Genomic DNA, 52297 nt, shown 5'->3' with positions numbered 1-52297 from the left:
AACGACACATTGCCCGCGCTCGAACCAATAGTGCTGCCGGTCAAGGTCATTTCATTGGCCGTGCCGTTGTGCTTCGAGCTGTTGATGTACAGCTTCTGGTTGCCGGTCATGTCGTCCAGACCGAGCTTGTTGCCGGTCAGCACGCCGGTGAGGTCGCGATTTTTTTCCTTGTGCATGTCGGTGCGGGCGAAGGTGTTTTGCGCCGCGTCGATGGTCAGGTCGCGGCCGGCCTGGACGGCGAGGTCGCCGGTGCTGACCAGGGACGAGCCGGTGACCGTGGCATCGCGTTTGGCGGCGACCGTGACGGTTTCGCCGGAGACCATGCTGCCCAGGGCGGTGGTGCGTTTTTCGTCGACTTTGTCCTGGACTTTGCTCGACTTCAGGCCGCCCCAGCTGCTTTTGCTTTCCTTGCGTTCGTGGCGGGCGCTGTCGGCGTTGCTGACGGCGAGGATGTTCACGTCCTGGCCGGCCACCAGTTGCGTAGCGCCTTTTTCGGCAGTGACGGCGCTGCCGGCCAGCAGCAGGTCCGCACCGGCGACGACGGTGCTGTTCGTCCCCGCGCTGACCAGGCTGCCGACGTTGTTCACGACGTCGGTTTCATCCAGGCGGAATTTCTTGCCCTGGGAGGTTTTCTTGGTCTTGCTGTAGAAGCTGTAGTCCTGGTCTTGCGCGGCTTTGAGCTCGAGGTTTTTGCCGGATACCAGGTACGCCTCGTTGCCGGCATTGACCTGGCTGGCGACCAGTTGCAGGTTCTGCCCGGCGCTCAGGGTGGCGTCGCCGCCGGCCTTGATCACGCTGGAGACTTGCTGGACGTGGTCTTCGATGCTTTTGATTTTTTCGAGTTGTAGGTCGAATGCTGCTCGTTGGCTGCCGCGATGGCGTTGAGGTTGGCGCCGGCTCGCAGGGCGACGTTGGCCTTTTGATGCCTTGCGTGTTTTTACGCTGAGGACTTATAGTCCGCCGGTCGTCCAAAAGGGCGATCGGATTTGGCGATCCGTTGACCGTATGCGAAAGCTTTCTGCTTGCTTGCAGGGGTTTCCGTACCCGCATCGCTGCTTTATGGCAGCTGTGCGCGGGAGACCTTCGGGTCTGCCGGAACTCGGTCCCGGTTCGCCAACCTGCGTACAGCTGTCACCCATTCGTTTGGCGACGATAGGTGACAGCTTTCATTACATCGACCGAGGCTTTACCTATGAATAGATACATGCCGCTTACAGGCCATGACTCAACCATCCCCGCGCTGGTGATCGACACGCAAGCGCCCCTAGATGTTCTCTATGATGCCGCCGCGTATCGCATTCGTGCGGTGACTCAGTTTTTGGAGAACCTCGCGTTTCGGGAAGAGATCAGCAGTGATGCGATTGTGCTTCACGATTTTGCGCTGTTACTGGCAATTCCGCTGCGAGATGGGTGTGATTTGCTGGATGTGATTGGCCGGAAGTTGAACTCAAAAATTTCATAAATAAAATGGGCGGTTATTTTAAAAACCGCCCAGCTTAAAAACTTCCCAGACAAATGAAATAAAAAAGCCAATTATTAAAGAACGTAACACCTCCAGATTTGCTTCTCCACAAGCATTCAAACAAAAACGTGGCCTGCCCCCTAATGGATAGCGCAATCACAGTTACGACAAACGACACAGTGAAATACTTGCACGTCACTGCACATCTTATTTAGCCTTTATTAATTGCATCCAATAGTTATATGTCTCTCGAAGCCGACCTAATGTCTTTGATCCATCAGCAATAGCGCACGCGAATGCATGAGCAACTCTTACTGGATTGGTAGGCAGCGAGCCAGATGCGGATATAACAGGCTGCCCGTAATCCGCCTGTTTCTTATTACCTTTTAACTGACTCCAGCTCAGTTCAGGGTTATTTCGAACCGCCACTTCACCATAATACATTCCAACTAAAACAGCCAAAGACATTGCCTCTTCGGATAGAACAGGTGTGTTCAAATCAGCCGTGCCGGCAATTGAATCATTTCCTGTTTCGTTAACCGTTGATGACAGTTGCTCTTTATAAATCCGTGAAGCTAACCACTCAGCCACACCATCTAAAGATTCCGGGGAAAAATCCGCGTTCCAGCTTTCATATCCCGGCGTATGCCAAACAGCTTGAATTAACTCATCTAAACAGTAGGGTTTATTAAGCATAAAGAGTTCATAAAAACTATTTAGCTCTTTCGAATTCATAGATGAAAAAAAATCTGTGACTGGCGTATAGGCGGTTGTAAATTCCATAATCAATGCACCTTAATTTTGATTCCCGCGTCGGACAAAGCTTTTTCAAGGGCTGGCGCAGGTCCAACGCGTCCTGTGACGGGGCTCCTATAAAAATTCCATGTTACCCCATTAACCATACCGCGGCTCAGGAGCTCCGTATCCTTCATCACCTGAAGGGCTGTATTGGCGTCGAGTGAAGTGTATCCAACCTTGGACTCATGAGCCAAAGCACCTGGAGCTAGCTGGTCGACGACACGCACGCCTTGGGTCGTTTGGAAGGTAACTTGAGACTGACCACCCAATGGTTTTAGGGCATCCTCCCCGATTTTCCCTGTTGCTCCAATTCCGGCGGACGGATTAGGAGAAACAATTCGCGTCGCTCTATCCTCGGTCAACGTGTAGTAGTTACCATTACCGGCCAGAAACACCTGATTGCCATTGGCGTCCTGCGTTCCGGTAGGTTTGTAAGTCCCACCACCGGGGCCGTTCACGGTTCCATCAATTTCTTGTGTGTAGCCTTTGGGAACATTAAAGCTCGCGTCGTTTGCTGCTGATTTTCCGGTTCCGACAACTTTGGCCTCTCCAGAAATCAAAGTCGATGCAGGCACTTTTGTAGTAGACGTTAACCCTTTTAATCCGTACCCCCCAGCAATCGCCGCCGTGATGGCATGCATCGTCATGACAAAATCATACTGTTGCTCAACTTCCGCCCGCGTTTTCTCAGAACGGCTCGCAAGGTCCGTTATCACGATGTCGTGGAGAATGCTGGCATCGTCTAAGCCACGTAATGCAGCCTCGGCATTTTTTGCATCAGCCGGGTAAAGTTCTTTATAAAGCAGACGGACAGAGACAGGAGCCTCGTATTCCGCAAGAGCCTGACGTGCAGGTTCGATCAAACGACCGCAAGCGGAACTGGACAAATTTCCGGTAGTGCAGGCATCGCGAATCGCTTCATCTCGATCTTTATCGATAACGTTTATATACGCGAGTTCATCTTTTTCTTTGTCAGTGATGGTGCCCAGCATTTGCTTGCGTGAAAGCACAAACTTACGGGTCGCTTCCGGCACGCTGAGATAGTTATTCTCAACCGCATTCCTCCCAACCTGAGCCGCTGCCACCGCATCCAGTGCGCCCTTGCCGGACAACGATCCTGAAAGGCCACCCGCCAAGGTCGCGAGGCTGGAGATCGTCTGCTTTTGCGCCTGGGTCAGGTTCTCGTTACTGACATCGCCATACAGGTTCTCTTTGATCAGACGTGCGGTTTCCTCTGCCGCCACAGCACCGGCTGCACCAGCGAGTGCTGAGTTACCGCCAGCCTTGGCGAGCACAGCACCCAGTACCGCATGGGCCATCAGATTGGCTGTAGGGTCGCCCTTGGTCCTGTCCCTGATTGTTTCTGCCAGATATGGCGCCGCCGCCCCCGCCAACGCACCGCCCACGCTACCGCCCATCGCCGCTTGCACCACGGCAGTCACCGCCTGGCTGGCCCTCTGGAAGCTACTGCCGACGCCATAATCCTGCTGGGCACGTTGGTTGATCTGATCCTGCGTCGGGGTGGTAATCCCTTCCTGCACGAGCTTCTCTCGTGTCGCTTTGTTCACATCGCTGTTAGGGTCGTTGGCGGCCCTGATCCTGGCCGCAGCAATCGCATCACCAATGCCCTTGGTCAACTCCATCGAACTCTTGATCAGATCCATGCGTTCCTGCATGGCCTTTTCATCAGGCTTGTCGAGACGCTGGTTGGCGTTGGCGGTGTCGCGGTTCAGGCCGACCAGGTCACCCGCGCCTTCAGGGTTGCGCACCACGATCGTGCCTTCGCTGACGGCACTGCGCGTGTAGCTGTGGTCCGAATCGTTCAGCGACATTCCATACAAGGCACCCGGCGTGAGGGTAGTCGCGCCGCCACTGTAGGAACCGGAGACGCTGACGCCGGCCGATTGGCTCTTGATCTCGCTCTTATTCTTGATGTCGCTGACCAGCAGCCGATCGGTGAGCAGCAGGTTTTTGTCGGCCGTGGCTTCACTGGCAATCACCGCACCTTGCAGGGTGGTGTTTTTCGCCACATCGATGGTGTAGCCACCCTTACCGGCAAAGAAGCCGCTCTGGTCGGTCACCGCCTGGTAGTCGCTGTTCATCTTCGACGCCGCCAGGTTCGCGGACGCGGTTACCGGGGAGCCATAACAGATCGGCGGAATGCAGATGCTCGCACCGAAGCCTGCGCTGTTCTGCTTGCTCTTGGACGTTTCGGTGTCTTGGCGCGACAGAATGTTGAGGTTGCCGCCGATGGTGGCATCGATACGGTCAGCGCGTACCTGCGCGCCGATCAGGCTGGTGTCCTGGCCGCTGCGCAGCACCAGCGAGCCGGTGTCCAGAGTGGTGTTGACCTGGGTAACCGAGCCACCCGAGCCAAGGTTCTTGGCGGTTTGTGCACCGAGGTCGATGGTGAAACCGTTTTGCTCGCCTATGTTGAAGCTGGCACCGATAGCGGTCCTGTTGCGTGAACCGTCGTTTTTGCGGTCGGTGGTGTTCTGTGCGCTTTGCATCAGGATGTTGTTTTTCGCGGACAGCAACGTGCTGTCGGCTTTCAACGTACTGCCGGTAATCGTCAAGTCACCCACAGTGCCCGGCGCATCGCCCGCGGCGATGATCGACAGTTTACCCCCGGCGTTGAGGTTGCTCTGGTGAGCGGCCTGCGCCGTGTATTCGCTGCTGCTTTTGGTGCGGGTGTTGGCCAGTTCGGTACCGATCTTGATCAGTGACCCGTTGCCGGCAGAGCCACCGGTCTTGTCCTTGAAGCCGGTACTTTGTTTAGCGAGATCGCCCGCCTGGTTATTCAGGTTGTACATCGACAGCGCCGCCTGAGCGATCTTCACGGCCTTGAGGCGCGGATCGTCGGAGCTGCGCGCCGCCTCGGCTGCGTCGCGGATGCTGTTGGCGGTGTCGACCACGGTGCCCGCAATCACTCGCCCAACCGCCAAGCTCTTGGAACTGTCCTTACTGGTCTGACTGGCCGTCTCCATCCCCGAAGTAACGGTGACATCAGCCCCACTCAACTCCATGTTCTTGGTGCTCACCAGATCACTGGCCACCACCTTCAGCTCACGCCCCGCCGTCAACGACACATTGCCCGCACTCGAACCAATCGTGCTGCCGGTCAAGGTCATTTCATTGGCCGTGCCGTTGTGCTTCGAGCTGTTGATGTACAGCTTCTGGTTGCCGGTCATGTCGTCCAGACCGAGCTTGTTGCCGGTCAGCACGCCGGTGAGGTCGCGATTTTTTTCCTTGTGCATGTCGGTGCGGGCGAAGGTGTTCTGCGCCGCGTCGATGGTCAGGTCACGGCCGGCCTGGACGGCGAGGTCGCCGGTGCTGACCAGGTTGGAACCGGTGACCGTGGCGTCGCGTTTGGCGGCGACGGTGACGGTTTCGCCGGAGACCATGCTGCCCAGGGCGGTGGTGCGTTTTTCGTCGACTTTGTCCTGGACTTTGCTCGACTTCAGGCCGCCCCAGCTGCTTTTGCTTTCCTTGCGTTCGTGGCGGGCGCTGTCGGCGTTGCTGACGGCGAGGATGTTCACGTCCTGGCCGGCCACGAGTTGTGTGGCGCCTTTTTCAGCAGTGACGGCACTCCCAGCCAGCAGCAGGTCGGCACCGGCGACGAGGGTGCTGTTCGTCCCCGCGCTGACCAGGCTGCCAACGTTGTTCACCACATCGGTTTCATCCAGGCGGAATTTTTTGCCCTGGGAGGTTTTCTTGGTCTTGCTGTAGAAGCTGTAGTCCTGGTTTTCGGCGGCTTTGAGCTCGAGGTTTTTACCGGATACCAGGTACGCCTCGTTGCCGGCATTGACCTGGCTGGCGACCAGTTGCAGGTTCTGCCCGGCGCTCAGGGTGGCGTCGCCGCCGGCCTTGATCACGCTGGACACTTGCTGCACGTGGTCTTCGATGCTCTTGACCTTTTTCGTGTTGGTCGTGGAGTGCTGCTCGTTGGCCGCCGCGATGGCGTTGAGGTCGCGGGTGGCAATCAGGTTGACGTCGCGTTTGGCATTGACCTGGCTGGCCACGGCGCTGATGTCGCGCCCGCCAATCACATGCAGGTCGCGGCCGGCCTCGACCACCGAGCCTTGCTGGGCGATGGTGGTGAAGCTGGAGCGGTTGCCGATGGCGCCGCTGTCGAGGCTTTTCGAGGCGGTGATGTTGACGTCGCCCGCCGCCTTGACTGTGGCATCGGCACCGCTCTTGAGCACGCCGCCGACGTTGTTGATGTTGCCGCCAGCCTGCATGGCCAGATCGTTGGCCGATTCGATGCGCGCGGCGCTGTCGACGAAGTCGCTGCGTTCGCTGCGGTAGCTGCTGGCGCTTTCGTGGGTGGTGACGCTGCGTTCGTTGAGCAGGTCGGCGCCGGCGGCGAGGTTGACGTTGCCCGCGCTGATCACACCGCCTGCGCGGTTGGTCAGGTTGTTGCCGCTGAGCAGGTCGAGGCGACCACCGGCTTCCATCAACCCACTGTTGGTGAGGTTGCTGCCGACGTTCGCCAGCAGGTTGCCGGTGGCGCGCAAGGTGCCGGCGTTGTTGAGGTGGCTGCCGGTGATCAGGTTGACGTCGGTGCCGGAAATCAATGCACCGTTGGGTGCCAGGCGGTTATTCGCCTGGGCCAGGTACAGCACCGGCACCAGCACTTGTTGCCCGGCAACGGTGGCGTTTTCCAGCCACACGATGTCGTGGGTCAGGGCAGCGACTTGTTCGGCGGTGAGGCTCACGCCTACGGACAAATTCAGGGCGCTTTTGCTGCTGATGGCGTTGTCCATCAGGTGCTTGAACAGGTCGGCGTCGCTGGTCTGGCCATCGATGAAGCGCTGGCCGGTGCGGGCGAGCACGGCTTGCTGGATCAGGCGTTGCTCATAGAAGCCGTCGCCCAGGCGACGTTGCGCAGTGTCGGGGTCGTAGCCGAGCTTGGTCAGCATGTAGTCCGAGCTCATGAACTGGCGCATGTCGGTGAGCAGCGGGTTGGTTTCGATCAGGTACTTATGCGGGCTGGCCGCGAACTGGCTGGTGGGCAGCCCGGTTGCGCCATCGCGGTCGTTGAGGTGGAACAGGCCGTTCTGGCCGGTGGGCAGGTCGAAGCCGGGCAGGCCCAGCGGGTTGACCTGTTGCTGGGCAACGTCCGGTGGCAGTTGCGCGTTGAGGCTGACCAGGGTCGAGTAGCCCGGCGCCTTGGTGTTGGCGCCGCTGCCGACGTAGGTGTAGCCACCTTGCACGACACTGTTGTCGATGCCGGCCTGGGCTCTCACGTCCACACTGCCACCGGCCTGGATGACGGCGGCGTAGCTCTGGTCGGGCACCATCAGCTGGGTGGTCTTGCGCAGCTTGTCCTTCTCGCCCTCCATCTTGCCAATGAACGACGCCAGGCCGGCTTCGACGCCGGTCATGTCCTGGCCTGCCGAATAGCGTTGAGTGAAGGCCGCGGCTTCACGGTACCAGCCTCCGGGCTTGCGCTCGCGGGCTGAGGTAAAGACGCGGTCATACTGGGTATCGTGGGTCACGACGCCGACGTTGGTGAGTTGGTTGACGATGGCCGTGAGGTTGCCGCCGGCGGCGATGCTACTGCTGCTGTTGAGCAGCTCGCCGCCGGTGAGCAGCATGTTGCCGCCCGAGGTAATGCTGGACGCTGCCGTGGCATCGCTGACGATGAAGTGATCACGCTGGGTAATCTGGAACGGCCGGTTCTGCTTGCCGCCTTCGCAGTCGCCACCGGTCACCCCTTCGATACAGGCGATGGGCGTGATGGAGGCGCTGTAGATGCCGGACTCGGTGGTGAGCACAGTACGGATGTTCTGGATCGTGCTGGCCGCCAGGATCAGGTTGCGCTCGCTCTCGATCGTCCCCGAGCTGTTGATGATGCTGGTGGCCAGGCCGCCCTGGCCGTCGCGATCGACACGCAGGTTGCCCATGGCGTAGATCGCGGCGCCGAGGTTTTTCAGGCGGTCGACCTTGAGGTTCATGTCGCCGCCACTGAAGATCAGGCCGTGGTCGTTGAGCAGGTTGTCCACCGAAAGATCCAGGCTGCCCTGGCTGGCGACGCTGCCGCCCACGGTCCAGTCCTTGCCGCTGCCGACCAGGGCGCGGATGCCGAGCAGTTTGCCGGTGGCGGTCTGTTGCAGGTTATCGACGTTGACGGTCAGGCGCCCGGCCTGGATCGCGGTGCTGTTGGTCCAGTTGGCTTTATCGAGGATCAGGTCGCCATTGGTCACCAGGCTACCGCCGACATCGTCGAGGCTGATGCCGCTGAGGTCGAGTGCACCCGTGCCCACGTGCAATACCTTGCCGCCGGTGTTCTGGAAGCGGGTGGCGGCGAGGCTCAATTGGTCGTTGGCGGTCTCGAGGCTACCGCTGTTGTTGAGCAGGCCGCCGATGGCGTAGCGGGTCTTGCCGGTGGTGCCGAGGGCGCGCATCTGGCCGCTGTTGGTGAGGCTGGCAGTGTCGACGTCGAGGGCGGTGGCGCTCTCGATCAGGCCACGGTTAACCAGGGCCCCGGTCAGGCTGACGTCGATCCGGTTGCCGGCGATCTCGCCGCCGCTATCCACATTCATACCGGTCAGGTGCACGCGATCCCGAGCAAACAGCGCGCCGCTGCCGTTGTTGAAGTCAGTGGCGTCGATCTGCGCATCACCGGCTTTGGCGGCGATGCGGCCACCGTCGTTGTCGAGGGTGCCGGCGGTGAGGGTCACGCCGGACTTTTCACTGTGGATCAGGCCGTTGCCGCCGTTTTGCAGCAGGCCGCTGGTGGTCAGGGTCAGGCCATCGTTGGCGGCCAGGGTGCCGTTGTTGCGGTTGTCGATGCTGTTGGCGAACAGGGTCAGCAAACCTTGGCTGGCGAGCTTGCCTCCCTGGTTGTCAACGTGGGCGGCGCGCTGGATCAGCAACGGGCCGGCACTCGCCAGCTTGCCGTTGCGATTGATCAGGTCGCCGATCAGGTCCAGGGTGATTGCGCCGCCACCGGTGAGGCTGCCGGCGCTGTTGTCCAGGGTATCGCCGTGCAGGGTGAAGGCACCGGTGCTGTCGATGATGCCGCCCTGGCTGTTGTCCAGCAGGCCGCTGACGGTGAGGGTCTGCGTGCCGTCGCTGAGCAGGCGACCGTTGTTGCGGTTGTCGACGCTGGCGGCGGTGACGTTCAACACCTGCTTGGCGTTCATGGTACCGCCCTGGTTGTCCAGGGTATTGGCGGTGGCGCCGAGCTCGCGATTGGCGATCACCGTGCCGGTATTGCTGATGTGCTGGGCCTCGAGCTTGACGTCGCCGACGGTGTTGCGCGTGTTATCGGCGTTGACCCCGGCCTCGACGATGCCGCTGTTGGTCAGTTGGCCGTTGCTGGTCAGTGTGATGCTGTCGCGGGCGGCGAGGGTCTTGCTGTTTTTCAGGGTGCCCTTGGTCTGTGCCTTGAGGGTGGTGCCCGCGTACACGGCGCCCTTGGTCTCCAGGCTCGCGGCCTTAATGTCCACCGCACCGCTGGCGGCGGCCTGGGCCATGCTCAGGTGGCCGTTGGCGTCGAGCTGAATATCGCCACCACTGGCTGCCAGTGTGCCGTCGAGCTTCACACCCACGCCGGCTTCGGTGCCCACCAGTTTGATCGCACCGGCATACATGCCGCCCAGGGCCGACGAGTCGATGGCCAGTTCCGGCTTGGTGCTGCCGTCGTCGGCGCGCGCGGTGGTTTTCAGGCTTTGGGCGTCGACGTCATTGCGTCCGGCAATCACGGTGAGCTGGCGCGCATTGATCTTGGCGTTGATCTTGGCCGAACGGGTAATGATCTCGAAGCGGTCGACGTTGCTGGCGTTCAAGCCCTGGCCGTCGATGGTCACCGCACCGCCATCCACCTGGTAGCGGTCCAGGCGCCCGGCCTGGTCAAGAATCGGCTTGCCGGTGGTCAGGGTGACGTTGGGGGTATTGATAAAGCCGCAACCGTTACAGCTCACGCCATACGGGTTGGCCACGATGACCTTGGCGGACTGCCCCGCCACTTCGGTGTAGCCGCGCAACTGGCTGGGGCTGCCGCCGTTGACTTCGTTGAGGATGACATTCGCAGCGCCGCCCTTGAGGTTCGGGTTGCCGACGATGATCCCGCCCAGCTGCGTGCTCTGCACCATGCCCGTGGCGTTGTTGAGGATCACGCCGTTGGGACCGACGTTGTAGTCCTTGAACTGGTTATGGGACAGCCCGCTGCCATTGGGCGTGGCGATGTTCACCACCGGAACGCCGTTGCCCGCCTGCCCGAGGGTAGTGCCGGGGCCGCTGACCACAATACCCTCGGCCTGGGCCAGCAGCGGCTGCCAGAACAACGCGTTGGCCAGGATCAGGGCCAGGCCGCGTTGGCTCAGGCTTTTCAGGGCAGTAACAGGGCGAACGTCCATATTCAAAATCTCAAGGCAGCGGTGTTGAATTACAGGAAGAAATCCAGGCGGAAATAAATCGGCGCTTCGCGCTCGGTCACGACGCCAGGCCTTTCCAGCGAATGGGCAAACGTCACGCTGGTGCTGACGTGCTTGCCACGGGCAAACAGCTCCAGGGAGTTACTCGATACCCGGCCGTGCTGGTCATCGTTGTAGCGATCGTTGCGAATCACGCCCTGGTCGTAGCCGACGCTGGCGCCGTACTCGGCGAAGGCCGGGCGCATCCAGTCGAGGGTCACCGGGCGCGCCCAACGCACTTCGTTGCGCCAGTAGCCGCCGCTGTCGCCGTTCAACTGCTGGTCCTTGAAACCCCGCACCGAGTACGAGCCGCCAAGACTCATGCGTTGCGGCGCGTACAGCACGTCTTCACTGCGCTGCCCGGTGGCCAGGCTGGAAAAACTCAATGACTCGCCCCACAGCGTGAACGGCTGCAGGTAGCTCAGGGTGGCGGTGTATTTGCGGTAGCGCGGCGTGGGCGTGAGGTTGCCGCGGATACGGGTCTGCTCATCCTTTTGCGCATCGAAGGCACCGATACCGTTTTGCATGCCCACATCAAGGTTGACGAACGCGCTGCCGATACGGCGCCCGTGGCTGATACCCACCTGGAATTCGCTGAGGCGGTTGCTGCTGACGCCCAGGCGTGTGTCGTTGATGTAGTTGTTGGTGCGCAAATGAGTGAGGCCGACATTGACCGACGTCTTGCTCACGTCATCGCGATGCACCACACGCTCGGCGCGCAGCTGGTGATTCTGGCTGTCGCCCCATTGCTTGTATTTGAAGTCATCGACGCTGCCCGGCGTGCGGTAATCGCTTTCACTGTAGGTGTAACTGAAGTTCCACCAGCCCCACGGCACGTTGTAGTAGAGCATGCTGTTTTTCGAGGTTTTCTGGTGGTCGCTGATGGCATCGTGGCCGCCGCGCAGGATCAGTTGGTCGGCCAGGCCCAGCGGGCTGTCCCATTCCAGGCCAGCGCCCCACTGCTGTTCGCCGGTACTTTTCTGGCCGTCGTTGTTGCGCGACAGGCTGGCGCGCCAGGGTTTTTGCGGCTGGTTTTTGACCAGCACTTCGCTGCCGCCGATCTGGGTGCCGGGGGTCAGTTCCATTTGCGCCTGTTTGGACGGCAAGCGGCTCAGTTGATCCACCAGTTGCTCGACTTCGCGCAGGTTGAGGGCCTCGCCAACCTTGCCGGGAAACGCCATGGCCAGCTCGCGGTCGGTGACCGTGCTGCCCTGGGCGCCCTTCAGGCCTTCGAGTTTGCCTTCGACCACCAGCACTTGCAGGTGGCCGCTGGAAAGGTCCTGTTGCGGCAGGTAGGCCCGGCTGGTGACGCGGCCCTTGGCAATGTAGTAATCGGTGATGACCTTGAGCAGTTCATTGAGCTGCGTAACGCCCAGGCATTGGCCGATATAGGGTTTGAGCAGGCGGTTACGGTCGGCTGCGGAGAGGCTGTCGGCGCCCTTGAGTTCGATGTCCTGGATGGGGAAGCAGCGGGTGTCAGCAGGCTGTGCCGGGGCCTGTGGCTGATTGCTCTTGCCGGGCAGGTCCTGGAGCTCTTCCAGGCGCCGACGCTGCTCTTCGAGAAGCCGGTTCTGGCGGTCGCGGATAAGGTCCTGATCCCCCGGCGTAGGGGCGGCCAAGGCACTGTTGCCGCTCAAATAAGCAAGCAGCAAAGTGCATAGCAAATACCGAGTCCGTGGCAATAAAAAAGACATGTTCGGTCCGTCGAAAATCAGGGGCCGCGAAACTAACATCGAACTAGCAGTAACCCAAGAAACAGAGTCAGTTGCATGTCCGCGCTAGTTATTCACGCAACACATTGATTAATAACAATAAAAAATTATCAAAAAGATACACGGCCTGACACTGGAAATATTATTCCGACAGGCGGCAGCTGTTCTGATAGCGATTCGTCGGAGAACTTATAAGTTGCCATTACTTGGCCATCAAGTTCTTGCCGAGATAAGTTAGTACCGAAAAAAGCAGATAAGTTCGCGGGAGTTTTGTGAATTGGATCGCAATAATCGGGATCGGCAGGGTAAGAGCCCCATGTGGGGGGCGGTGCGACGATTCGACTTGCTCCCGATAGGGGGTGTCAGCCAAGTATTCATTAGCTGATCCACCGCAATCGGGGTGCCCCCTCCCACATTGGATTGTGGTTTACACCACTAGCTGGCGTCTTTGTTCTGAGGCGCGCCAGGCACGAGGGTCAAGCCTGGTTTTTCCACGTCGCGGGAGACGTGGGCTTTGACTTCCGACACGCCGCCGTCTTCGTCGTTGTGGATCACCAGTACGCCCGGGCGGCGCAGTTGCTCCAGGTCACCCTCGGCGAGGCTGAAGCTCTCGCTCAGGTTCTTGTCGGTGAGAGCCTTGGCTTCGGCGCGGCGCTGGGCGAACTTGCGCCCCTTGCGTTGCTGGTAGCGTGCCCAGGTGACCAGGATCACCGCGTTGAACAGTGCGATCCACAGGTAGACCTGCAAGGTATTGAGCGCCGCGAAAATCGGCGCCTCGATACGCGGGCCGCCGTGGGTTTCAAGCATCGAAGTGACCCCGCGCGCCAGCAGCCAGACCAGTCCGGCCCAGGCCATCAAGGTCAGGATCACGTCGATGATCCACATCACGGTACTTTGGCGAGTTCTGACCAGTTTCATGCTCAGGCCTCCTCTTCAACAGGTTTGATACCGCGATCCGGGCTGACCCAGCGCGCGCGCTTCTGGTGCTGGTTGAACAGCACCTTGGGGAAACTGACCAGGGTGGTGAACAGGCTGACCAGCCAGAACACCATCGGGTACCACACGGTCCAGAACAGGGTTTTCCACAGGTCTTTCTCGTAGCGGCGGTCGATCAGGATGCTCACCGCAAACTGCACCAAACACACCATCGCCAGCACCAGGCCGGTAAAGGCCGGCGGGACCAGGGAGTCCACCGTGATTGCCGGCGGCAGCACGATGAATTTGCCCAGGCCCCAGAAAATCACCGAAAGCAGGAAGGTGAAGGCCCAACCGGTGGACAGGCAGTATTCGAACAGCAGCGGCCACAGGTAGCGATGGCGCCATTGCCAGATGCCACGGATATTCTTGAACAGCACTTCGGCACCGCCCTGGGCCCAGCGCAGGCGCTGTTTCCACAGGCCACCGACGGTTTCGGGCATCAGGATCCAGCACAGCGCGCGCGGCTCGTAGAAGATGCTCCAGTGATCAAGCTGCAGCTTCCAACTGACATCGATGTCCTCGGTGATCATGTCGGTGCTCCAGTAGTCGATGCGGTCCAGCGCCTTTTTACGGAACGCCACCACCACACCCGACACCGTGAAGATCCGCCCGAACACGCGCTGGGTGCGCTTGATCAAGCCGATGATCGAGGAGAACTCGCCCACCTGCACGCGGCCGATCAAGGTCGAGCGTGTGCGGATGCGTGGGTTGCCGGTGACGGCGCCCAGGCGCGGGTTGTCGAGCATCGGTGCAACCATGTAGGCCGCCGCGTTTTTATCCAGCAGCGCATCGCCGTCGATGCACACCAGGTATTCGCTGCGCGAGGCCACCGCACCCATGCGCAAGGCCACGGCCTTGCCCTGGTTCTGCGCCAGGTGCAGCACGCGCAGGCGCGGATGTTCCAGCGCCAGGGCGTCGAGGACGGCGGCAGTGTTGTCCTTGGAGCCGTCGTTGACCGCGATCACTTCGATGTTCGGGTACAGCTGGCCCAGCGCCGCATGAATGGTGTCGGCGGCGTTATCGCCCTCGTTGTAGCAAGGGATGATGATCGAGATCAGCGGGTTGCCGGCCAGGGTCGGTGCCGGAGTGTCTTCCTCCCAGGGCCAGTGGCGCTCCCAATGCAGCCAGAAGTACAAGCCACCGGCGATCCACAGCGCCGACATGAACAGCGGGTAGAAAAACACGAAGTCCATCAGGAACTGCCCGGTGACCAGGAAGATCAGGCCCAGGGGCACGCCTAATACCAGTGCCAGCACGAATAACGCCAGGATTCTGTCGAACATGGTCAAGGATTCCATTGGTTGGAAAGGGCCGGACGCACAGTCTTCAGGTCCGGGGAATTTTCCAGGAAGTTGTCCGGGTAGTAGCCAAAACTCGTGACACCCTGGCGCTTGAGCACACCCATCCATTCAGCCATCTGCACAGCGTCGATATCCGGCGCGGCCTTGGTGCGCCAGTCTTTGGCCTGCAGTTCGAATACCGTGCGCTCCATCGCGCCAGGACGCACCTTGACCGTCGCCACCAGCTTCTCCAGCCAGGCATTGGAGGTCTTGTACTCCTGGCCTTCCATCAGCGGCATGGCCATCGGCGCGGTCCAGTCATAGGTCTGGAGGAAATCATCGAGGTTCTGGGCGAACCAGGCCTCGCTCGCCGGGTTGAGCATCGGCTCGGCGAAGATATTGCGCGCGGTCTGCACCTGCGGCCCACCGATGGCGTGGACCTTGGCGGTCAGCTCTTTGGTGAAGTCGATCAGGTAGCGGCTCTTGAAGCGCGTCCAGCGCTGCATCACGGCCGGGTCGGCGCGCAGGGCCTGGATGCTGCCCGGCAGGCCGTTGGCGGCATAGGCCTTGAGCGCGGCGGGGCTGGCGTCTTCGAAGTCAGAGAGCACTGCGTCGTCGTGGTACAGCACGCCGTCGATGGCATTGTTGCGCGCCAGGTCTTCATAGATCTCGCCAATGATCTTGCGCACCTGCGGGTCGAACGGCGACAGGCGTTTATATTGGTCCGGGTCGGTGCCGACCTGACCGGTTTCCGGGTCCCAGCGCGTCACGCGGGGCAGCTTGGGATCGAGGGCAAAACTCAACACCGGCATCCACGCGTACACGGCGGCATGGGCACGGGTGTGCAACTGCCAGGAGACGCGGTTGAACAGGTCGGCGCGCACCGGCAAGTGACGGTTGGGGAAGTACAGTTCGTGCACCAGGCCATCCCCCTTGGGGTCGGCGAAGGCTTGCAGGAACACCGTACCGGCGCCCATGTCCACCACGCGCTGCACCAGTTGGTCGAGGTTGCGCGCCTGCTGGGCCGGGTCCGGGTCGTAGACGTTGTCCAGGTCCACATGCAGCACCCGCAGCGGTGCCGGGGTTTGCACGGCGACGATGCTGTTGGCGAAATGCTCGCCGTCCGGGTCGGAGGCCACCAGGAAGCGCGGGCTGTTCATCAGGTCACTGGAGCTGTCGAGGCCGTCTTCCAGGGTCAGGGCCATCTGGTAGCCCTGCTCGCCGACGATCGCCAGCGAGGTGCCCTTGGCGGCGCCGTACGGCCACACCCATACCCGTGGTTTCTTGCCGGTCACGGTTTGGATCTTGTTGGAGATCGCCGCGACATCCGCACGCAGCCGCGCATCGAACTGCGCCTGGGTTTCATAGCGACCCGTGGCCGGGTCATAGCGCAGCGAGGTCGCCGCCGGCTCGAGGTTGCCCTGGGGGTTGGCCAGGATCCCGGTGTGGCTGGCGTCGGTGTGCGCGGCGATTTCCACCAGGCCCGATTGCGACACTTCGCGGATCTGCTGCCAGGTAAGGAACTCGCCGCGCGGCCGTGGCGAGCCGGCGAAGTCCACCGGTTTGTTCATCGGCGTGTCGATCCAGTAGCCCACCGGCGCCAGCAAGGCCGGCCAGCGATAGGCGCGCAGGATCGGCATCACGCGGGTATAGAAGCTCGAATAGCCGTCATCGAAGCTGAGCATGATGGCTTTGGGCGGCAACGCGGGGCCGCCACGGCGGGCGGCCAGGATCTGGTCAACGCTGACCGCCTGATAGCCGTTCTCCCGCAGCCAGGCCAACTGTTCGATCAATCGCTCGGTGCGCACCGCCACCACGGCCTGGTCAGGATCGCGGTCCGACACGTCATGGTAGGCAATGCCCAGGAAGTGGTTTTTCGGCCACGCCGCTTCGTTGGGCGGTGTCGGCCGCTCGGCGGGGGGAGTGAAAGGTGCGGGTTGCTGGGCGCAGGCACTGGCCAGCAATACGCCCAGAACCAACAAGCAACGGCTGAGGAAGGTCATGGTCAGGCTCTTTTAGAAACGGTAAGTGAGGTCGACGAGCAGACGCAGATCGCGTTCGCGATCCCCGTCATAAGGTCGGCTGATCAGGCTCAGGTTGGCGCCGGCGTCCAGCACGTCATTCCAGCGAAAGCGTTGGCCATAGCCCACCAGACCGATGCCACCGGTGGAGTAATCCCGCTGGCTATACGTACCCGCACCGACCTGGAACTGCTGACTCCACTGGGTCTCGTAGCGGTGATAGAGCACATGGTTGATGTTGAGGACGGGCAACACGGTAAAGTCCGACTTCGGATTGAAGTACACCGTGTCTTCCTTGCTGTTGCGGCTGGCGCCGACTTCCAGGCCCAGGTCCACTTGCACTTTCGGCGAGCTGTAGAGGCCTTCGCGGCCGCTGAGCAAGGCTTCGAAGCGGTCGTTGCCGTCGCTGAAATGGGAGGGGCTGAGGGTGAGTTTCCATTCGCGGCTTTCGTTGGCGCGCCAGCGGATAAAGCCGCTGCCACCGTTGGCCGTGACCCCGTCATTCAACGCCCGCAGCGGCGTGGTGCTCAGCAGGTAGCCGAGGCTGCCGCCGTATTGCCAATTGTCGTTGATGTCGCGGGCAATCGACACCGCGGCGCCTTGTTTGGAGCCATCGCCGTAGGAATGGTTGGAGACCTCGGCTTCAATGGTCATGTCGCGGGTACGCCGCTCCACGCCCACGACCTGCCAGCGATGCTGGCCCGTGCCTTCGCTGAAGTCGGCCTTGGCATACCCGGCGCCGGCGAATACACGCCAGTCTTCGTCGATGGGCGGCGTGTAGATCCGACTCTCAATGCCCCAGTCGCGGCTACCCGCGACGGCGCCCGCGTCACTGTCATTGCCCCCGCCAAAACTTTTACCGGTATAGGCCTCGACCCGCAGCTCGGCCATGTCATGCACGTCGCGCAGGCGGCTCAGGCGCTGCACCTGGCGATTGTCCGGGTTGCGGGCGAGCACATCGTCGGTGAGCACGTCGAGCTGGCGCCACTCCTGCAGGTCCATGGCGGTGTAGGCCTGGCTCACTTCCAGGCCCATATCCCGTGGGGCCTGGGCTTCGGTTTCCTTCAGGATGCCTTCGGCACGCCGTGGCAGGTCGCGGGCGCGGTACATGTCAGCCTGGGCCAGGCGCAGGCCGACGTTGCCAGGGGCTTTCGCCACCAGCGCTTCGAGGCCGGCTTCGCTTCCCGGCAGGTCGCCGCCGTAGACGCCGGCCTGGGCCGACAGTTGCTGGGCGTCCATCCACGCGTCGTTGGGGTTGCCGATGGGCAAGCCCTTGAGCTCGACCCGCGGGTTCTGGCTGTTGGCGAGGCCCTTGGCGACCTCGTTGGCGTCCTCGGCTTTATCGCTTTCCTGCAAGGCGTAGAACAGCGCAGTGGTGTCTTCGACCCGATCATCGGGCTCGGCGTCGGTGGCGCTCAGGGCCTGGCGATACAGCGGCTCGGCTTTTTCCGGCTGGCGTTGGTCGAGGTAGGACGCGGCCACCCAGCGCACGGCGTAGGTCGGCAGTTGCACACCTTCGGCCTTAAGCACTTCGTACTCGCGGATCACTTCAGCGGTACGCGCACGGGCCTTGAGTGCGCCCAGGCGGTCGATACGCCAGCGCACCACATCGTCATGGGCGCTGGCGTCCGGGGTCCAGCGGGCGAGCAGTTTGTCGTAATCGGCCAGGGCTCGGTCGGCAATCACGTAGCGTTCTTTTTCGCTGCGGGTGGCGAACTCGGCCATGCGCACACGCTCGGCAGCGAGGTCGCCTTCCAGGCGGCGCTGGGTCACCGGGTCCAGCAGGCCAGGACGCTGGGCCGACAGGCGCAACGCGGCTTCCGGCAGGCGGGCCTTTTGCAGGGCGACGATGTATTCGCGGGCGACGTCAGGCTTGTCGCCCGCGCGGATAAACGCCTGGTCGAACTCAAACAGCGCATCGTAGTTGAGGCCGGCGCGGGTCAGTGCGTAGCCCAGGGCCATGCGGCGGTTAGGATCATCGGGCTTGGCGGCCACCAGCGCGCGGGTGCGTTGCACGGCTTCGTTGGCCTTGCCGCCGTCGGCCTGGGTCAGGGCCAAGCCCAGTTGCAGATCGACATTATTCGGCTCACGCAGCAACGCCTGGCGATAGACAGCCTCAGCCTGGGCCCATTGCCGCTGGTTACGATACGTACGCGCGACGGTGGCGAGCGCCTGGGTGCTGAGGTTGCGATGTTTACCCTGGGCCTCGTACACCTTCAGCACTTCGGCGTCCTGGCCGGCCCAACCGGCGATCACCACATGATCGCTGACCTGGCCTGGCGTCTGGCGTTCGGCAGACAGCTGGCGCAATTGGGTCAGGGCGGGGGTGAAGTTGCCGTTGCGCGCCTGAATAATCAGTGCGTCATAGGCCGGATCGGCCATGGCGAAGGCGGGCATCAGTAATTGGCTGCATAAGGCTGCCCCGACGAGCAGTCGCAACCGGCCTGATGCACTGAGTGGTAGGTTTCGCAACATATCGTGAGCTTCCTTACACACGGAAAGCTGTAACGATAGGTGGTCCTGAGCGAATTGCCGCAGGGTGCCGGCGTCCAATGACCCGGCCTAGCTTTCCTGTGTGAACTATCTCTTAGGAAAGTAGGAAAAAGACCAATCCAAAACAATTGTTCAGAATTGCGCAGCCTATCTGAAATGTGAATGTGGGAGCGGACTTGCCTGCGATAACGGGGTACCAGCCGGCACGTGCGCCGACTGTTTGACCCTTATCGCGGGCACTCCCGCTCCCACATTATTTATTTCCGGATGATGGCGAAATCTTTACTGTGCGCCGCTGACCGCGCCGACCTTGGCCATCACAAAACCAATGAATTGCTCGACGGTCATCTTCTGGCCGTTGAAGGTCACTTCATTGTTGGCGTAGTGCAACTTGGACACCACGTCGCTGCCGACCAGGGTCGCCAACTGAGTACCGACCGCCATGCCGCTGACCATCTCAGCGGCCATTTGGGACTGCTGCTCGATGGCTTTCGCGTCGCTCACGCCACCGAGTTGCGCTTGCAGGGCGGCAACGTCACCGATCATCGGCTTGGACAAGGTCAGGTTGGCATCCAGCAATGCAATCATCTGCTTGCCCAGCTCAACCGGCGGCAGCTCCATGGACGCTGGCTTGGCCAGGTCCACCAGCAGGTTGAACTTGCTTTCGCCATGGGTGGTTTTCAGGGACAGGTTTTCCACGGCGATCTGCGGCTTGGCGGCCAATACCTGGTTGACGTTCGCTTCGGCCAAGGCTTGCTCGGCTTCGGTCAATTGCAGCTCAGGCGCGGGCTGGCCCGCTGCGGCAGCGGCTTGCACCGGCTGCATTTTGTCCTGGTACAGCTTGGTCAACACCAGCATGGCCGGGATGTCGACGTTCTTCATGCTCAGGGCCATGGCCGCCGAACCCACGGGTTTGCCCTGGTAACCGATCTCGTCGATCTTGTAGTCGACACGGCCGGCCAGGTTGTTGTCCTTGGTTTCGCTGGAGTCTTTCTGCTCGAAGCCTTTGACCGTCAGCACGGCTTTCTGCGGGCCGAAGGTGAACGTGCTGTCGGTCAGCTCAACGGTATTTTGCCCGGTGTAGAAGCCAAAGGTGGATTTTTCCAGGTTGCTGGCGATGGTCAGGCCAGACAATTGAGCTTCGAAGTGTTCGCCCTTGCCGTCTAACCCGGCGATCTTGAAGCTGTTCATGAAGCCGTCGGCCTTGACCTTCTGGCCTTCGGCGGTGCTGTCGAAATTCAGGTTGGCGCCGGAGAAGTTCACCGAAGACGTGTCGTCCTTGAACGTCAGGGGCAGCAATTCGATGTTGCCGTTGACCGAGCGGCTGTAGCCGATATTGGCCACGCCTTTGAGCGGCGACACGTCTTTGGCGGCGGCGAACCACTTCTCGGTGGTGGGGTTCTTTTCCAGCTCATAGTGACTGGTGGCCATGACCGGCAGCCATTTGAGCGTCACCAGGCGCGAGAACGGCAGCGGGCCGTGTTCGATATGGTCGACGAAGAGCAATTCGGGATTGGGGTTTTCTTCGCCGAACACCGAGCCTTGGCCCTTCAGGCGGTAGTGCGCGGTGCTGCTGAACACGCCACGCTCCAGGGACACCAGCTCCAGGGCCACGGTGCCATCGACGCCGGCCATGGAGGTCTGCAGTTCCTTGTTGGCGTTCTGGATCGCGGTTTGCAGCACCGGTTCCAGTTGTTTACCGGTGTACCAGGCGCCGCCTGCACTGACGACGCCTACGGCGACAACTAAACCCAAAAGAACGACTGCTGGCTTATTCATGAAGTGACCTGATCAAATCCTGTGAGAAGTGGGCTGTCTTCCTTGAACCCTGTTGGGGTTGGCTCAAGCCCGCCGAAAAATCCGGGAGAGGTTAGCATAGGCTCCGTAGCAGCGGTCGAGCGCAGCGAGGCCGCGTTCGACTGCGAAGCAGTCGTAAAACCACGCACCTTGGCTTATCAAAAACCGTGCGTGCTGGTTTTACGAGGACTTCGTCCTCGAACGCGGCCTCGTTCTACTCGACCACTGCTACGTCAGGAATACTCCAATTCGATCTCGTCGAGCTGGTGGTCAAAACTCTTCAGGCGTGCGGTCCAGGTGTACACCAGCACCTCAAACTCGCGGTGTATCACCGCATTGCCGGGCGTGTCGGACTTGGGGTCGCAGAAGTCCAGTTGGTAGCGCTCACGGGCCATCTGCGTGGCAACGTCGGACAATTCCCGCGCATTATTCAGCCAATGCCGGCCATCGGCGACCTGCCGATCGAGGGCCACACACTGTTTTTTCAGGACTTCGAGGCTTTTTTCCAGGGGCGTGCCGGTAAGGTCGCCCATGACTTCCTGGAAGGTGCGCCCCGGCTGCCAATAGCTGCCCCAGAAATAGCGGTCGAACACGGTTTCGACTCGACGCAGGGCGACCTTGGTGTCCCAGATCGCTACGCGGGTCTTGCCTTGCTCGAGGAGTTTTTTCTTCACGCGCTGGTTCTGGTAGGACGCCCAGGCCACCACGCCGATGGACAGGGAGCCGATCACCAGGCAGGCGCTGTCGAGAAACACCATGGCCTTGTCGAGTTGATGGGCGAGCATGACGCCGTAGAAATACGCGGCCGATAACAACACCAGTGCGAAGAGCACGCACCAGAAAGCGGGAGCATAAGGGTTTTTCATTATTGGAATCCCCATGAGCAAACGCGAGCAGTGTCAGGCGAGTCGTCACGGCGACCCGCCTGTCCAAGCATAGCTATTCGCTCAGGGTTTGCCGGGCGGTGACGCTTGCGTTCGTCCGCTTTCCCAGCCGCCGCCCAGGGCCAGGAACAGATCGATCTGGCTCATGGCAACCTGGGTATTCGCCGCCGCCAGTTGCGCGCGCATCGCGGTGTAGGTGCGGGTGGCTTGCAGGTCGGCAAGGAACGATTCGCGGCCGGCCTGGAAGAAGCGGTGGGTCTGGTCTGCCGCCTCTTGGGCCGAGCGCTCGGCGTCCGCCAGCGCCTCGCGCCGTTGCAGCACGGCGGTGTATTGCGCCAGGCCGGTCTGGGTTTCGCGGATGGCATTGAGTACCACACCGTCGAAATGCGCCAGGGCGCCCTGGGTCGCGGCTTCGGCTTCGTGGATGCGCGCACGGGCGCCGTTGGTCGGCACCGTCCAACTGATCATCGGGCCGAAGCCCCAGCGGTTGGTCGCCGGCTGGCCGAGGTTGTCGAGCAGGCCCACGGTGCCCACCGTGGCGCCGATGGCGATGTCCGGGTACAAGGCGCCGGTGGCCACGCCGATACGCGCAGTGGCGGCGGCCAGTTGGCGCTCGGCCTGGCGCACGTCGGGGCGACGCTTGAGCAGTGCCGCACCATCGCCCACCGGCAACAATTGAGCGATATGCGGCAGTTCGGCACAGCTGCCGGTGCCCGCCGGCAGTTGGTCCACTGGCTTGGCCAGCAGCATCGACAGGCGGAACAGCCCGGCCTGGCGCGCCGCTTCGTAGCGCGGCATGTCGGCGCGCAAGGATTTGTATTGGGTTTGCGAGCGGGTGACCTGGGTTTCATCGCCACGGCCCGCGTCACGCAGGCGTTGGGTCAGTTTGGTGCTCTGGGCTTGCAGGTCGAGGGACTCGTTGGCAATCGCCAGTTCTTCGTTGGCCGCGCAGACCTGGGTGTAGGAGCGCACCACATCGGCCACCAGGGTGATGCGTGCGGTATCAGCGGCAGCCTGGGCCGCATCGGCGCTGGCCTGGGCGCTTTCGATGCCACGTTGCAAGGTGCCGAACAGGTCGAATTGATACGAGGTGGTAATGCCGACGCTGCCGATGTTATCCACCGGCACTTTGTCCGCCTGCAAAAACGCTTCGCCGGATTCCTGCAGCCGTTGCACCTCGGCCTTGGCGCCGGCACTCCAGCCGCCGGCGGATTCAGCCTGTTGGGTCTGATAACGGGCGCGCTGCAGGTTGGCTGCGGCCACCCGCAGGTCGGTGTTGGAGGCCATGGCCTGGCGTACCAGCTCGTCCAGGCGCGGGTCTTTGTACAGCTTCCACCAGTCGGCCGGCACCGGCGCCGACACCACGTCGCTGCCCTTGCCCGCCAGTTGCCCTTGCAGGTCAGCGCGGTTGACGGCAGACGTTTGCGGCAGCTTGTAATCCGGCCCCACCACTTGGCAGGCCGACAGCAACAACCCCAGCGCAGCGGTTGCCCACAGCGGCTTCATGGCTTGGCTCCGTCATTGGGTTTGTCGCCAATGATCGACACCGTGGCCGTACGCCCGGCGATCATGCGGAAGTCCGCCGGGACATCGTCAAAGGCAATACGCACCGGAATCCGCTGGGCCAGGCGCACCCAGCTGAACGCCGGGTTGACGTTGGGCAGCAGGTTAGAGCCGCTGCTGCGGTCACGGTCTTCGATACCGGCGACGATGCTCTGCACATGCCCGTGCAGGCGGGCGTTGTCGCCGATCACACGGATGTCGACGCCCATGCCGACGTGGATACCGTCGAGCTTGGTCTCTTCGAAGTAGCCGTCGATGTGGAACGAATTGCTGTCCACCACCGACAGCACCGGCCGCCCGGCGGTGACGAACTCCTGGGTACGCGGTGCACGGTCGTTGACGTAGCCGTCCACCGGGCTGCGGATCACCGAGCGGTCGAGGTTGAGTTGGGCCGAGTCCACCGTCACTTGCGCTTCGGCCAGGGCCGATTGGGCGCGGGCAACGCGGGACTGGCTTTCTTCCAGTTGCTCGCTGGGCACCAGGTTGCCGAGGCCACGGTTACGCTTGTACTCGCGGCTTGCCTGGGCCAGGGTTTCCTGGCGGTCGGCCACGGCGGCCTGGGCTTGGCGCAGGGCCAGCTTGAAGCGGTCCTGGTCGACGGCAAACAGTACCTGGCCCTTGGTCACCAACTGGTTGTCGTGCACATCGACGCGCTGGATCAGCCCGGACACGTCCGGCGCGATCTGCACGATGTCGGCACGGATGTGACCGTCACGGGTCCAGGGCGCAAACATGTAGTACATGACCATGCGCCACACAACGACGACCGCGAAGCTCACGATCAACAACGTCAGGACTACACGGCCGATGGTCAAAAAAGGTTTTTTCATGTCATCAGGTATCGACTGAGTGAGTCCACCGCGCCCAGCAACAGCGCGTAGAGCCCCACATTGAACAATGCCCGGTGCCAGACCAGGCGATAGAAGTGGACGCGGGTCAACAGCCCGTGCACCACCAGGAACAACACGTACGTAATGCCCATCAGCACCAGCAGCGTGGGCAGGAACACCCCGCTGATATCCAGATCACCGATCATAAAGGCGCTCCATCGGGTAGCGGCGCTTCCATCTCCGTGCCGCCAATGAATTCCACTCCCGGCAACAACGCCAGGCGCAGGCCGGCCAGCGCGTGCAGCAGGTGCAGGCGGGTATCGGCTTCGTCTTGCAGGCCCTGGTCGTTGAGGGCGCGACGCGTGCGGTCGAGGGTCATCAGCAGACCGCTGGGCGCGGGCAAGCGTTCACCCGCCTTGAGGCAGGCCTTGAAGTAACCGCCCACGCCTTCCACCACCTGGTTGAGCAGCACCCGCGGCACGCCGAGGATGCGCGGCGAATAGGCCAGCAGGTCGAGCAGGTTGAGCGCCACGCGCAGGTCGCGCAGGGCGATGCCGGTGTCCTGGCCGATCATCGCCAGGCGTGGCAGGTGCTGCATCAGGCGGTCAAGCATTTGCACGGCCAGGTAGCGGTGTTCGTTCAGGGTGGCGGGCTCGGTCAGGCCGACGATGTCGCGCCAGCTGAAACGGGTCAGGCGCTTGGCCGCCAGTTCGGCGCCGAAGGGCCGTGCGATCAACGTCCACACAAAGGCGAACAACAGGCCCACGGGCCCGGCCAGGTTGACGTTGGCGAAGTTGAGGAAGTCCGCGTCGTAGGCGCCCTGGATGCTGATGAACGATGAGGTGTTCACCAGCGTCAGCAGCATGCCCAGGTAAAAACGCGGCTGCACGGTCAGCGTGCCGATGCAGATGAACGGCACCGCGAACGCCAGTACCAGCATCGGGAAATCGTGCAGGTTGGGCAGTACCAGGAACAGGTAGAGGCTGGCGAACAGCACCGACATGGCGGTCCAGAAAAAGAACCGATAGATCTGCGGCGCCGGGTCGTCCATAGAAGCGAAAAAACTGCAGGCCACGGCTGCCAGGATCACCGCGCTGCCGCCATCGGTCCAGCCCAGCAGGATCCACAGCACCGACGCGACGATGATCGCGGTGACGGTGGAAAACGCCGAATAAAGCATCAGGCCATGGTCGAGGAACGGCGTGAGCCGGCCCAGGCGCCAGTGACGGTACACGGCGCGCCAGGTGTCCTGGCTTTCGCACTGGATGGCGGCTTGCAGGCTTCGGCAGTCCTGCCACAGGTCGATCCACTCGCCCAGGCGGTAGAGGGCGTTGGAGAACAGCAGTGTGTGGCGCTCGTCCAGCGCTTCGCCTTGGGGTTGCAGGGCGTCGACCTGTTCACGCAGGGCGCGCCAGCGTTCCAGCGGTGCGCTTTCGGTGGTGTTTTCCAGCCACTGCCGGGTGGCTTCCAGCAGCGGCGTCAACTGCTCGAGAAACTGCGGCGCACGCTGTTCGACGGCATACAGCGCATCGTCGAGTTCCTCCACCAACGGCAGCAGGTGGATCATGCGCCCGCGCAATTCCTTGGTATTGCGCACCGTCTGCGGCCGCGCGCCTTCGTGGGGCAACTGGCCGATCATCAATTCAAGGGTATTGAAGGTGGCGACCATGCCGCCGCGCAGGGCGCTGACTTCTTCCGGCTGCACATTGCGGGAAAGAAAGCGCTGGCTGTAGACCTGGGCGTCGCTGAACCACTTGGCCACCGCGCCATCGAACACCGGCATCAGCCGCCGCGGCCAAAACATCGCGCCCACCACCGCCGCGACCGCAATGCCGAGGAAGATTTCCTCGGTCCGCGCCTCGGCCACATCCCACACCGCCAGCGGGTTATCCACCACCGGCAGGGCGATCAGCGGCAAGGTGTAGCCGGCCAGCATCAAGGCATAGTTGTTGGCAGTGCGCAGGTGCATGGAGAGGAACAGCAAGGTGCCCGTCCACAGTGCGATCACCACCACCAGGATGTACGGCGACTGCACGAACATCGGCACAAAAAACACCGCCGCCGCCGCCCCCATCAAGGTGCCGATGGCGCGGTACAGGGCCTTGGAACTGGTAGGGCCGACAAACGGACTGGAGACGATATACACCGTGGCCATCGCCCAATACGGACGCGGCATTTGCATCAGCATGGCGATGTACAACGCGATCATCGACGCGGCGAAGGTACGAACCCCATAGAACCAGTCACGGGCGGGCGGAAAACCGGTAAAAAATCCGTTCAAAGCGTCGCCGCCTCAAAGGCCCGCAGTACACGCAGTGCCGCTTCCATGTCGGCGGTCGCAATGTCCGCCAGCACTTCGCGGCGCAGGCGCACCAGTTGCACCTCCACCGCCTGCACCAACTCGCGACCACGCTCGGTGAGGCTCAGGGCCTTGGCGCGGCGGTCGTGAATGTCTTCGCTACGGCACACATAGCCGTCATGGCACAGCCGGTCGAGCAGGCGCACCAGCGAAGGACTTTCCATCCCGGAGGCCTGGGCTACTTTGACCTGATGCACTCCGTCGCCCAGGCGACCGATCATCAACAACGGCACAGCGCAGGCTTCGGAGATGCCATAGCTCACCAGCGTGCTCTGGCAGATTTTGCGCCAGTTACGGGCGCCCACCACCATGCTGCTGCTGAGGTTCATCTGGAGGTGTTCGAGGGATTGAGGCACGGGATAGTTCGCATACAGTTAGTTTGCTAACTATCAATATGGTGGAAGGATCGGATTGCGTCAAGTTTTGAAACAATTTAGCGGATGGGTGGAGCGATTCAGTGGCAACACCGCAGGACGAATGTGGGAGAGGGCTTGCCCTGATGCCACTCAGTTAAGCCTACATCGCCTCCTGTAGGAGCGAGCTTGCTCGCGAAAAACGTCAACGATAACGCGTGCTTCCTGAATGAACGCGGCGCCTAGATTTTTTTACTGCTCACCTTTTTTTTTTACAAAAACACAATTTCCAAAAGATTTTTTTACACCCCTCGCCCACCCCGCAACATTAGATTCAACTCATCCACCACTTCCGCCCAATCGGCATCGTCCAAGATTTCCTCGCGCAAAAACGCTTTCTGGCTGTCGGTCCAGAAAAACGCATCTGCCAATTTGAGATCCGGCTTGAGTGGCGAATGGGTGGTCACAAACTGATCAATACTGACCGGGTCATCCGGCAGCCCAAGCTGTTTGAACAGTGACGGCAAGCTGTGCACAGGCGATTCCATGACGGGCTCCTGAAAAAAGGTATTTAACCGAGTCTAGCGGCAGGCCTCGGGTTGTGGTGGCGGCACGTTGCACAACACGAACAAACGCGCCCTGGCACCACCACCGTCCTGGCGACTGAGTTCGCGCCAGCCCTGGGGCAGTGGCGCGAAATCGTCCGGCGCTTCGTTGCTGCTGATCAGCCATACGCGGCGGGTGTCGGCGGGCAGTGCCGACAGATGATCGAGGTAGATGCGCCCGCCGTCCTGGTCCACCAGGGTGCCGAAGCCGTAGGCGTTGGGCCGGGTCGGCGTGCCATCGGGCCTGGGCGGGGTGTAGAGCTGCAGTTGGGCGTCGGTCTGGTCGTAATACACATAGCTGAGGTACCACATCATGTCGCTGAGGACGATGCGGTCGTCTTCCTGGTAATTGCGATTGACGAACTCCACCGGCACGTTGAATTGGTCGTGCTCATCCACCGTGAAGTTGTTTTTGAGGCCCACCAGCTCCACGCCGACAAACAGCACGAACAGCGCCGCACCCAGCAGCGACAAGCGCGCAGGCAGGCGGTCGATAGCCATGGCGACAAGGATCGGCAAACCCAAGGCGTACACCGTAAGGTAGCGCTCGATAAACACCGGGGAGATAAACGATACCCCGTAGACCAGCAACAGCGGCAGCAGGAAAAACAGCGCCAGCAGGCAAGCGGGCCGATGGCGTTCGCGGTCTCGCGCGGCAGTCATCACGACCACGGCCATCAGTAACAGCGGGACAAACCAGAACAGCGGTGGCCAGAAGCCGATACCTTCATCCTGTAACACGAACTGCCAGACCATCGAAGGCAGGGAAAACAGGCTGACCGGTTCTTCCCAGCCTATGTCCCCGCCTACCTTGAGTTGTTCGACGTGCTGCACCAGGTCCAGCAGGTTCGGCAGCCACGGTACGTACAACAGCACAATCGCGGCATTGGCTACCCACCAGGCCGGGCGTGCGATCAGCCGTCGGCCTCGCGGCTGCGCCTGCCACAGTACCCCCAGGTAAGCCCAATGCACCAGCACGCACAGGGCGGTGAAGTAATGGGTGTAGAAACCGGCGCTCATCAACGCCACATACATGGCCAGGTAGCGCAGCCGCTCGGGCTGGCGCACCCAGTACACCAGCGCCAGCGTCGCCCCCAGCAGCCACACGCCCAGCAGCGAATACATGCGCACTTCCTGGCTGTAGCGCACCGCCGTGGGCAGCAGCGCCAGCAGGATCCCCGCCAGCACGGCAGCACGCCGGGTAGACAGTTGCCGTGTCAGCCAGACACCCAGGCCCACGGCAACCACGCCGGGGATGGCACTCATGCCACGAATCGACCAGATGCTGTCGCCGAACAGCTCGATCCAGCCGCGCAGCATGAAGAAGTACAACGGCGGGTGCACATCATGAGCGGCGTGAAACCACAGGTCCGCAGCGGCGTATTCACTGAGCAGCAGGCTGGAGCCCTCGTCGCCCCAGATCGCCGCCGAAGTCAGGCGGTAAAACCGCAGGGCCATGGCCAGCCCCAGGATCGGCACCCACCACAGTCGGCTCAGCCAACCGACGCGTTCCCACGTAAGACGATTGAATGCGGGCAACGCCCCGACCTTTTCGTTTTGCTCTACCACAGACCGGCGCACCTCGATTCCCCCCGCTGTTGCCTTGAGTGCCTCAGCGCAAACACCGCCACTCTAGGACAAAAGCACCCGGTTCGCTTCTGGAATCGGACAAATCAGCAATTTGTGTAGGGCTTCACCGAAGCGCCCGCAGGAACACGCTATGATTGCCGCCCTCCAAGGACCCAGGATCAAGGACACGTCATGCGCATCGGTTTTCTCTCCCCCCTCGCACTGGCCCTGCTGGCCGGTATTTCCCAGCAGGCCCAGGCCAGTTCCGACGATTCGTGCTACCCCGATTGGCGTGTCTCGCGTGACAGCCTGGACCCTTGTAACAACGTGCCGTTCCTGAGCCCAGGCAATGACAGCCGGGCCAACCTGCGCCTGTTGCTGGCCGACAAAAAGGCCGCGCCGTTGGCGCCCAAAGCGTTGAGCGAAGATGACCTGGCCCAGGGTTTCGGCCCGGTGCCGTTCCCGGTGTATCGCCTGGCCGCTGCCTCCAGCGCAGAGACTGAGCCCGACTCGGACGATTCGCCTACCGCCGAACTCGACACCCTGCTGACGCCCCTGGGTATCAAGCGCGAGGAATACAAAACCGCTGGCGAAGCGTTCCTCAATGGCGAAGGCAGCCGCTGCCGCAGCAACGACGATGACAGCGCCACGGCGTTTATCCGCCAAGTGGTCAAGGCCGACATGCCGGCGGACGAGCGCGCGCTGCTGGCAAAGGCGCGGCTGCAACTGCTCACCACCTGCACCTGGGATGGCCCGGTGATCGCCGAAGCGCAGCAGATCCAGTCAGCCGGCGGCCAACTGTTTCGCACCTACCTGCAAGCCGCCGCCGATTTCTACAGCGGCCGCTTCGCCGAGGCCGCGCAAGGCTTTGCTGGCGTCGGCAGTGCACAGTCGCCGTGGCTGAAGGAAACCGCGCTGTACATGACCGCCCGCACAGCGCTCAACCAGGCCCAGGCCAACACCTATGACGAAGACGGCGTACCGCACCTGGACCGTGTGGATAAGCCCGCATTGGCCACGGCCGAGCAGGGTTTCAACGCCTACCTGAAAACTTACCCACAGGGCGAATACGCGGCCTCGGCCCACGGTTTGCTGCGCCGGGTGTACTGGCTGGCCGATGACAACACCCAGCTCGCCGACGCGTTCGCCTGGGCACTGACGGCCACCGACGAACAGCGCAATGTGTCTGAGGATGAGCTGGTAGAAGAAGTTGACCTCAAGCTGTTGATGGTCAACAGCGATACCGTCAAGACCCCGATGATTCAGCTCGTCAGCGACCTGATGGTGATGCGCGGCGGCAACCAGCCAGCCCTCAGCCGCGCCGACCTCGAGAAGCAAAAGGCCGCGTTCGCCAGCGAGCCAGAGTTCTATGACTACCTGCTGGCTGTGTGCGCGCTGTACATCGAGCATCAACCGGACGCTGCCTTGAAGCAGTTGCCGCAAAGCGTGCCGTCGAGCCTGAATTACTTCGCCTTCAGCCAGCAGACCCTGCGCGCCCTGGCCCTGGAAGCCAAGCAAGACTGGAAAGGCGCCGAGGCCTTGTGGCTGCAATTGTTGCCACTGGCAAAGCTGCCGTTGCAACGCGACCAGTTGGAGTTGGCACTGGCCATGAACTACGAGCGCAGCGGCCAACTGGCCAAGGTGTTCGCCAGCGATTCGCCGATCAGTGCCAGGCAGGTGCGCTACATCCTGCTGCGCAACGTTGCCGGGCCTGAACTGCTGCGCCAGCAGATCGCCCAGGCGAGCGATCCGCTGGAACGCCAGACCGCGCAATTCGTGCTGCTCTACAAAGACCTGCTGCGCGGCCAGTTCGCCACGTTCGCCGAGGACCTCAAGCAACTGCCGGCCCAGGCCCCCGAGGACAAGCTGGGCACCAGCCTGGGTTATGTCTACAGCGCCAGCCAGACGCTTAAGCTGTTCCAGTGGAACGGCGACAAGGCCGAATCCGGCTACGCCTGCCCCAGCATCGCGCAAACCGCAGCGACCTTGCAGACCGACGCGAAGAACCCCCAGGCCCTGAACTGCTTCGGCGAATTCATCCTGCGCAACAACCTGGACGGCATGCCTCTGGAGCAGGCCCGCGCCGCCGGCAGCCTGGGCAGCACCGCCTCGGACTTCAAGGGTGAAACCTTCTCGCGGCTCGACGGTTACCAACAGGTCATCGGCAACGCCAAGGCGCCGAAAAACGACAAGGCCTACGCCCTGTTCCGCGCCATCAACTGCTACGCGCCGGCCGGCTACAACAGCTGTGGCGGCAAGGACGTCGAACCCGGTGTGCGCAAAGCCTGGTTCCGCCAGCTGAAAAGTGGTTTCGCCGACACCCAGTGGGGCAAATCGCTGCAGTATTACTGGTGAAACACCTGTGGCTGGGCTTGCTGTTGCTGGCAAGCCCGGCATTCGGTGCCGTCGATGCCCGCGACTACGACGCCTTCTGGCTGTGGAGCGGCGTCACGCCGCAGCCGGTACTCAAGCAGGCCAAGACCCTGTACATCCTCCAGGGCCAGATCAACGCCACCCGCCGCGCGCCCCAGCGCGGTGTGCAGCTGATCGCCCAAGGCATCAGCGTACCGCGCCTCACCCGCGGCGACGTCTGGGTGGTCTACCGCGCCCACACCCTGCACTGGCCCGAACAGGTCTATACCCAACTGCTCGGCCAGGTACAACGCTGGCGCGACGCAGGCAACCCAGTGGTCGGCATCCAGATCGACTTCGACGCCCGCACCCAATACCTGCACGAATACGCCGACTTCCTGCGCGACCTGCGCCAGCGCCTGCCGGCCGATCTGAAACTGAGTATCACCGGCCTGATGGACTGGAGCAGCAACGCCGACCCCACCGCCATCAGCCAGCTCAAAGGCGTGGTGGATGAGGTGGTGGTGCAGACCTATCAGGGCCGCCAGAGCATCCCGGATTACGCGGCATATTTGCCACGGATGAACCGGATGGGGCTGCCGTTCAAGATCGGTTTGATTCAGGGTGGAGAGTGGGAGGAGCCGGGGTACTTGCAGGGGAGTGAGTGGTTTCGGGGGTATGTGGTGTTTTTGCAAAACCGTTGACATGAGTGTCAACCCTGTGCAGGAAAGTGTCCTCTGTCCGCGGACAGAGGACACTCGCTTTTGGAGCCCCATGAAAAGTCAAGACATCGTCATCCTGTTCAAACTGATCAGCCTGGAACTACAGGAAGGTTGTTCAACGCAAGACGTTGTCATCTTTATGCTTTTGCAGTCTTAAAAAACACTGCGCCCTGAGGACAATCACGACAGCCCTTGCTCGTGAAACGCCCCTATAAAGCCCAAGCTCCACATGCCCAGCCCGATAACGATCCAGATTGCGTTAGCCCAAGTCAGGCGATTGTTCGCCTCGCCATCTGTGTCGCCCTCGATCAGGTTCACCGCGCCTTGCACCTGCACGAACAGCGCTACCTGCACGATCATCAAGCACACGCTCAACTTCATTGCCGTCATGGCGGTGACGAAAAAAACGTAGGTAAAGGGTAACAACCCACACGCAATAAGCCCCAGCGCCATGGCTCGCGGCCACCAGCGGTACGGCGTACCGTCAAGCGCCAGTTTCTGCCTGATTTTCATCACCAGCGAATACAGAAAAAACACCGAGAAGAACGCTCGCACCAGCGGCAACACCTTTGCGCCAGTAGCCCGCCGATAGCAGGCCCACTGCTGGTAACACCAGTAGAAGAGATAAAAACCTTGGGACAGCAACACCATCAGGACCAGCTTGCGCGGCGCGACCACGAAGAATGTAGGTTGGATGGCGGAGACTGGAGTGCGCAGATCAGCTTGTGGAGGCGCGTAGGGGTTTTCGATGACAGACATCGGAAAGACTCACAGGTAATAATCGGACTGAAAGCTTAACGATCAAGGTTCACCAAGGTTTAAGGCAGCAAAAATCAAGAACGGTCCTACATCGGATACTCCAATTTCAATGCTGAGCCATTGCCACTGGGTAGACCGACTCCCACCCGCCCCCCAACGCCTTGTACAACCCCACCATCGCCAACGACACCCCGGTAGAACTCTCGACCCACTGCTCCTGCGTGGCCAGCAGCGCGCTTTGCACGGTGAGCACGTTGACGAAATCCACCACGCCTTCAACGTATTGGTGCTGTGCGGTGGTCAGGGCGATCTGGTTCTGGCGCACGGCTTCGGCGAGGCTGTCGCGGCGCAGCTGGCTGGCGTTGTAGCGGGTCAGTTGGTCGTCGATTTCATGCCAGGCACGCAGCACCGTTTGCTGGTAGGCCAGGGCCGCTTCCTGTTGCTGGGCTTCGCGCAGGTCCAGCATGCCTTGCAGGCGGCCGCCGCTGAACAGCGGCAGGCTCACTTGCGGGCCGAAGGCAAACGCACGAGAGCCCCAGGAGCCGAAATCCGACAGTTGCATGGCCTGGGAACCGAGGCTGCCGGACAAGGTAATACGCGGGTAAAAATCGCCCTTGGCCACGCCGATGCTGGCGGTGGCGGCGTGCAGGCGCGCCTCGGCCTGGCGGATATCCGGACGGCGTTCGGCGAGCTCCGACGGCAGGCCGATGGCGACCTGGCGTTGGGCCTGCGGTACGGCGGCGTCCTTGGACAATTGCGCGTGCAGAGCCTGGGGTGGCTCGCCCATCAACAGGCTGAGGGCGTTGATCAACTGGTCCTGGCGTTGCTGCAGATCCGGCAGCCGCGCTTCGATGGCGGCGACCTGGGCGGCGGCTTCGGCGACATCGAGGTCGGTGGCCACGCCGTCAGCCAGGCGCAGTTGCGAGAGCTTGAGGCTGTGGCGGGCGACGTCGAGGTTTTGCTCGGTCACCGCGCGGGTATTTTGCACGCCGCGCAGTTGGATGTAGTCCTGGGCGGTCTCGGCCAGCACCGATAACAGCACGGCGCGGCGGTCGTTTTCCGCCACTTGCAGGGTGGCATCGGCGGCTTCGGTTTCGCGTTTGACCCGACCCCAGAAGTCCAGCTCCCAAGACGCCGAGAACCCCGCGTCCCACTGGTTGAACGCGGAACGCCCGTTTTCGCCGGAGGGGTCGTTCAAGCCTTTGCCGCTGTTGCGTTTGCGCTGGTAGGCACCCGTGGCGTCGACAGTGGGATAACGCTCGGCGGTGGTCACCTGGCGGACCGCACGGCTTTGTTGCAGGCGGCTGCTGGCCAGCTTCAGGTCGAGGTTATCGGTCAGCGCGCGGCGAGTGAGGGCCGACAGTTGCTCGTCGTGGAACACGTCCCACCAGCGCTCTTGCAGCGGATCACTCACTGCTCGGCTGGCGGCTTGTCGCCCTTGAGGTTCGCTCCACCGCGTGGCTTGCGGCGTGTGCGGGCGCTGAAAATCCGGCCCGACAGTGCAGGCACTCAGGCTGATAACACTCAGGGTGAACCAGGCAAGGTGTCTCATTGCTGGGCCACCTCACGCTGCTTGACCGGCTGCGTGTCGACGCTGGCTTCAACCGACATGCCGACCCGCAGGCGCTCGGTCAGCGGTTGGTTGGGTTCGAGGACGATTTTTACCGGGATACGCTGCACCACCTTGGTGAAGTTGCCGGTCGCGTTGTCCGGCTTGACCGATGCGAAGGTCACACCCGTCGCCGGTGCGAGGCTCTCCAGGTGGCCGTTGAGCAACTCCCCGTCGAGGCTGTCGACCCGCACCTGCACGGCCTGGCCCGCGTGCATATGGGACAGCTGGGTTTCCTGGAAGTTGGCGACCACGTAGGCCTCGGCCAACGGCACCACCGCGAGGATCTTGCTGCCCGGGGTCACATAGGCCCCGACCCGCACCGCACGCTCACCAACCATGCCATCCACCGGCGCGACGATGCGCGTGTAGGACAGCTGATAGCTGGCCATTTCCAACGCGGCCTGGGCACGCTTGAGTCCACCTTCGGCTGCATCGCGCTGGGCCGTGAGGATTTCCACCTGCTTACGTTCGGCCGCCAGCACCGCGGTGGCGTTGGCCAGGCGCGCGTTGGCCTGGTCGATGCGGGTCTTGGCTTGCTGGGCGTTCTGCACGGTACCCGCGCCCACGCCGGCGAGGTGGTTGTAGCGGTTCAGTTCATGTTCGGCGAAGGCCACTTCGGCGCGGTCTGCCGCCACGGTGGCCTGGGCCTGGGCGATCACCGAGGTTTGGCGCTCCAGGGTCGCGGTGGCGTTTTTCAGCTGGGCCTGGGCGACCAGGGTGTCGGCGTCGGCGGCCTGGGCGGCGGCGCGAAAATCGCGGTCGTCGATCAGCGCCAACAGTTGGCCGGCCTTGACGCGCTGGTTGTCTTCCACCAGCACTTCCTTGATAAAGCCCGCCACACGTGGCGCCACCAGGGTGAAATCGGCGGCGACGAAGGCGTCGTTGGTGGCCTGGCGCTTGTTGCCCAACAGGCCGGGCGCGACCAGGTACACCAGCACCCCGACAGCAAACACGGCGATAACGGAGACGGCGATTTTGTCTTTGCGTTTCATGGGAAGTCCTTGTGGCTAGGTCGGTGCGCGAGGCGGAAAAATCCGCGTGGGCATCCAGAAAATCAGCAGGATCAACGCCACCGCGACAGCGGCCATGACGTAATAGAGATCCGAAGAAGTCAGCACCACGGCCTGCTCGTGCAGGCGGTGGGCCAGGCCCGGCGCATCGCCGTCGGCCAGCGGCGAGTTACCCAGGCGGTCCACCAGCATGGTCGAGTGAAAGTGCAGGCGCTGGGTGGTCAGCGCATCCAGCACGCCGGTGGCAATCACGGCGGCCAGGCCTTTGACGGTGTTGAACCAGGCCGAGGCGAACGGCCCATCCGCCGGTTGAATGCTGCCGGTGGAGAGCATCAACAGCGGCAACACGGCCATGGGCTGCCCGAAGATTTGCAGCAGGTACAGGCCGTAGAAATCGTCGCGAATCCACGCCGAGGTCAGGTGCGCGCTGCCCACGCAACACAGCACCAACATCCCCAGCCCGATCCCCAGGACCCAGCGGCAATCGACCCAGCGCAGGTTGCACAACGCCGCCACCAGCGGCAGTGCGATCAATTGCGGCAGCGCCATCAGCAGCATCACCGGCGCGGTTTGCAATGGGCGATAACCCTGGACCTGGGCGAGGAAACTCGAGGGGATGATGATCACCGAGGTCAGCACCATCAGCACGCCTGCCAGCACGATCAGGGCAAACGCCAGGTTGCGCAGGCCGAGCATCTGCAACTTGAAGAACGGCATCGGGTGCGACCATTCATTGAACATGAACAGCACCAGCAGCACGCTGCCGCCGCACAGCAGGAAGGTGATCAGGCCCGACTCGAACCAGTCCAGGCGATTGCCCTGCAGAATGCCGATCACCAGCATGCAGATCGCCGGAAAGCCGAGCAACAGGCCGCGCCAATTGAATTGCTTGAAGCGCTCCAGGCGCAGCGGGTCTTGCGGCAAGCCGTAGGCCACGGCGGCCATGGCCAACAGACACGGCCCGACGATCTGCCAGAATGCCCACTGCCAGCCGACATATTCAGTCCACAGTGCCGCCAATGGCGTGCCAAGGCTCGGCCCGAAGGTGGCGGTAAGTGCGTAGCCAGCCAGACCATACAGCTTGACGTTGGCCGGCAGGAAGCGCAGCGCCACGGTCATCAGCATCGGCGGTAAGGCACCGCCGGCCAGGCCTTGGACGGTACGCAGCAGCAGCAGGCTTTGGTAGTTCGGCGCAAACGGGCACAGGATCCCCAGTGCGGTGAACAAGCCAATAGCGCACAGGGTGAAGCGCCGCAGGGAAAACGTCACCGAACACCAGGGCGCAAAGGCCATGGCCGACACGGAGGTGGCCGTGTACGCGGCCACCAGCCAGGTGCCTTCGTCAAAGCCGATGTACAGCGCGCCGCGAATATCCGCGAGGGCCACCTTGGTGACCATCTCGTTGAGGCCGGACACCAGCACCGCGAGCAACACGCCGACCAGGCCGATGATGATGCGCGGGCCAAATACAGGCGGGGTGATGGCGGTGGGTCTGGCTGCGGCCGCAAGGGTGGGGGCAGCGAGGGAAGTCATGAACAGGCAGCTCGGGATTAGAAATACCCGAGCAGTTTAATCAGGCACATGCATGACAAAAAGTTACTTATTGGCAGCTTATAACTGCACCACACACAATCCTGAAACCGGCACAAATCTACATGTGGGAGGGGGTTTACCCCCGATTGCTGTGTGCCAGACACAGATTTTCTATCTGATCCAACGCAATCGGGGGCAAGCCCCCTCCCACATTTGCCCTGTGTACGCTTGATGTTTAGGTGGGTTGAGCTTCCAGCCAGGTGGCGTGGCAGCTCTCACGCATCGTCTCGCGCAGCCACTTATGAGCCGGGTCTTTGTCGAAGCGCGGGTGCCAGGATTGGGCCAATACCAACGTCGGCAGCGAGATCGGCAACGCAAACGCGCGCAGTGGCAGCTTCAAGCGGTTGGCGCTCAACAGGGCTTCCTTGGGCACCGGCAGAATCAGGTCGGAATCGGGCAACATGAACATCGCACCGTGAAACCCCGGGGCGATCATCGCCACCCGCCGCTCCAGGCCCTGGGCATTCAACGCGGTGTCGATCGGCCCACGGGCGATGCCACGCCGCGAGATACTGATATGGGAATAGCTGGCGAAGCGCGCGGCGGTGATCTCGTCGTCAAACAACGGATGGTCCTCCCGCGCGAGGCCCACGAAGGTGGTGGAAAACAGGTTCTGCACCTTCACTTCCGGGGTGACCGGCATGGTGTTGCTCACGCGCAGGTCCAGCCGCCCTTCACGCAGCGCTTCATCATCGGTGTCGCCTTCGGGTACGAAACACAGCTCGCACAGCGGCGCCATGCGCTCCATGGTGTCAAACAGCCGACCGCCATACACGCCGATGAAAAAGTCATTGGCGCGCACACTGAAGCGACGGCGCAAGGTGCTTAAATCAACCTGATCCGCCGAGCGAAACAGCAACGCCGCCTGCTCCACCACGTTGCGCACCTGGCCTTGCAACTGCAAGGCCTTGGGCGTCGGCACCAGGCCGCGACCGGCGCGCACCAGAATCGGGTCGCCTACCGCTTCGCGAATACGTGTGAGGGTACGGCTCATGGCCGCCGGGCTGAGGTTCATCCGCCGCGCGGCGCCCACCACGCTGCCCTCGTCGAGCAAGGCGTCGAGGGCGACCAACAGGTTCATGTCGGGTAGTTGCATGCCAAGCACTCGTGATCAGTCGGGAGTGAGCTGGCCGCAATCGTAGCAGGCTGGGTGTATCAGCGCTGCATGCCCCAACGCTTCACGGTGAGCCGCTCGAAGGTATCAAACACCAGGTTTTCCACCAGCAGGCCGATCAGGATCACCACCGCCAGGCCGGCGAATACCTTGTCGGTGTACAGCTCGTTGCGGTTCTGGAAGATGTACCAGCCCAGACCGCCCTTGCCGCTGGTCGCACCGAATACCAGCTCGGCGGCGATCAGTGTGCGCCAGGCGAAGGCCCAGCCGATTTTCAGCCCGGCGAGGATAGACGGCAGTGCGGCCGGGATCAGGATGAACAACACGAAACGCATGCCCTTGAGGCCGTAGTTGCGACCGGCCATGCGCAGGGTTTCGGACACGCCGAGGAACCCTGAATACGTGTTGAGCGCCAGCGCCCACAACACCGAATGCACCAGCACGAAGATCAGGCTGTTCTGGCCCAGGCCGAACCACAGCAGCGCCAGCGGCAATAACGCAATGGCCGGCAGTGGGTTGAACATCGAGGTCAGGGTGCTCAGCAGGTCACGGCCCAGTTGCGTGGACACCGCTAGGGTGGTCAGGGCAAACGCCAGCACGATACCGATCAGGTAGCCCTTGATCAGCACCACCAGCGAGATGCTCACCTTGCCCAGCAGTTCGCCACTGAGCAGGCCGTCATAGAGCGCGTGAAAGGTCTGCAGGAAACTCGGCAGCAGCAGGTCGTTGTTCTGGTAGCGCGCGACGGCTTCCCAAAGGATCGCGAGCACGATCAGGATCAGGCCCTTGCGCAGCCAGCCTTGCTGCCACAGGCGTTGGCGCAGGGGCAGTTCGCGTTCAATGGGGACACTGAGCAGCGGCTCAAGGTTGATTTCGTATTCCTGGCGCATTGGGTTGTCCCCTTAGTAAGCGATGCGGATGTCGGCGAAACCCAACTCACGTTCGGCCTCGGGCGCTTCATCGAACAACAGGCGATGAATCCGCCGCGCCGACGCCTGGAACTCCACGCCACCGAGGCTGTGCAAGTCGTATTGATGGCTGTGGATTTCCGCGCGCACGCGCCCCGGATGCGGCGACAGCAGCAGGATGCGATTGCCCACCACCAGCGCTTCTTCGATGGAGTGGGTGACGAACAGCAGGGTGAAGCGCACTTCTTCCCAGAGCAGCAGCAATTCTTCCTGCATCTTGCGTCGGGTCAGGGCGTCGAGGGCGGCGAAGGGTTCGTCCATCAGCAGGATCTTCGGCTGCATGGCCAGGGCGCGGGCGATGGCCACGCGGGCTTTCATACCGCCGGAAAGGGTGTGCGGGTAAGCGTCGGCAAAGGCGCAGAGGCCGACTTTGTCGAGGTAGTGCAGCGCCCGTTCTTCGGCTTCGCGACGCGGCAAAGTTTTCGACGCCAGCAGCGGAAACATCACGTTCTGTTTGACGGTTTTCCATGGCGGCAGTTGGTCGAATTCCTGGAACACCACAATGCGGTCCGGGCCTGGTTGTTCGACCTTTTGCCCCAGCAGGCGGATCTCGCCTTCGCAGGGCTTGATAAACCCGGCAATGGACTTGAGCAGTGTGGATTTGCCGCAACCCGATGGGCCGAGCAACACGTAGCGATCCGCCGGGTCGATCTCGAAGCTGACTTGGTGAGTGGCGCGCACCACGCGCTCGGGGGTGCGGTATTCCAGGCTGACGTTATCCACCGCCAGCAATGGTGCGGCGGTGTGCAGGTTGCTGGCCGTGTGGCCTTGCAAGGGCGCGTTCATCTCAACTTCCTTGCAGGGGCTTGGCATCCTGGAAGAAGTAGTCCTTCCACGATTCAGGCTTGTTTTTGATGGCGCCGACGCGGTAGAGGAATTCCGCCAGCGGGTAGGTGTTTTTTGGCGTGACGCTGAATTCGAACTGCGGGTTGTCGATGATTTTCAGCAACTCGGCGCGGTCGATCTTGGCCTTGGTGACGCGAATGTAAGTGTCGGCCGCAGCGCCTTTATCGTTCTGGGCGAATTGCGCGGCTTCGGTCAGCGCCTCGACAAATGCCTTGTAGGTCTTCGGGTTGTCGTTACGGAATTTCTCGGTGGCGAACAGCACCGTTGGCGAGTTCGGCCCCAGCAGGTCGTAGGTGTTCAGCACCACATGCACGTTAGGGTTGGCCAGGGCCTGGTCCTGGAACGGCGGGTTGGAGAAGTGCCCGGTCAGTTCGGTGCCGCCGGCGATCAGGGCAGCGGTGGCATCCGGGTGCGGGACGGCGACGGTGTACTTGTCGAGGCGATTGAATTCCTTGTCGCCCCATTGCTTGGCGGCGGCGTATTGCAGGAAGCGCGACTGCACCGACACGCCCACCGCCGGCACGGCGATACGGTCCTTGTCGGTGAAGTCGGCAATGGTCTTGACCTTGGGATTGTTACTGACCAGGTAGTAGGGGAAGTTGCCCAGGGAGGCCACGGCCTTGACGTTCTGCTTGCCATGGGTGCGGTCCCAGATGGTCAGCAGCGGGCCGACGCCGGCACCGGCGATATCGATCGAGCCGGAGAGCAGTGCGTCGTTGACCGCTGCGCCGCCGGACAGCTGGGTCCAGTCGACCTTGATGTCGAGACCTTCCTGCTTGCCGTATTTTTCGATCAGGTTCTGGTCGCGCACTACGTTAAGCAGCAGGTAGACGATACCGAACTGTTCGGCGATGCGGATCTCGCCTTCGGCCTGCGCAGCCGTCGGCGCCACCAGGCTGCCGGCCAACAGGCTGACACCGAGGCCGACGGTCGCGGCCAGCCGTGCAAATGGGGTTTTCCTGGACATGGTCATGCTCCGAATCAGAAAGGCGCGTCGCCCTGGATGGTGGTGCGAAACAGTTTGCGGCGCAGATGGCTCGGGCAACCGGCGGCCAGGTGGATCAGCGAGCGGTTGTCCCAGAACACCAAGTCGTGGGGCTGCCATTGGTGGCGGTAGATGTTGTGCGGCAGCACACTGTGGGCGTAGAGCTGGGCCAGCAGGTCGCGGCTTTCGTCTTCCGGCAGGCCGACGATGCGGGTGGTGAAGCCTTCACTGACGAACAGCGCCTTGCGGCCGTTTTCCGGGTGGGTGCGCACGATGGGGTGAACCACTTCCGCGACTTGGGCAAGCTGCTCGGGCGTCAACGTCGGGCGCCAGTTGCCTTCGAATTTGGTTTCGCTGTAGCGCGCGGTATAAGAGTGCGCGGCACTGCGGCCTTCAACAGCTTTGCGCAGGTGCTCGGGCAGTTGGTCCCAGGCTTTGTGCATGTCGGCAAACAGGGTATCTCCGCCTTCCGACGGCAGCTCCTGGGCGTGAAGCATCGAGCCCAGGCTCGGCAGCTCTTTATAGGACAGGTCCGAGTGCCAGAATTTGCCTGCGTCACCCAGGCCTATGGATTGGCCGTTTTCGATGATGTTGGAGACGATCAGGATTTCCGGGTGGTTGGCCAGCAGGAACTGCTTGAGCACGTGGATCTGCAGGACGCCAAAGCGGCGGCTGAAAGCGATCTGTTGTTCGGGGGTGATGCGTTGGTCGCGGAACACCACGACGTGGTGATCCAGGTGCGCGCGATGAATGCGGGCGAAATCCTGGTCGTTGACTGGCCGGGACAAATCCAGGCCGACAATCTCGGCACCGACGCTGCCGGGCAGTGGTCGAATCTCGAACGTTTGGGCGGCAAGGGTCGCTGTTGGAACAGTAGAGGTGGCGGACATGAGTTCACTCCCGGTCAGACAGGAGAGTGACTTTATAGATATAAGAACGGCAATTTAAATACCGTTAAAGAATATCTATATGCGGTAATGTCGCAACACGTCAGTGGCGTGTCAGACTCGGCAAAACCCGCGCGTGGGCCGCCGGAGCCGCGCGTTGAAACGCTTACAAGCCGAAACCGTGCCCGTTTGACAAGCCCTATGGGCAGCCTCTAGTGTGCATTGGATCCAATTAGCACCCCTATTTTAATAAGGAGGATAGCGTAACCGTGACGCAGAAGCCGAATCCGTTGAACAGCATCAAGATCACCGGCCCTATTCCCGCCCATCTTGCTCGCTCCGTGATTGAAGAAACCTTGCGCAATGCCATCCTTGATGGCCGCTTGCCCTGCGGTACCGCCATGCGCCAGCAGGAGCTGGCCAGCCTGTTCGGGGTCAGCCGCATGCCGGTGCGTGAAGCCTTGCGTCAGTTGGAGGCCCAGTCACTGCTGCATGTAGTCACCCACAAGGGCGCCGTGGTTGCACCGTTGATCGAAGACAATTCGGCTGAGACCTATGAGCTGCGAATGTTGCTGGAGTCTGAAGCCCTGCGTTTGTCGATTCCCTTGCTGACCGAAGCCGATATCGCCGAGGCAGACACGCTCATCTTTGCCCTGGAACAGGAAAAAGACTACACCGAGATTGGCCGTCTCAATCGCCTGTTCCACATGACCCTGTATGGCAAGGCCCCCAACCAGCGACTGCTCAAGCTGGTGGAGCACGGACTGAATGAGGAGGAGCGCTTCCTGCGTTTCAACCTCGAGGCGATGGGGCTGGGCGAGACTTCCCAGGAAGACCACCGTGAACTGCTTAACCTGGTGGCACAAAAGAAGGTCGAGGAAAGCATCCTGACGCTGCGTAATCACTTGATGCGCGGGATGGAAGTGATCACAACCTATCTCAATGACCTGGACGCCGCCGCAAAGAAGACGCTCTAACAAGGCGTCAGGTCGCTCGGCTTGCCCGTCGAGCACTGCGGGGTGCCCTACCTGGCCAAGTAGCGCCCCGCGCAGAAGAAACGTCCCACTCTTATAAAGTAAGTTACCGACAGCTTATATTATTTAGAAAAACATCTGATGCATTCATATACTCGCCAACTTGTTTAACCCGCTTATTATCTTTCATTACTAAATCAGCCACTTAATTCGACCGTGCAGCCCCACTTGCGTGAGCGCGCGTGCGCGCAAAGCCTGGTTTACATCTTTCTTATCTTTTTGCGGCATACAAAAGCCCAACGTTGTTTTAGCGGCGACGCAATAATTTATAGGCATCAACTATGTACCCACCTTTACTGGAACAAAGAAAACGGCTGTTGTGCAGCCATCCGTTATTTCTGGAAATAACTTCGCTGGAAAAGTTACGACTATTCATGGAAAACCATGTATTCGCTGTCTGGGACTTCATGACGCTCACCAAACGCCTGCAGCAGGACCTGACCTGCACTCGCCTACCCTGGCTGCCACCGGCCGACCCGCAAGCAGCACGCTTGATCAATGAGATTGTGCTGGGCGAAGAATCAGACTCACACCCCAGGCAAGGCCATTGCAGCCACTTCGAGTGGTACCTGGAAGCCATGGTCGAAGTCGGCGCCAGCACCTCGGCGATACACCGTTTCATTGCACTGCAGCACCAGGGCGTGGAAGCAAGCACGGCCCTGCGCATGGCCGATGTTCCTGCTGGGGCCGCGCGCTTCGTCAGCGCCACGCTGCACATTGCGCTGCAAGCCCCTACCCATTGCGTAGCAGCTGCATTCCTTCATGGGCGTGAGCGTGTCATCCCAAGTATGTTCGAACACCTCCTGCAGCCCGATACGCTCATCCATCGCCAGGCACCAGCCTTGTGTGGCTACTTCAGGCGCCACATCGAGTTGGACACTGAGCATCACGGGCCAGCAGCTGAAGAACTGCTCGAACGCCTGGTGGGTGCAGACCCGGCTTATCCGCAACAGGCCCATGACGCAGCCCTTGCCGCCGTAGAAAGCCGTATCACGTTCTGGGACGAGGTGCGCGCCGCGCTGCACGAGGTACACCCATGAATACCGCCGGATACACCACCATCGCCGACGACTGGGAACGCCGCGCCACCATCCGAACCCGCCCTCGTCGCCTGTTGGAAGACGACGACAAGCTGATCTACCCACTGTGCCGTCAGCCCTTGGTACTCAACGCGACCTTCATGGAACATTGCTCGCAATGGCGCGACTTCGTGCTGGTGCAAAGCTTCTATAAGTTCATCCACGATGTGGTGATTTTCGAAACCGAAATCGTCGACAAGACCGCGCGCAGCATTGCCAAGAATCGCTTCTCGCTGCCCTTCCCGCTTGCCTGTCGCGTTGATGCGATGACGGTTGTGGTGGACGAGGACTACCACGCCTTGGTGGCCCTGGATTTCATGCAACAGACTGTCACAATGACGGGCATACAACCGATTGACCTGCCCGGGCATATCGAACTGAGTCGCGCGCTGCCGGCGGCGCAGGCGCAGGCTCCGGAACACCTGAGCGACGCTGTGGAGCTGATTGGCGTAGCCATCGCCGAAAACACCGTGACCCACGATGTCGCAGCGTTTTCCAAGGACCGCAGTGTCAAGGCCTCCATACGAGGCTTGATGGACGACCACCTGTTTGACGAAGGTCGCCACGCGCAGTTCTGGACGCGGCTGGTGCGCATCTACTGGCAAGCCGCGAGCCCGGATGACCGTGACAGCATCGCTCACGTACTGCCGACATTCCTGACGCATTACCTGACCAACGACCTGCAGAAAAACTTCGACCTGCGCCTGATCGAACACCTGGACATCAGCGAGCGCCTGCGCGGTGTGCTGCGCGATGAAATATCAGCGCTGGCGTTCCCCATCACCCGCCAGCACCCGTTGATGGGCAATATCATGGGCTTCCTGCAACACAGCGGCTTGCTGCAAACGCCGAGTGTGGGGCAGGTGCTGAGCGACTACCTGTCGGTGTCGCCATGAGGTGCCTGACCATCGGCTGGTGCGGCACAAGCAAGGCACTGGGCGAAATCAGGCCAATGCTGGAACAGTACGGCCATGTTTCAGGGGATGAGGCCACCGACCTGTGGATTGAAGACGGCAGCCTGCCGTTGCCGGATGACGTGGGCGAAACCACCTGTATAAGTCTGCGCCTGGGGATTGGCCCGTTGAGCGACGGTGGGTTGTCTGCGCTGCAAGTGCGCGCCTATGACCATGGCCGACGCTTGTTCGCCGTGCTGGACATCGCCGAGGAGCCCAGTGGCAACGGCCAGCGACTGCGTCGGCAGGCAACAACCGCGCTGGTGGATTGGGTCGCACTGCTAGTCAGTGGCTTCTCACGTGACCCCGAGTCTCTCTCTACACGCGCGATTGCCACTGACTGGCCCGAGCACGGCCTGCACGGGCTTGAGCCGTTGGCATTTATGCATCGATTCAATCGTACGGCAAACCCTGCCCTGATCCAGGAAGCCCAGGTACCGGTGATCGAACGGGTGCAGGCCAGCCTTGTCCTGTTCGCCGTCCGGCCGGCGCTGAACATTGCGGGGCACACCGTGACCTACCGCCAACTGCACCTACAGGCCATGGCGATTCAGCTGCGATTGCGCCCGCTGCTGGAGGCGCTTGAGGCGCCACCGGTGATCGGTGTATGCCTGGAAAAATCCGTGGAATTGTATGCCAGCATTCTTGCCGTACTGGGCAGTGGCGCGGTGTACCTGCCACTGGGACCTGATCAACCCACACAACGCCATCGGGCCATGCTCGAAAACGCTGGGGCCCACGTATTGCTGGATGCCGGCCAACATCCATTACGGGAGTGTTTCATTTCACTGGATGTCAGCACAGTCGAGGCGCACAACGCCAACTCCTCATCCTCGCTGATGCACGATCGCCCCTGCTCGGATATGCCGTGCATGGTGCTCTATACATCGGGCAGTACGGGCCAGCCCAAGGGTGTGCTGCTCAGCCAAGGTAACCTGGCGCATTTCACCGCTTGGTTCGGGTCCTGCATGACACTGGATGAACGGAGCCGCGTCCTGCAGTTTTCGCCCTTGGGTTTCGACTCGTCATTGATCGAAATCTTCCCCGCCCTGATTGCCGGCGCCGAGTTGATCGTACCCAGTGAGGAGCAGCGACGCGACCCTGGGCAACTGGTGGAATTGCTCCGCCGAAAACGCGTCACTCATGCCTTCCTGCCGCCTGCGCTGCTCAACATCCTGCCGCCGGATCCCCCCCTCGGCCTAACGCATCTGCTCACCGGTGGCGATGCCTGCGAACCCCATGTAATCGAGCGGCTGGCAGGACGGTGTCAGTTGCACAACCTCTATGGTCCCACCGAAACCACGGTACTGATTACGCACCGGACGTTCGCCCCCGATGACAATAATCGTAATGTCGGCTACCCCATCGCCAATAGCCAGGTGCTGATCCTCGATGACGATCTGCAACCGGTGGATGAACAGGTGATGGGCGAGTTGTACATCGTCGGGCCCGGAGTGAGCCTGGGGTATGTGAATGCGCCGCGGCAGGCTGACAGCCCGTTCGTCGAACTGCTGGTGCCGGGCGGCCAAAGGCTGCGGGCCTACCGCAGCGGCGACTTCGCGCAGTGGACCGCCGCAGGGATTGTGCTGGGTGGGCGTCGCGACGATCAGGTAAAGATCCGCGGCTTTCGGGTCGACCCCCGGGAGATTGAACAATGCCTGCGCAGCAACAGGCTGTATCGCGAGCTGGCCGTGGTGATCGACCATGAAAGCAGGATCTGCGCCTTTGTCGCCCAGCCCGAACTCAACGCTTCGCTGGTGGCCTTGCAGCAGCATGCGCGCCAGTGGCTACCGGACTACATGCAACCTGGTTTCTGGGTGGAACTGCCAGCCATGCCGCACAGCGACAACGGCAAAGTCGACCGCAAGGGGCTGCTGTCGCGCCCCTTCCTCCCCATTTTGCAGGCCACTCCCGGCGCCGCGCATACGCCGCTTCAAGCGCGATTGAGCGACCTTTGGGGTGAGCTGCTGGGCTTGCCCACCCGCCAGTTGCCCATCGATGAAAGCTTCTTTGCACTGGGCGGCCATTCGATTTTGCTGTCGACGCTGTTGTTGCGCGTTCGCGAGCAATTTGGCCGTAGTTTCGCGTTGAGCCATTTCATTGAAGTACCGACTATTCGTACGCTCGCAACGCTGATGGAGGATGGTGAACTGCCAGACGCATCCTCTGCCCAAGCGGCCATGGACGCTCAACGGGAGTGGGAAATCAATCCGTTGCAAGGGGACCGCGCAGGCAATCCGCACAAGGTGATCGTGACGGGGGCCAACAGTTTCGTCGGCGTCCATATTGTCGAGGCGTTGTTGAACGCCGGTGCCACCGAGGTGGCGTGCCTGGTGCGTGACTTGCCGGGGAGTCCTGCGATGGCTCGTTTTACCCAGGCGTTGCGTGACTACCAACTGGAACATCTGGACTTGAGCCGCGTACGAGTATTCGCCGCCGATGTCAGCCTGCCGCGATTGGGTTTGGCCTGTGACGCGTATGACGCACTCGCCGCAGACTTTGGCGCGCTGGTGCACAACGCAGCACGGGTCAACCACGTGCTGGACTACGCCTCACTGGCCAGGGACAACGTCGACCCCATATTCGAATGCCTGCGCCTGTGCGAAACCCGCTGCAAGAAAGTCTTCAACTTTGTATCCACGTTGTCGGCCGCCAGCAGCATCGGCACGACGGGGCATGTGCTCGAAGCTCCGGCGGCAGCCACCCTGCCGCTGTACATCCGAAATGGCTACAACCTGTCCAAGTGGGTCGCCGAGCGGGTCCTGGGACGTGCAGTGGAGCAAGGAGCCTGGGTGAACATCCATCGCCCTGGAAATATCAGCTTCAACAGCCATAACGGTATCTGCCAGCCACAAAAGAATCGCCTGATGTTGATGCTCAAGGGGTCGCTGCAGTTGGGCTTGCTGCCGAGGTTGGACCTGAATTTCGACCTGATGCCCGTGGACTTTCTGGCTCGCTTCATTGCGTTCCACTGCAATCGCTTTCAAGCCGATAGAAGCGTATTCAACCTGCATAACCCACAACCACTGAGCTGGGAGCACTACCTGGATGCATTCAACCGGGCGGGCCACCGGTTCGAGCGGGTCAGTACTGCGCATTGGCAGCAGGCGCTGCGAACGGTAAGCCAGGACAATGCGATGTTTGGTGTACTCGGGTTTTACCTTGATCGACTGGATGAAGATATCGGTGACACCTCGATGATCCTCCATGACAACGCGCAACGCGGCGTTCAGCAGATGGGTGAGCAATACCCCGAAAAAGACCCGGCACTGCTGAGTAAAGGCTGCAACTACCTCAAGGCCATCGGCTTTCTTTGAATAGCTTCAGGACAACTTCATGAAACCGCTGCAACCCGATACGCTAATTCATAACCCGAGCGGCCACCCGATAGTGTCCTCTGTGGTGATCGACTGCCATGCCAACCGTCTATGGAACATAGTGGGGCAGTTTGCAGGCTTCGATGCGTTCATCCCTTCCTTGACGCATATCGAAATGACCGGCACCGGAGTGGGCGCTTTACGCACGAAATTTTTCCGCGATGGCAACCGCGTCGTAGAACAGCTCAATAGCCGGGATGAGCAAGCGATGCACATGACCTGGACCACGATCTACAACACCCTGGGCGTGGCCAGGTTGTGGGCCGCAATCAAAGTGGAAGCGCTTGGAGCACACTGCTCCAAGGTAACCTGGACCATCATTGCCGACCCCCTGGAGACGGCGCAGGAAGGATTTGAACAGTTTGTACAAGGCTTCGCAGACAGCGCGCTGGACAATGTTCGCCGCTTGCTGGGTAAGCAGTAGGAGCGAACCGGCTCGCTCCTACTCGTACACTCAGCGGCTCAGATCTTGAAGCTGTCGACCAGCTGCTTCAACCGATTGGCCTGTTGCGACAACGCATCGCAGTCTTTCAGGGTTTCGTTGAGGTTGGTCACGCCCTGCTGGTTCAGCAGGTTGATCTGGTTGATATCGACGTTGAGGGTTTCCACCACGGCAGTTTGTTCCTCGGTGGCCGCAGCGACGGACTGGTTCATGCCGTCGATCTCGACAATTCGCTGCGTTACGCTGACCAGGCGCTCACCGGCCTGGTTGGCCACCTGAACACTTTCCTCACTGGAGGTCTGGCTGGCATTCATGGTGGTCACTGCTTCACGCGACCCCACTTGCAGCGAAGTGATCATTTTATGAATCTCCTCAGCCGACTCCTGGGTACGGTGAGCCAGGTTACGCACCTCGTCGGCGACCACGGCAAACCCGCGTCCGGCTTCCCCGGCACGTGCTGCTTCAATCGCAGCGTTCAGTGCCAGCAAGTTGGTTTGCTGGGAGATGCCTTTGATCACATCAAGGATGTGGCCGATATTGTCGGTGCTGGCGTTCAGGGTTTCGATCTGAGTGCAGGACAGGCTGATTTTCTGCGACAGCTCCGACATTGCCAGGATGGTTTGCTCGACCACTTTACGCCCATCATCAGCCTGCTCGCTGGCACCGCTGGCGTGCTGTGAAGCATCGGCGGCGTTACGCGCGATTTCCTGGGTGGCAGCCCCCAGTTCGTTGATTGCGGCGGCCACGCTGTTGGTGCGTGCGCTTTGCTCATCAGAACCGATGATCGAGGCGTTGGATGACGCCATCACACGCTGAGACAGGTCATGCACCTGACGTGTTGCAGAAGACACTTCGGAAATCGAGGCGTGGATACGCTCCACGAACCGGTTGAACGCACTGCCCACTTCACCGAACTCGTCTTTACTGGTGACCGTCAAGCGGCGGGTCAGGTCGCCCTCACCTTGGGCAATGTCCTGCATGGCAATACCCATGGTGGTCAGGGGCCGCAGTAACACTTGAATTAGCAGGCTCAAGAGCACGGCAATCGCGACTACGGCGATCAGCATGGCGATCAATGCAGACGTACGGAATTTGCCCAGCGGTGCGTAGGCTTTGTCTTTATCAATCGACAGGCCGATATACCAATCTGCCCCGGGCAAGCCGCTGATAGGTGTGAACGACAGGATGCGATCCTGGCCCTTGAGAACTACGTCCTGATTAACTTTCTCAATACGGACGTTAGTGCCTGGGTAGATGTCCTTGAGGTTTTTCATCACCTGGTCTTCGTCAGGACTTACGATGACTTGGCCGTCGCCGCTGACCAGAAACGCATGGCCGATGCCGCCGAAGTCCACCGAATTGATGATTTTCACCAGGGTTTGCAGGCTCAGGTCTCCGCCGACCACGCCGAGCAACTCGCCGTTCTTTTTCACCGGCATAGCGATAGTTACGATCTGCCCACCCACGGCGGCCATATAGGGCGGCGTGAGCATGGGTTTATCCGCAGCCACGGCTTGCTTGTACCAAGGACGCTGACGAGGGTCGTAGCCGTCAGGCATTTTTGCGTCCGGGCGCTGGGTGAACACACCGTTGGTTTGGCCAACGTAGGTGAACTGGAAGTTCGAGGTGAACGCCGGTTGATCGACCAACCCTGGAAGATCAGCAGCACTACCCTGATGGGCAACGTTTTGCGTCAGACTTTCGAGCACCAGTATTCGACCGCTAAGCCAGTTCTGCACACTACTCGCGGTGAGCTCACCGGACTGCTGGATAGACGACTCCAGATTCTGTTTGATGGTGCTGCGCTGCAGGTAATCGTTGTAAAGCGTGAATAACGCGAAGGCCAGAACCACAACGCCTGACGCGGCCAACAGAATTTTATGACTGAATTTGAGATTCATTTCATCGACTTCTTTTTGCCAAATGGGGGTGAGCGTGCCGAGAGGAACATTCCATGTAACGGTATAGGCGGCGTTTCGGGCCGCTCTATTTCGGTGCACGCATGGCTCATCAAGCTTTCGGCCAAGCTGAAGGAAAGCTTAGGGAATTGTGGGATGAATCGCCCTTTTACGTAGGAAACCGACCAAAGGTTGTCGTACAAGATTTAGAAGTAAAAATTCTTCCCTACTACCTGCGTCGTGCTCTTAAAGCAGGTCAGTACCATGAACATGATTTTGGAGTTGGGTAGGCGTAGTTGCGGCTCGCTTACAGAGTTCATAAACCCTCTAAACGACAAAACCCCTGTCTGCATGAGCAGACAGGGGTTCTGGAATTTAATCTTGACGATGACCTACTCTCACATGGGGAAACCCCACACTACCATCGGCGATGCATCGTTTCACTGCTGAGTTCGGGATGGGATCAGGTGGTTCCAATGCTCTATGGTCGTCAAGAAATTCTGTGTACCGGAGCGTTGCTTTAGCAACGTGCCGATGAAATTCATGGACTTCTACATAAACGAAACCCCTGTCTGCGTTAGCAAACAGGGGTTTCGGAATTTAATCTTGACGATGACCTACTCTCACATGGGGAAACCCCACACTACCATCGGCGATGCATCGTTTCACTGCTGAGTTCGGGATGGGATCAGGTGGTTCCAATGCTCTATGGTCGTCAAGAAATTCGGGTACTGAGTCGTGGCCAGCTGGCCTCGCTTCAGCAAATTGGGTATGTGACAGCTTTCGGTGTTTTGTGAAATCTCGAACTTTCGGTTCATTGCGTCTTCACACACCGCAATCTGGCCTTTCGACGCAAATTGCTTGGGTGTTATATGGTCAAGCCTCACGGGCAATTAGTATTGGTTAGCTCAACGCCTCACAGCGCTTACACACCCAACCTATCAACGTCGTAGTCTTCGACGGCCCTTCAGGGGACTCAAGGTCCCAGTGAGATCTCATCTTGAGGCTAGTTTCCCGCTTAGATGCTTTCAGCGGTTATCTATTCCGAACATAGCTACCCGGCAATGCCACTGGCGTGACAACCGGAACACCAGAGGTTCGTCCACTCCGGTCCTCTCGTACTAGGAGCAGCCCCTCTCAAATCTCAAACGTCCACGGCAGATAGGGACCGAACTGTCTCACGACGTTCTAAACCCAGCTCGCGTACCACTTTAAATGGCGAACAGCCATACCCTTGGGACCGGCTTCAGCCCCAGGATGTGATGAGCCGACATCGAGGTGCCAAACACCGCCGTCGATATGAACTCTTGGGCGGTATCAGCCTGTTATCCCCGGAGTACCTTTTATCCGTTGAGCGATGGCCCTTCCATACAGAACCACCGGATCACTAAGACCTACTTTCGTACCTGCTCGACGTGTCTGTCTCGCAGTCAAGCGCGCTTTTGCCTTTATACTCTACGACCGATTTCCGACCGGTCTGAGCGCACCTTCGTACTCCTCCGTTACTCTTTAGGAGGAGACCGCCCCAGTCAAACTACC

The 52297-nt window shown here is 61.0% G+C and carries 36 protein-coding genes and 3 rRNA genes; 9 read left to right on the top strand and 30 right to left on the bottom strand.

The genetic code is table 11. The annotated features are described in order from the left end of the window. Positions 1-794 (bottom strand): hemagglutinin repeat-containing protein (locus F6S08_RS01430; protein ID WP_315871182.1); only part of this gene is annotated, 794 nt, incomplete at its 3' end. Positions 795-1204: 410 nt separating this feature from the next. On the opposite strand from F6S08_RS01430, the gene F6S08_RS01425 reads away from it, so the two are divergent. Beyond that, positions 1205-1462 (top strand): hypothetical protein, encoded by a 258-nt coding sequence (locus F6S08_RS01425; protein WP_027608116.1) that lies wholly within the window; start codon positions 1205-1207, stop codon positions 1460-1462. A 207-nt stretch (positions 1463-1669) separates the two neighbouring features. Here F6S08_RS01425 and F6S08_RS01420 read toward each other — a convergent pair whose 3' ends face one another. From F6S08_RS01420 to F6S08_RS01345, 16 genes are all read right to left on the bottom strand, one after another. Then, complete coding sequence (locus tag F6S08_RS01420; protein ID WP_133822175.1) at positions 1670-2245, bottom strand: hypothetical protein; 576 nt, start codon at positions 2243-2245, stop codon at positions 1670-1672. Positions 2246-2247: 2 nt separating this feature from the next. Next, the gene (locus tag F6S08_RS01415) at positions 2248-10626 is read right to left on the bottom strand and encodes a hemagglutinin repeat-containing protein (protein ID WP_315871181.1); all 8379 of its coding nucleotides are present in this window, start codon (positions 10624-10626) and stop codon (positions 2248-2250) included. Positions 10627-10655: 29 nt separating this feature from the next. Then, positions 10656-12377: a ShlB/FhaC/HecB family hemolysin secretion/activation protein gene (locus tag F6S08_RS01410; RefSeq protein ID WP_074848304.1), complete on the bottom strand. Its 1722-nt coding sequence runs from the start codon at positions 12375-12377 to the stop codon at positions 10656-10658. 453 nt (positions 12378-12830) lie between these two features. Continuing rightward, positions 12831-13313 carry a poly-beta-1,6-N-acetyl-D-glucosamine biosynthesis protein PgaD gene (pgaD, locus tag F6S08_RS01405; protein ID WP_065924687.1) on the bottom strand — a complete coding sequence of 161 codons (483 nt, stop codon included), beginning with the start codon at positions 13311-13313 and terminating at the stop codon, positions 12831-12833. Positions 13314-13315: 2 nt separating this feature from the next. After that, positions 13316-14656, bottom strand: a complete 1341-nt coding sequence (pgaC, locus tag F6S08_RS01400) for a poly-beta-1,6-N-acetyl-D-glucosamine synthase (protein WP_027608081.1) — start codon at positions 14654-14656, stop codon at positions 13316-13318. 2 nt (positions 14657-14658) lie between these two features. Continuing rightward, on the bottom strand, positions 14659-16656 hold the full coding sequence (gene pgaB / locus F6S08_RS01395) for a poly-beta-1,6-N-acetyl-D-glucosamine N-deacetylase PgaB (protein ID WP_137212700.1): 1998 nt from the start codon (positions 16654-16656) through the stop codon (positions 14659-14661). A gap of 12 nt (positions 16657-16668) precedes the next feature. After that, the gene (gene pgaA, locus F6S08_RS01390; protein ID WP_065924685.1) at positions 16669-19149 is read right to left on the bottom strand and encodes a poly-beta-1,6 N-acetyl-D-glucosamine export porin PgaA; all 2481 of its coding nucleotides are present in this window, start codon (positions 19147-19149) and stop codon (positions 16669-16671) included. A gap of 300 nt (positions 19150-19449) precedes the next feature. Then, on the bottom strand, positions 19450-20946 hold the full coding sequence (locus tag F6S08_RS01385) for a YdgA family protein (protein ID WP_315871180.1): 1497 nt from the start codon (positions 20944-20946) through the stop codon (positions 19450-19452). A gap of 251 nt (positions 20947-21197) precedes the next feature. Continuing rightward, complete coding sequence (locus tag F6S08_RS01380) at positions 21198-21830, bottom strand: hypothetical protein (RefSeq protein ID WP_027608077.1); 633 nt, start codon at positions 21828-21830, stop codon at positions 21198-21200. An 81-nt stretch (positions 21831-21911) separates the two neighbouring features. Further along, entirely contained in the window at positions 21912-23354 is a 1443-nt protein-coding gene (locus F6S08_RS01375; RefSeq protein ID WP_315871179.1) for an efflux transporter outer membrane subunit, read from the bottom strand. After that, positions 23351-24241 (bottom strand): efflux RND transporter periplasmic adaptor subunit, encoded by an 891-nt coding sequence (locus F6S08_RS01370; RefSeq protein ID WP_027608075.1) that lies wholly within the window; start codon positions 24239-24241, stop codon positions 23351-23353. The genes F6S08_RS01375 and F6S08_RS01370 overlap by 4 nt, the downstream gene beginning before the upstream one ends. After that, the gene (locus tag F6S08_RS01365) at positions 24238-24447 is read right to left on the bottom strand and encodes a DUF1656 domain-containing protein (RefSeq protein ID WP_012721577.1); all 210 of its coding nucleotides are present in this window, start codon (positions 24445-24447) and stop codon (positions 24238-24240) included. The genes F6S08_RS01370 and F6S08_RS01365 overlap by 4 nt, the downstream gene beginning before the upstream one ends. Then, positions 24444-26522, bottom strand: coding sequence for an FUSC family protein (locus F6S08_RS01360; RefSeq protein ID WP_137212699.1), 2079 nt, complete (start codon positions 26520-26522; stop codon positions 24444-24446). Before F6S08_RS01360 ends, F6S08_RS01365 begins: the two co-directional genes overlap by 4 nt. Continuing rightward, entirely contained in the window at positions 26519-26929 is a 411-nt protein-coding gene (locus tag F6S08_RS01355; protein ID WP_065924681.1) for a MarR family winged helix-turn-helix transcriptional regulator, read from the bottom strand. The genes F6S08_RS01360 and F6S08_RS01355 overlap by 4 nt, the downstream gene beginning before the upstream one ends. 326 nt (positions 26930-27255) lie before the next feature. After that, positions 27256-27501: a DUF2789 domain-containing protein gene (locus tag F6S08_RS01350; protein ID WP_065924680.1), complete on the bottom strand. Its 246-nt coding sequence runs from the start codon at positions 27499-27501 to the stop codon at positions 27256-27258. Between the two features lie 33 nt (positions 27502-27534). Next, on the bottom strand, positions 27535-29139 hold the full coding sequence (locus F6S08_RS01345) for a glycosyltransferase family 39 protein (protein ID WP_065924679.1): 1605 nt from the start codon (positions 29137-29139) through the stop codon (positions 27535-27537). A gap of 180 nt (positions 29140-29319) precedes the next feature. Here F6S08_RS01345 and F6S08_RS01340 point away from each other — a divergent pair, with 180 nt between their 5' ends. Next, on the top strand, positions 29320-31482 hold the full coding sequence (locus tag F6S08_RS01340) for an outer membrane assembly lipoprotein YfiO (protein WP_074848300.1): 2163 nt from the start codon (positions 29320-29322) through the stop codon (positions 31480-31482). Then, complete coding sequence (locus F6S08_RS01335; RefSeq protein ID WP_074848298.1) at positions 31479-32183, top strand: DUF3142 domain-containing protein; 705 nt, start codon at positions 31479-31481, stop codon at positions 32181-32183. Before F6S08_RS01340 ends, F6S08_RS01335 begins: the two co-directional genes overlap by 4 nt. A 198-nt stretch (positions 32184-32381) precedes the next feature. Here F6S08_RS01335 and F6S08_RS01330 read toward each other — a convergent pair whose 3' ends face one another. The 9 genes from F6S08_RS01330 to F6S08_RS01290 form a co-directional block, all read right to left on the bottom strand. After that, positions 32382-32960 (bottom strand): hypothetical protein, encoded by a 579-nt coding sequence (locus tag F6S08_RS01330; RefSeq protein WP_065924676.1) that lies wholly within the window; start codon positions 32958-32960, stop codon positions 32382-32384. A gap of 106 nt (positions 32961-33066) precedes the next feature. After that, positions 33067-34512, bottom strand: a complete 1446-nt coding sequence (locus F6S08_RS01325) for an efflux transporter outer membrane subunit (RefSeq protein ID WP_137212684.1) — start codon at positions 34510-34512, stop codon at positions 33067-33069. After that, positions 34509-35564: an HlyD family secretion protein gene (locus F6S08_RS01320; protein WP_137212683.1), complete on the bottom strand. Its 1056-nt coding sequence runs from the start codon at positions 35562-35564 to the stop codon at positions 34509-34511. Before F6S08_RS01320 ends, F6S08_RS01325 begins: the two co-directional genes overlap by 4 nt. Positions 35565-35579: 15 nt before the next feature. Continuing rightward, complete coding sequence (locus F6S08_RS01315) at positions 35580-37115, bottom strand: MFS transporter (RefSeq protein WP_065924673.1); 1536 nt, start codon at positions 37113-37115, stop codon at positions 35580-35582. Between the two features lie 235 nt (positions 37116-37350). Then, the gene (locus tag F6S08_RS01310) at positions 37351-38271 is read right to left on the bottom strand and encodes a LysR family transcriptional regulator (RefSeq protein ID WP_027608061.1); all 921 of its coding nucleotides are present in this window, start codon (positions 38269-38271) and stop codon (positions 37351-37353) included. Between the two features lie 59 nt (positions 38272-38330). Then, a complete protein-coding gene (locus tag F6S08_RS01305; protein WP_065924672.1) occupies positions 38331-39179 on the bottom strand; it encodes an ABC transporter permease in 849 nt (282 codons plus the stop codon). A gap of 12 nt (positions 39180-39191) precedes the next feature. After that, a complete protein-coding gene (locus F6S08_RS01300) occupies positions 39192-40043 on the bottom strand; it encodes an ABC transporter ATP-binding protein (RefSeq protein WP_065924671.1) in 852 nt (283 codons plus the stop codon). Position 40044: 1 nt separating this feature from the next. Continuing rightward, positions 40045-41070, bottom strand: coding sequence for an ABC transporter substrate-binding protein (locus F6S08_RS01295; protein WP_065924670.1), 1026 nt, complete (start codon positions 41068-41070; stop codon positions 40045-40047). Between the two features lie 14 nt (positions 41071-41084). Beyond that, positions 41085-41978 (bottom strand): TauD/TfdA dioxygenase family protein, encoded by an 894-nt coding sequence (locus tag F6S08_RS01290; protein ID WP_065947098.1) that lies wholly within the window; start codon positions 41976-41978, stop codon positions 41085-41087. A 266-nt stretch (positions 41979-42244) separates the two neighbouring features. Here F6S08_RS01290 and F6S08_RS01285 point away from each other — a divergent pair, with 266 nt between their 5' ends. The 5 genes from F6S08_RS01285 to F6S08_RS01265 all read left to right on the top strand — a co-directional run bounded on the left by F6S08_RS01285 (position 42245) and on the right by F6S08_RS01265 (position 48842). Continuing rightward, a complete protein-coding gene (locus F6S08_RS01285; RefSeq protein ID WP_065924668.1) occupies positions 42245-42952 on the top strand; it encodes a GntR family transcriptional regulator in 708 nt (235 codons plus the stop codon). A 338-nt stretch (positions 42953-43290) separates the two neighbouring features. Then, positions 43291-44049 carry a DUF3050 domain-containing protein gene (locus F6S08_RS01280; protein WP_065924667.1) on the top strand — a complete coding sequence of 253 codons (759 nt, stop codon included), beginning with the start codon at positions 43291-43293 and terminating at the stop codon, positions 44047-44049. Continuing rightward, positions 44046-44984, top strand: coding sequence for a diiron oxygenase (locus tag F6S08_RS01275; RefSeq protein ID WP_137212681.1), 939 nt, complete (start codon positions 44046-44048; stop codon positions 44982-44984). Before F6S08_RS01280 ends, F6S08_RS01275 begins: the two co-directional genes overlap by 4 nt. Beyond that, on the top strand, positions 44981-48358 hold the full coding sequence (locus F6S08_RS01270) for an amino acid adenylation domain-containing protein (RefSeq protein ID WP_315871178.1): 3378 nt from the start codon (positions 44981-44983) through the stop codon (positions 48356-48358). Before F6S08_RS01275 ends, F6S08_RS01270 begins: the two co-directional genes overlap by 4 nt. A gap of 19 nt (positions 48359-48377) precedes the next feature. After that, positions 48378-48842, top strand: a complete 465-nt coding sequence (locus F6S08_RS01265; protein ID WP_169899940.1) for an SRPBCC family protein — start codon at positions 48378-48380, stop codon at positions 48840-48842. 38 nt (positions 48843-48880) lie between these two features. On the opposite strand, the gene F6S08_RS01260 is transcribed toward F6S08_RS01265, so the two are convergent. Beyond that, positions 48881-50761 (bottom strand): methyl-accepting chemotaxis protein, encoded by a 1881-nt coding sequence (locus F6S08_RS01260; RefSeq protein WP_027608051.1) that lies wholly within the window; start codon positions 50759-50761, stop codon positions 48881-48883. A 101-nt stretch (positions 50762-50862) separates the two neighbouring features. Here F6S08_RS01260 and F6S08_RS01255 point away from each other — a divergent pair, with 101 nt between their 5' ends. Then, positions 50863-51048, top strand: a complete 186-nt coding sequence (locus tag F6S08_RS01255; protein WP_315871177.1) for a hypothetical protein — start codon at positions 50863-50865, stop codon at positions 51046-51048. A gap of 89 nt (positions 51049-51137) precedes the next feature. On the opposite strand, the gene rrf (F6S08_RS01250) is transcribed toward F6S08_RS01255, so the two are convergent. From rrf (F6S08_RS01250) to F6S08_RS01240, 3 genes are all read right to left on the bottom strand, one after another. Next, a 5S ribosomal RNA gene (gene rrf, locus F6S08_RS01250) occupies positions 51138-51253 on the bottom strand. A 109-nt stretch (positions 51254-51362) separates the two neighbouring features. Then, a 5S ribosomal RNA gene (gene rrf / locus F6S08_RS01245) occupies positions 51363-51478 on the bottom strand. A 152-nt stretch (positions 51479-51630) separates the two neighbouring features. Further along, positions 51631-52297 (bottom strand): 23S ribosomal RNA (locus F6S08_RS01240); the annotation flags it as partial.

Source organism: Pseudomonas sp. JV449 (genome assembly GCF_032424295.1).
GTDB classification, from domain to species: Bacteria; Pseudomonadota; Gammaproteobacteria; order Pseudomonadales; family Pseudomonadaceae; genus Aquipseudomonas; species Aquipseudomonas marginalis.
The sequence above is the reverse complement of the archived record's forward strand: the minus strand, read 5'-3'. Positions and strand labels throughout refer to the sequence as shown.

Bases quoted from the DNA above. Each gene is read 5' to 3' on its own strand.
- F6S08_RS01385 (WP_315871180.1), bottom strand. From the start codon at position 20,946: ATGAATAAGCCAGCAGTCGTTCTTTTGGGTTTAGTTGTCGCCGTAGGC.
- F6S08_RS01365 (WP_012721577.1), bottom strand. From the start codon at position 24,447: ATGATCGGTGATCTGGATATCAGCGGGGTGTTCCTGCCCACGCTGCTG.
- F6S08_RS01325 (WP_137212684.1), bottom strand. From the start codon at position 34,512: ATGAGACACCTTGCCTGGTTCACCCTGAGTGTTATCAGCCTGAGTGCC.
- F6S08_RS01280 (WP_065924667.1), top strand. From the start codon at position 43,291: ATGTACCCACCTTTACTGGAACAAAGAAAACGGCTGTTGTGCAGCCAT.
- F6S08_RS01370 (WP_027608075.1), bottom strand. From the start codon at position 24,241: ATGAAAAAACCTTTTTTGACCATCGGCCGTGTAGTCCTGACGTTGTTG.
- F6S08_RS01410 (WP_074848304.1), bottom strand. From the start codon at position 12,377: ATGTCTTTTTTATTGCCACGGACTCGGTATTTGCTATGCACTTTGCTG.
- pgaC (WP_027608081.1), bottom strand. From the start codon at position 14,656: ATGTTCGACAGAATCCTGGCGTTATTCGTGCTGGCACTGGTATTAGGC.
- pgaD (WP_065924687.1), bottom strand. From the start codon at position 13,313: ATGAAACTGGTCAGAACTCGCCAAAGTACCGTGATGTGGATCATCGAC.
- F6S08_RS01260 (WP_027608051.1), bottom strand. From the start codon at position 50,761: ATGAATCTCAAATTCAGTCATAAAATTCTGTTGGCCGCGTCAGGCGTT.
- F6S08_RS01275 (WP_137212681.1), top strand. From the start codon at position 44,046: ATGAATACCGCCGGATACACCACCATCGCCGACGACTGGGAACGCCGC.
- F6S08_RS01315 (WP_065924673.1), bottom strand. From the start codon at position 37,115: ATGACTTCCCTCGCTGCCCCCACCCTTGCGGCCGCAGCCAGACCCACC.
- F6S08_RS01295 (WP_065924670.1), bottom strand. From the start codon at position 41,070: ATGTCCAGGAAAACCCCATTTGCACGGCTGGCCGCGACCGTCGGCCTC.
- F6S08_RS01375 (WP_315871179.1), bottom strand. From the start codon at position 23,354: ATGAAGCCGCTGTGGGCAACCGCTGCGCTGGGGTTGTTGCTGTCGGCC.
- F6S08_RS01320 (WP_137212683.1), bottom strand. From the start codon at position 35,564: ATGAAACGCAAAGACAAAATCGCCGTCTCCGTTATCGCCGTGTTTGCT.
- F6S08_RS01425 (WP_027608116.1), top strand. From the start codon at position 1,205: ATGCCGCTTACAGGCCATGACTCAACCATCCCCGCGCTGGTGATCGAC.
- F6S08_RS01420 (WP_133822175.1), bottom strand. From the start codon at position 2,245: ATGGAATTTACAACCGCCTATACGCCAGTCACAGATTTTTTTTCATCT.
- F6S08_RS01355 (WP_065924681.1), bottom strand. From the start codon at position 26,929: ATGAACCTCAGCAGCAGCATGGTGGTGGGCGCCCGTAACTGGCGCAAA.
- F6S08_RS01380 (WP_027608077.1), bottom strand. From the start codon at position 21,830: ATGAAAAACCCTTATGCTCCCGCTTTCTGGTGCGTGCTCTTCGCACTG.
- F6S08_RS01340 (WP_074848300.1), top strand. From the start codon at position 29,320: ATGCGCATCGGTTTTCTCTCCCCCCTCGCACTGGCCCTGCTGGCCGGT.
- F6S08_RS01265 (WP_169899940.1), top strand. From the start codon at position 48,378: ATGAAACCGCTGCAACCCGATACGCTAATTCATAACCCGAGCGGCCAC.
- F6S08_RS01310 (WP_027608061.1), bottom strand. From the start codon at position 38,271: ATGCAACTACCCGACATGAACCTGTTGGTCGCCCTCGACGCCTTGCTC.
- F6S08_RS01305 (WP_065924672.1), bottom strand. From the start codon at position 39,179: ATGCGCCAGGAATACGAAATCAACCTTGAGCCGCTGCTCAGTGTCCCC.
- F6S08_RS01270 (WP_315871178.1), top strand. From the start codon at position 44,981: ATGAGGTGCCTGACCATCGGCTGGTGCGGCACAAGCAAGGCACTGGGC.
- F6S08_RS01290 (WP_065947098.1), bottom strand. From the start codon at position 41,978: ATGTCCGCCACCTCTACTGTTCCAACAGCGACCCTTGCCGCCCAAACG.
- F6S08_RS01300 (WP_065924671.1), bottom strand. From the start codon at position 40,043: ATGAACGCGCCCTTGCAAGGCCACACGGCCAGCAACCTGCACACCGCC.
- F6S08_RS01415 (WP_315871181.1), bottom strand. From the start codon at position 10,626: ATGGACGTTCGCCCTGTTACTGCCCTGAAAAGCCTGAGCCAACGCGGC.
- F6S08_RS01255 (WP_315871177.1), top strand. From the start codon at position 50,863: ATGGCTCATCAAGCTTTCGGCCAAGCTGAAGGAAAGCTTAGGGAATTG.
- F6S08_RS01350 (WP_065924680.1), bottom strand. From the start codon at position 27,501: ATGGAATCGCCTGTGCACAGCTTGCCGTCACTGTTCAAACAGCTTGGG.
- pgaB (WP_137212700.1), bottom strand. From the start codon at position 16,656: ATGACCTTCCTCAGCCGTTGCTTGTTGGTTCTGGGCGTATTGCTGGCC.
- pgaA (WP_065924685.1), bottom strand. From the start codon at position 19,149: ATGTTGCGAAACCTACCACTCAGTGCATCAGGCCGGTTGCGACTGCTC.
- F6S08_RS01330 (WP_065924676.1), bottom strand. From the start codon at position 32,960: ATGTCTGTCATCGAAAACCCCTACGCGCCTCCACAAGCTGATCTGCGC.